Source organism: Streptomyces sp. NPDC059994 (assembly GCF_042737755.1).
In the GTDB taxonomy this organism is placed as follows: Bacteria; Actinomycetota; Actinomycetes; order Streptomycetales; family Streptomycetaceae; genus Streptomyces.
Genome location: NZ_JBHWUR010000056.1, coordinates 1 through 47,750, shown reverse-complemented (window position 1 = coordinate 47,750; position 47,750 = coordinate 1). Strand labels below are relative to the sequence as shown.

The following is a 47,750-nucleotide window of genomic DNA, read 5'->3' as shown; positions in this document are numbered from 1 at the left end:
GCTACCTCGCCGGTCTCCACCTCCGCGCCGCAATGATCTGGGTCGACGACCTACTGAAGACCGCCGAATGATCACGACATCACACAGGCCCTAGTGCCGCATCAGGCAACGTTCGCCCTGTCGTGACGCGCCGTCCGGGTGCTGTACCGGGCAGCGTGTGGCTGTCAGGGTGTGTCGGTGGCAGAACGAGTACGCGTGCGTGAAATCGATGACGACGAGGGTCGGCGGCTGTTGCGGATCATCCGCAGGGGCACCGGTTCGGTGGTGACCTGGCGGCGGGCCCAGATGGTGCTGCTGTCCGCGCAGGGCATGCCGGTGGCGAAGATCGCCGAGGTGTCGTTCACCAGTGACGACCGGGTCCGCGATGTCATCCACAACTTCGACACCGACGGCTTCGACTCGCTCTACCCGAAATACAAGGGCGGTCGGCCCAAGACGTTCACACTGCCCGAGCGCCGCGAGATCAAGAAGATCGCCAAGTCCAAACCCACCGAGCACGACCTGCCCTTTTCCACCTGGAGTCTGACCAAGCTGGCCGATTTCCTGGTCGCCGAGGGGGTGGTCGACGACATCAGCCACGAGGGCCTGCGCATCCTGCTCCGCGAGGAAGGCGTCTCCTTTCAACGCCTGAAGACCTGGAAGACCTCCCGCGACCCGGACTACGCCGCCAAGAAGGCCCGCGTCGAACGCCTCTACGCGATCGCCGACGGCGAGGTCATACCGGAGGAGAGCGAACCCGAAGTCATCTTCTGCATGGACGAGTTCGGGCCCCTCAACCTGATGCCCCACCCCGGACGCCAGTGGGCCGAACGCGGCGGCAAGCACAAGGACCCCGACCGCGAACCGCGCCGCAGGCGGCGGGCGACCTACAACCGCTACGGCGGAGTGCGGCACCTGTTCGCCGCCCTGGACCTGGCCAAGGACAAGCTCTACGGCCACATCAAGCCGGTCAAGAAGCGCACCCAGTTCCTGGAGTTCTGCCGCTACCTGCGCAGTCTCTATCCGTCCGAGGTCCGCATCGCGATCGTGTGCGACAACTTCTCCCCGCACCTGACCACGAAGAGATGCCAGCGGGTCGGCACCTGGGCGGCGGCGAACAACGTCGAGATCGCCTACACCCCGACCAACAGCTCCTGGCTCAACCGTATCGAGGCCCAGTTCACCGCCCTGCGCTACTTCACCCTCGACGGCACCGACCACGCCGACCACAAGCAACAGGGCAGCATGATCCGCCGCTACATCATCTGGCGAAACCGCCACGCCGACGACAAGCACCTACGCACCGTCGTCGACAGGGCGAAGGTTGCCTGATGCGGCACTAGGCTGGGGTCGGAAAACGGTGTTGAGGTCCGCGCACGCCGCCCGCTGACAGGACACGATCGTCGGAATGCCACCGCGTCCGAGCAAGCTCGATCCATACAAGACATACCTGCAACGCCGCTGGTCAGAAGGGTGCACGAACACCCTGGCCCTGCATCGCGAGATCACCGATAGGGGCTACCCCGACGGATACGCCTCCGGCCGCGACTACCTCGTGGCCTTTCGCCCCACGGCTGGCACCCCGGCGCCCGCGCCGCCAAGTGCCCGCCGGGTCACCGCCTGGCTCACCCGCCATCCCGGCACGCTCAGCGAAGAGGAGCATCAACACCTCAAGATGATCCTGGCCCGATGCCCCGAACTGGAAGCCGCCCACCAGCACATCCGCGACGTCGGAGAGATCCTTACCTGCCGCCTCGGCGCCCAACTCCCCAGCTGGATCGACGCCGTCGTCCGGGATGACCTGCCCGGATTGACCGGCTTCGCCCGCAGCATGAACAGCGACTTCGGTGCCGTCACCGCCGGCCTCAACCTGTCCTGGAGCTCCGGCGGCACCGAGGGTGCTGTGAACCGCATCAAAAAGATCAAGAGGCAGCGAGAGTCACCTGCCCGTCCGTCTGCTGACCCCACCACCCAAGGCCCAGAAGTCCCCAGGCACAGCCGAGGAGCAGCGTGATTCGACACAGGCCGAAGAATCGGTCAGCGCGCAGTGAGCTCGCGGGAGTGCCCGCCTTGTTCGTCCCCCACCAGCAAGGCGGCCAGCCCCAACCCCGCCAGACCAGCCAGAACGAAAGCCCGACGTCGCCCCGACCTCCCCATCCAGTCATGGTGACAGCCCGGCGCACCGCAGGGGGAGCCGATGACTGAAACTCGCGACGGCGGCGGTCAGCCACCGCTGCGCGGCCGGGGCCCTGGGCCCGGCAAGGGGGCCCCGGCCGAGGCCCTGGCGTACCCTCGGCCGCTGACCTTGACCACCCCGCGCAGTTGCCGCACAGCTGCGACGCCGACGGCAGTCCGGCGCCCCGGGCGGCGTTGCCGACGCCCCGGACGCGGTCGACGTGCACATCGGTGATGCCGAGCGTCGCGAGATCCGCGCGGACCTGCTCGACGCGCCACGGCCAACCGTGCAGAGGGCGTCAAACCGGCTTCGATGCCTCGACGAGGGCGCGGCAGGCGTCACGGTCTTCAGGGAGCCCGGCTCCCCGGAACCATGGCTCGGCGCTGACAGCACGCCAGAGTTCCTCCCGGTCGAGGACGGCCGACAGGTAGGTGCGTTGAGCGGGTGAGAGCGGGGTTCCAACAGGGTGGGGGCGTGGGAACGCCGCAGTGAGGAACACGCCCAGGTCCCTGTCGAGCGTGAAGTGGCCGGCGAGGGGAAGTACGGCGATGGCAGCGGGCAGCAGTGCTTCGAAGTCGTCGACGCGCGCGGCCGCGGCCTCGATCAGATCGAACCGCAACCACCCGTCCTGGCCGGGGAGATGTCCCTCGAACCAGCGGTCGGCCTCTCGCGGTGCGAGAAGTGCGTCGAGGATCGCTTCGGTCGCGCACGGCTCGTCGGCCAGCGCCGGTGCCAGGGCGGCGCAGGCCCGGACTCCAGGATGCGCATCGTGCAACAGCCTGCGGTCGGGTCCCGAGAATGCCCAGAAGCCGCGCCGCCACCGCCCGCGATCTGGGGTCCGAAGAATCGGCGGCCACTGCTTCGAGGCGGCGGGCAATCGCCGGCCGATACCCGGCGAGATCCCGGTGGCAAGTCCAGCGGACGGCCGCCTCCAAGGCTTTGACTCTGATGCGGCCGTCGGGGTCGTCGAAGACGGGAGTGAGCGCATCGAGTATCTCGGGTGCGACTGCTCGGCAGGCCAGCAGGTCCCGTGCGCTCTTGGCCTGCCGGAACTCACGGTCCCGGGCAGCAGCGGACGTCGCCCGCATCGGTGCCGTGTCATCTGTGTCATCGAGCATGCACGATTCGGCGACTCGAGCGAGGAAGTCGACCAGGTCCAGGCGCAGTGGTCGGGGTGTGGCGTTCCAGGGCAGTGCCTCTTCCACCGGCTCCATGGTCCAAGGGTCCTGGAGCATCGCAGCGACAACGCGGGCTACGGGGCCGGTGGCCGAGTAGACGCTGCCTTGGTGCAGAATCGCGCAGTCCAGGTAGGCGACCGCTGCGGAGCGGGCCTCGCCGTCGGCGCCGAGCAGAGCCAAGAGCTGACTTGAGGCGTCTGCGGCCGGTCCGTAGGCATGCTCCAGGTCCGCCCAGTCGGTCTGCGTCAGCAACCTGTTCACTGGTTCCATCAGGAGATCGTGGCAGTTGTTCCCGTTGGGGGCGGCGCCATGGGCCAGAACTGGCCGCAGGTCCGGAGGCAGACGGTTCACGATGAACAACCGTACGTCGGTGCTCAGATGCTCGGTCCGTCCACGATGAGCACGGCGTCCTTGGCAAACCGCTGGCGGGGCCGGATCGCGAGCATCGGCCCGAGGTGGTCGAAGAACCCCTCCGCTGCCGACTTCGAGACCCCGAACAGCGGCGCGAGCTGCCGCATGGCCACGTTCGTGCGCCAGTACGCCGCGACCAGCAGGGCCCGGTCCTGCGGGGGAAGGCTCCACGGCCGACCCTTGCGTACCGAATCCGCGCCCTGGCGCCGCAGAACCGTCACCAGCTTCCCGAAGGTGCGCAGGCTCAGCCCGGAGTACGGGTCTCTCCAGGACGGCTCCGACGCCGTGATCACACCAGTCACGACCGTCCCACACCTGTGGACCTCGGAAAACCGCGAATCAGCCGCAGCGGCTCTCCCGTGGCTCCACAGAACCCACCTGTTCCATGCGCCGGATCTCCCGCTCTGCCGCTTCCAGATGCCCGAGATCGAGGGCCATCGCGGCACGCCCGGCGACGTAGAAGACGTCCTGGCGAATCCGACAATCCAACCCTGGTTGGCGGCACAAGGCCAGGAACCGCACCTCGAGACTGAGCTCGATGCGGCCCATCTCGTCCCGGACGCGGACCGGGAGTGCGGCGTGCCGGAGATCCTTGGCGTAGTCACGCGTCTGCCGGTCGGCCTCGTCAGGCCGGGCTTCCACAGGACGATAGGGGTGATCGGCCCACTCCGTATCAGCCCACCGGACGAGTTCGTCCAGGTACTCCGAGGCGGTCACCAAATCTGGAGGCGACACGGAGAGGGCCGCGTCCGCGCCGGCAACCAGCTGGACGAGACGGCGTCGCGCGTCGTCGTCCCCCGCTGCGCACATCGCGATGAAGCCCGACAACACGTCGAGCCTGCGCGACACCTCCGCCCGCTGCCAGATCTCGTACAGTCCCGCCATCCACCGTTCCCTCTCCGCCGACCGCGTCTCCGCGCCCGAACCCTACGACGCGCCCCCGTCAGCGGGTCCAATGGTTTTCCCGGGCTCAGCAAACGAACCTCATGCCAGCTCGTGCGGTGCACGGTCTCCGCTCACAGCTCGTGTGTCCGCGAGTGAGAGCCTCTTGATCATTGCGTGACAGCTCCTACCCGCCGCCCTTGCGAGGTGGGGATCCGTACGAGCGGCTTCTTCACGGAACTGCTGCTCTTGACCCTGTCGACGGGCTCTCGGCGGGAACGACCCGGGCTTCTGAGAGGCGGGCGGCCGAGACACTGCCGCCGCGGGCGGTTCCCATTGCGGGGGACCACCAGTGCTCGGCGAGCTGGTCGCCGGTACGACTGGAAGTCCAAGCGGGCCGGTGACCATCGCCGGCATCGCCGCTGACGCGGGCGTGTCCACCGCCTTCATCTACAAACACCCGGCCCTCCGGCCCCAGGTCGAGAGCCTGCGCCGGTCACGAACGGGTAGGGTCCCGGCCCAGGACCGGCTTGCCGACGCCGACGCGGCCGAGAGCACCTTGATCAGGCGCCTCACCCAGCAACTGGCCCAGATCCGCAAGGAACACCGGGAACAGATCACTGAACTGCGGAGCGCGCTCGAAGCCGCCCATGGTGGCTTTATTCACGGGTTGTGGTTCTGGCTCAACTTCTGTGACGCGGCCACGCTGCGTAATGAGGTGGGGAGGACGGTTCCGGCTGGTTAGGCTCCGAGCTATGAGCGGACCGGTGTTGGTGATCGAGTTGGCGGAGGCCGTCCCCCACGCGGCGATTCAGCGGCTCCGCGACCTTCTGGTTCGCTCGTCGGCACGGTTTGAGGAGAAGCGGGTCGGCGAGTACGACCTGAACATTCACGTGGAGAGCCTCGGCATCTCGGAGACCGGGGGCGTCGACGGAAGCCGGCCTGTCCTGGTCTCCGTCATGGGGCCCGGCATCGGCGACGAGTCCGTATTCGAGGCCGAGCACGCCGATGAAGTCGATCAGGAGTCTCTTATCGGCTTCACGCCGACCCACGCCGTCAATGTCGTCGCCTTCTGCAACCGTCCAGTCGACCACGTCGTCACAGCCCTGGTGACCGCCGCCGTTATCGACGTGATCGGTGGAGTCGTCAACGCCGAACTAAGGGAGGACCAAGTGCCAATGGTGGTCGGCCTTCCCGGCGTCATCGCCACGACGACCGGTCCGCGGCCTGCCGCGTATGGTTCGGCGGAGTTCCTCAGAGCATGGGCTCAGCAGCCCAGCTTCCGGTTGCTGAAGTAGCCGGAACTCGGCCAGCCAGCTCAGGCGAGTAGTACCCGCTTGCGCAACAGACTGAAGCCCGCGCGGCCGAACATCTGGCGCTTGAGCATCTTGATCCGGTTGACGTGCCCTTCGACGACGCCAGAACTCCAGGGCAGAGTGAGGCCGGCGATGACGGCGTCGCGGTCGCGGTCGATGCCCGCGGCGAGGGTGTGGAGGCTGGGCAGGTCGTCCTGCCGGACGGCGTCGAGCCAGTCGGGCAGGCGCTCGCCCTGGCGCTCGGTGAGCATGGTCGCGAAGGAGCGGACGTGCCCGGTGAGGGCGTCGAGTTCGGAGCAGTGCGTCCGGACAGTCTTGAGCTGGAGTTGCTCGGTCTCGGTGAGGGTGTCCGGACGGCGGAGGATCCATCCGGCGACGGTCCGGGGCGAGGGCGGCCGGGCGGTCACCGGCTGTGGTGAGGTGCGCTTGTCGTGCAGGTAGGCGCGAACGCGCTGGTAGCTGCCCTTGTAGCCGAGTGGCACGATCTCCTCCCACAGCTTCCAGGCGTTGGTGCAGCCCTCGCTCCAGCGGTCGTCCAGGTGGGGCTTGTAGTCGTCGAGGACGGAGGGGCGGTTCTGCCACTGGCCGGTGAACAGCTCTTCCGGCGTCGCGGCGTCGGCGAACTGCTTGACGGTGCGGTAGGTCATGCTGAGCTGCCGCTGGACCGAGCGCCGGCTGTGTCCCGCCGTCAGCAGTGCGTGGACGGCGGCATGCCGGGCCCGGGTCCGGTCGGCGAATCGGTGCCCGCGCGGCCAGGGAGAACCGGACGAGTCCGCGGCCGGAACAGCCTTGGGTTCGGGTCTGGGTTCGGGGACCGTGGGGACCAGAGCGCGGAGGCAGCGACGGTGCTGGGCGACGCTCCGCTCGGTGGCCTCGCTGAGGTTGTGCCAGAGATGCCACCGGTCCGCGACCTGGACGGCTTGCGGTGCACCGGCGGTGGCACCCTCGGCGAAGAACGGCGGCCGGTCCCGGCACACGACCTCGACGCCGGGTCGATCGGCGAGCCAGGCCGCCAGGCTCGCTGCCTCCCGGTTGGGCAGCAGGTCGACAAGGCGGCGGGTTTCGACGTCGACGAGAACGGTGCCGTAGTGGCGGCCCTTGCGGGTGGCGTACTCGTCAACGCCGACCACACGCGGCGCGGGCACTTCCGGCTCGGGAAGGGCGTCGACCAGGCGCAGGACGGTGCTTCGGCTGACGCAGACCCCGAGCGCGGAGCTCAGGCGGGCGCCGGCACGGCCCGCCAGGGCGAGACCGACCGCGGCCAGCGTCGCGCGCAGCCGCTCGGTCCGCTGACCGTGCCGACGGGTCAGGCCGGGTATCTGCTCGACGAAGGTGCGGCGGGTGCACCCCGAGTTCCCGCAGGCGAACCGGCGGACCCTCAGCTGAAGAACAACGCTTCGTCCGGCGCTGGGCACATCAGCGGGAAACCGCAGGTAGGAACCATGAACCCGGTTCGACCAGACTCCGCACGCCGGGCAGGCGGCACCGTTCGCAGTGCATTCCGCGTCGACCCGCACTATCGCGATGCTCACGTCCACCGACAGCACCGCAACGTCCGCGATCGACGGGAACAACAGCTCCTTCAACCGGAGCACGATCTCTTTCACGGGCCCGAACTGTCATCCCAACCGCCTTGACCACGACTCATTTTCGGGCGACTTCACCTACTGCCCGGAGAAGCTCAGCCGTCACTCAGCGTGGCCGCGTCACAGAAGTCGAGCCAGAACCCGGGTTGTGAAGTCAGTTGTTCACGGGTTTGGGAAGCGCCCGAATCCACGGTCGGGTGATGTTCACGAGTTTTAGTCACCGGGGTGCTTGCCAGGGCAGCATCGGGATGCTCCTGGTGAAAGGGCCTGGTCATGCCGCAGATGTCGAAGGTCGAGCTGTACGCGGCGATCCGGCGCGACCACCGCGGCGGCATGAAGATCCGGGAGATCGAGCGCAAGTACAACGTGTCGTGGCGGACGGTCCGCAAGGCCGTCGACTCGGTCTGGCCGGAGCCGAGGAAGAAGCTGCCGCCCCGGCCGACCGGGCTGGATCCGTACAAGCCGGTGATCGACGGGATGCTCCAGGCGGATCTGGACGCGCCGCGCAAGCAGCGGCACACGATCACGCGGATCTTCCACCGCCTGGTCGAGGAACATGCTGGGGACGTCTCCTACCAGATGGTCCGGCGCTACGTCTCCGACCGGAAGCCCCAGATCCTCGTCGAGTCGGGCAAGGCACCGGTCGAAGCGTTCGTGCCGCAGACCCACCACCCAGGCATGGAGGCCGAGGTCGACTTCGGTGACGTGACCATCCGCCTCGCGGGCGAGCTCGTGACCTGCTATTTGTTCTCCTTCCGCCTGTCCTACTCGGGCAAAGCCGTCCACCGTGTCTTCGCGTCCTGCGGCCAGGAAGCCTTCTTCGAAGGGCACGTTCACGCCCTGCGGACGCTGGGCGGGGTCCCGCGGAGCAAGGTCCGCTACGACAACCTGAAGGCCGCCGTCGCCCAGGTGCTGGGGCTGAGCCGGGCCAGGGTGGAGGCCGACCGGTGGATCGCGTTCCGGTCGCACTTCGCGATCGAGAGCTTCTACTGCCGGCCTGGCATCGAGGGCGCCCACGAGAAGGGCGGAGTGGAGGGGCAGATCGGGTACTTCCGCCGCAACCACTTCACCCCGGTGCCAGAGGTCGACTCGCTGGCCGAGCTGAACGAACTCGTCGACCAGTGGGATGTTCATGACGGGCGGCGCCGGATCGGTTCGCGGCCGCGGACCATCGACGAATACTTTGAGACCGAGCGGCCGCTGCTGATGCCACTGCCGGAAGAGTCCTTCGAGACGGGCCGGCTCTTTACTCCGAGGGTCGACCGCTACAGCCAGATCGCGGTCCGCACGAACCGCTACTCGGTCCCGGTCCGGCTGATCGGCAAGCGGGTCCGGGTCGTACTCCACGCCTCCCACCTGGTGGTTTACGACCAGAACGTGGAAGTGGCCCGGCATGAGCGGCTGATCGCGAAGGGCGGCTGCCGCCTGGACCTGGACCACTACCTCGAGGCCCTGATCCGCAAACCGGGTGCTTTCCCCGGCGCCACCGCGCTCGAACAGGCCCGCTCCGCTGACAAGTTCACCCCGGTCCATGACGCTTGGTGGGCCGCGGCGGTCAAGGCTCACGGAGACACCGCCGGCACCAGGGCCCTGATCGAGGTGCTGTTGCTGGCCCGCCACGTCTCGCACGAGCATCTGGTCGCCGGTCTGGCGACTGCTCTGCGTGCTGGGGCTCTGACCGCGGACGCCATTGCGCTCGAGGCCCGCAAGGTCGCCCAGGCCGAGGACGAGCCGGCCGGACACTCTTCGCGGGCCGGCGCCGCGGGTGAGGCCACGGTGACGTTTCTGCACGAGTGGCAACTCGCGCATCCTCCCCCCGGACACCAGGCCGCTGCCCTCGGTGCCCCACTACGACCAACTGCTCCGACGCCGTCGCGCCAGCGGCGGTGAACACCGCGAGGGAGAAGCACAGTGACCCTGCCCCGCCAGCGAGGACTGACCGAGCAGGCCGCCACCACGGCCATCGACACCGCCTGCCGCCTGTTGCGGCTTCCGTCGATCAGGAACGAGTTCGCCGACATCGCCGACCGGGCGATGAAGGACCAGATGACCTACCGCGGCTTCCTCGCCGAGCTGCTGATGGCCGAGTGCGACGACCGGGCCCGGCGCCGTTCTGAGCGGCGGATCAAGGCGGCCGGCTTCCCCCGGGACAAGTCGTTGCGGACCTTCGACTTCGACGCGAACCCCAACATCGACGCGGCTGCCATCCACACCCTCGCCAGCTGCGAATGGATCAAGAAGAGCCAGCCGCTCTGCCTGATCGGCGACTCCGGAACCGGCAAGTCCCACATGCTGATCGCGCTTGGAACCGAGGCCGCGATGGCTGGCTACCGGGTCGAGTACGTGCTGGCGACGAAGCTGGTCAACGAGCTCGTCGAGGCCGCCGACGAGAAGCAGCTGACCAAGACGATCGCCCGCTACGGCCGCGTCGATCTTTTGTGCATCGATGAGCTCGGCTACATGGAACTCGACCGCCGCGGCGCCGAACTCCTCTTCCAGGTCCTGACCGAACGCGAGGAGAAGAACAGCGTGGCCATCGCCTCCAACGAGTCGTTCGGCGGCTGGACCAAGACGTTCACCGATCCCCGCCTCTGCGCGGCCATCGTCGACCGCCTCACCTTCAACGGCACCATCATCGAGACCGGCACCGATTCATACCGCCTCGCCAGCACACGAGCCCGCGCCGAAGCCGCGGCCAGTTGATCTTGTCCTGGCTGTCTGCTGGCACCGTCGCCGCCGAGGGAGGTCCCGGACGAGAATCGGAGCCCAGGACTGTTGACGAAGGGGAGATGGCCGTGAGGCACACACTGAACATGTGGCGTCAAGAGCTCGGAGAGGTGCCCGAGTCGGTCTGGCGACAGACCGAGCTCCAGGTGCTGATCCTCGCGGACAACGGACTCATAGCCCTCCCGCCGGACATCAGGCAGCTCCACCAGCTGAAGACCCTGGACCTGGGCCACAACGCGCTGGCCTCGGTGCCCGAAGAACTCGGCAAGCTGACCGAGCTCAGCGACTGCCTCTACCTGCACGACAACCAGCTGTCTCGGATCCCCGACTCCCTGGGAAACCTGACCCGGTTGCGATACCTCAACGTCGGTGAGAACTCCCTCACCACCCTGCCAGAGACCATCGGTCGGATGAGCAGCCTCATCGAGCTCAGGGCGCAGCACAACCGGCTCACCACCCTGCCCGATGCCATCGGCCAGCTCCGCTGCCTGCGTGAGCTGTGGCTCCGAGGGAACGCGATCGAGCACCTGCCGTCGTCGGCAGCCGAGCTGCACGAACTGCGCCACCTGGACCTACGCGAGAACTCCCTGACCGAGGTGCCGGAGTCACTGGCCGGCCTCCCACGACTGCGTCAGATCGACCTCCGGAGCAACCGCCTCGGCCAGCTGCCCGACTGGCTCGCCCTGATGCCATCGCTGGAGAAGCTGGATCTGCGATGGAACGAGGTCGATCCCTCCCTACCGCTCCTCAGCGAACTGGAGCGGCTGGGCTGCCTCGTCCTGACCTGACAGCGACGCCCCCTCGCACCACAGTGCCGCTATTTCTCGTGAACAAGCACGAGCGAGTTGATCACTAAACGCCGCTGGAACTCGTCAACAAACGCTGTCGCTGGAGATGAACGAAGCCACTGGGCCGGTATCACCCTGCAGGGCATGTCGGGCTCCATCCGGACACCTGACCTCTGCCAGCAGGACTCCGCCTATCAGCGCTTACGTCTGTGATCTTTCTAGGTCGAGATTCCGATGGTGCGGACGAGTGTTGCGCGTCTTGTATGCCTGTAGCCGCTGTGAGTTACTGGCCCTCTTCGCAACTCCGGACCGCTGAAGGAGCAAATGATGATCGCAGGGAAGTTAGGATCGGCTGCGACGATGGGCGTAAGCGTCATCGGGTTGATGACGTTCGCAGGTCTCACGCCTGCCTCCGCTGCGCCTGACGCCAAACCATGTGCGTATTCGGAGTCGGGCGGACGAGCCTGGTACAACCACTGCACGAGTGACGGCTCTCATGTTCAGATCATGGTGACCCTGACGGTCGGGGGCAATGTGGGACCGATCTGCGTGAAGCCAGGAGAGAACGATCTTGGTCCGTCCTGGAGGACCAAGGGGGCCTTCTACAACGGCAAGCTCTGCTCGCCCGCGGCCACAGGGCCAGCTGCGGTGCCTCCGCACCGCCAGAGCTAACTTCCAGCAGGTGTTTTTCAACCTCCAACGTGATGATCACGGGCCTCCTGCTCCATTGCAGAGACCCGGCCGCGGAACGGCTACCTGTGTCCCACGCGCACCACACAGGCCCTGAAACGCGGCGTTGAGGAAGAGAAACACCTACTCACGACGCAGCAGCCCTCCTGGCCGCCACCGCTCACCGCCGCCCCTTCCCCGGCAAGGCACCCGCGCAGATCCAGGACACACTGTTCTTCGAAGAAGTCCGCGAAGGCCTGGGCGTCAGTGAGGAGATACTCACCCCCGAAGAGACGGAGCCGGCGGCACCGCACAATCCCGCGCCTCAACTCGTGCTCGTGCCCCCGCCCACGCTCCCGTCCCCCGCCAGGCCCGACTCCCTCAGCCCTGCGGCTGCGGCTGAGAGGCGTCGACGGACACGTCTGAGTGAGGGTTTGATACGCATATCCGTCGTTGCGTGACGATTCCAAGTCGTCAACAACGGGCTCCACGGTGGCGATATGCCAGGAACACTACCTATGCGGCAATACAGAGACCCTCAGTACGCCGGTTTCTTTCCAAGAGCTCCCACCTCATATAGGAACCAACTGGTTCACGCACAACTCGGAACCTGCACCCCGGAGCCCCGGCCGCTCCCGCACACGCCCTGCCCAGTCCGACCAGCCCCCGATACCCAGGCACCATGCAGCCCCCACGGCCCTACCCCAGCGACCTGTCCGACGCCCGCTGGGAACTCATCCGCCCCACCCTGGAAGCATGGCGCCAGGCCCGCGAAGGGCGTGGTGGAGTCCATCTCGCAGTTGGTGATCATGCGGACGGCGTCGAGTTCCTCGTGGGCGAGCAGGTGCGATTCGTCGAGCACGATGATGGGGACGCGTCCGCGTTCGGCGACTTCGGCGGCCAGGGCGTCGTTGGCCTGGGCGACCAGGGCGGAGTTGTGGAAGCGGGGGGTTCCGCCGAGGGTGGTGACGATGGTCTCGTAGAGGCCGCGCATGCCGATGGCGGGGTTGGGGATGTAGATGGTCGTGTAGCGGGCGGCGTCCAGCCCGGCGACCGCGGCACGCAGGGCGACGGTCTTGCCGGCGCTGACCTCGCCGGTGACCACGCCCAGCGCGTGGTTGGTGATGCACCAGGTGATGCGGGCGACGGCCTCGTTGTGGGACGCGTGCTTGTGGAGCATGCCGGGAGCCAGGTCACGGCCGAAGGGCGGTCGTTGCAGACCGTAGAACGCCTGAACGCGGTCGATCATCAGCGGGGTTGCCTTTCCAGACGGGCGATCAGGTCCTGAAGGTCCCGGGCCGCCCGGGCTGCCCGCCGGTGGAAGACGAGCACGAGGCGCACGGCGTGCTCGGCCCGGTCGGGCAGCGGTCGGGCGGGGAGGGGGTTGGCGAGGCGGGCCGCCAGGCGAAGGGCGCGGTCGAGGAGGGCGAGGGCGTCGCGTTCGGCGTCCTCCAGTTCCCAGATCCGGTCCTGGACGAAGAATCCGCTGGTCACAGCTCCTCCTGGTCGAGCGGGACGGGCATCAGGGAGGCGTAGTTCAGTCCGGTGGCCAGGGCCTGGCCGTGCGCTTGGTCGAGGAGTTTGAGGTAGTCGATGCCGCTGTCGGAGCGAGGCTGGGCCAGCAGTTCGGGCTTCGCCTTGGGGTGGGAGTGGCGGTCGATGCGGAACGCGACGGCTTTGCCCATGGCGCGGCCGCGGTGGCGGACCTCGATGTCGGTCAGGTCGAAGGGGTCGAAGACCAGCTCGACCTTGACCTGCGCCAGAGCGGGGTCGACCTGGTAGGTGTTGCCGTGCAAAGAAACGGTGGCGGTCTTGGTCACGGTGCGAACCTCGGACCACAGAAACGCCTCGTGCAGCTGAGCCGCGGAGGGCAGCGGCAGCGGGCTGGGCAGACCGGCCAGCCAGCGTTCGATGGGGGCCTGCCCGGTCTCGGAGTGGACGCTGCGGTGGTAGACGGTCTCCACCCACGCGTTGAACAGGCGGTTCATCTCGCCCAGGCCCTCGATGCGCTCGCAGGTGGCCTCGTCGAACTCGACCAGGAACTGGTCGCGCACCGTTCGGAACAGGCGCTCGATCTTGCCTCTGCCCTCGGGGCGGTGCGGGGTGGAGTGGACCAGCTTGATGCCGAGCGTCGCGCAGGCCCGCAGCAGCCAGGTGTCCACGAACGCGGAGCCGTTGTCCACGTCCCGGCCGAAAGTTCGCGATTTCTGAAGGTGCTTCGTGGCGAACTTGCGGGTGCGGTTGCTCGATATTCGGGGGTGAGGGCGAGAGTTCGCGGGTTTGCGGGCAGGGGGATGCATGAGGGTGACCTGTCGATCGGCGTGAAGGGGGTGGGCGCGCACCGAGTGCTGGGGGTCGGCCGTGGCCCAGGGGTTACTGGTTCTGTTCGAGTACGGACTCGAGGAATGCCTTGGCGGCGTTGGCGTAGCGCATCGCGGCGCGCTCGCTGATACCGAAGACGGCGACCAGGTGGAGGGCGTCCGGTCCGCGGGTGAGGGCTTCTTCGAGCTGGCGGTCCATCCGGATCTGGTTGAGCGTCACGCCGGTCTCGCGGAACTGATCGCCGAGCCAATGCAGACCAGCGGGCTTGTCGCTTTGGGCGGTGTGCTCGTTGATGATCAGGTGGGGGTTGATGGTGTGCGGCCAGCGGCGCTGCCGGTGGAAGAGGTACTGCGTGATGACCTGGGCAGTCAGGTCATCGAGCCGCCGAGGGTGACCGCCGATGGTGATCCTGCGATCAGCCAACCCGGCGTCGTCGAGCAGGAGTTCACGAAGGGCCGTGGGGCGGGCGGCGTGAACGGCGGTGAGCGCGAGGATGACCCGACCCACGGGTGTGGTGGCGTGGTCGACCAGAGCCTCGAGCTGTTCCGGCCGGAGCGGCGCCGGCAGGCCGGGGTCGACTCGGCCAGTATTGATGCGGGTGGTGGGGTCCCGGAAGAGACATCCGGCGCGTTTGTGGAACTGGAAGATCGACCGAAGGGCGACGAGGGCCCGCTTGCGCTTGAGGCCGGTCAGACCGGCGGCGACATCCTTGATGTCCTGGTGGGTGACCTCGCGCAGGTGCTGGTAGCGGGTGGACCACCCGATCAGAGCGGGCAGGGCGGCGTCCAGATAGTTGCGGATGGTGTCGGTGGACCGCTGGTTGGTGCGCAGGCCGCCGTCGCGCAGGGTGGTGGCCCAGAGCTCGATCTCGCTGGCGAGGGTGGGGGTGAGGAGGGTGAGCTTGCGCTGGAGCCAGGCGTCGAAGGTGGGGACGCGGTCGTCGTGGAGGATGCCGAGGAGGCCGAGGACCTCGGCGGTGTGGGCGACGTTGTGATTGAGCTGGTCGATCGGGACGATCTCGGAGTAGGCGATGGTGTCGCCGGGTGCGTGCCCGGAGAGCAGGACCAGGAGTCCGTCGTTGATCTCGCGCAAGATCCACCATGCCCATCCGCGGGCCTCGGCAAGACGGCGGGCGGCATCTCTGGCCTCGACCAGTGTGGGGTTGTCCGGGTTGGCGTGCCGGTCCCGGCTGAAGCGGAGGTAGTCGGGACGGGCGGGGAAGAGGGCGAGTTGTCCCGGGATCTGCCAGGTCACCGGGGCGGGCCGGATGGTGGGCGGCTTGCGGGGCCGTCCGCGGGCGCGACGCGGGCCGGGCGGGAAGACGAGGAACAGCTGCCAGGCGACCAGGGCGACGTCGGGCATGGTCTCGCGGATCACCATGCGCCCGAGCTGTCGCAGGGCCTGCTGGTGACAGAGTCGGCAGTGGCCGTGCTTGAGCGGGACTTCGCGGTCGCATCCGGCGCACTCCCAGCGGTCCCAGACCCGCCAGCCGACGCACTCGGGACACATCCCGCTGAAGGCGATCACGCCCCAGGCCAGGCAATAGCGGCAACTGCCCACGGAGCCGGGCGGGGTGGTCATGTGGGTGGCAGGGACCGGCCCCGTGGCGCCCGCGGTGTGACGCGATGGCCCTGCCCTGCGGCCTGCTGGGGGGCTTCCTTCGGTGTCGGCGCCGTGACGGCTTCCGGTTCGGGGATCAGCAGTTCATCGATGCCGCAGCCGAGCACCGCGCAGATCACGTCCAGGTCCGCGAGTTTGACGCTGATCGGCTGGCCGGACCAGAGCCCGGACATCTTGCCGGCCGAGATCACTAGGCCCCGTTCGGCGAGCATCCGCTGCAGCTCGCTGGCCTTCCAGATGCTGCGGTTCGCGGCGGCCAGCCGGAGATTCCACCTCATCGTGCGAGTCCCTTCAGACGGGCTGCGGCTCGCTCCTGCCCAGCGGTCCATGCGTCCTCGACATGGGTGTGCAGGACGTGTAACGGTGGGCTCGGGAATTCGAACTCTTGGAATGCCTGCCTCACGCCCTGCGTCATTGAAGTTAAAGCGTTGCCACTGAAGGCTGACGATCAGTAGGTTTGCGCCATCATGAGGACGCGAAAACTGAGGCTCGGCTTGTATGCAGACGAGCAGGGGCTGGCATGGATCAGGGAACTCGTCGACCGGACTGCAGGCTCCCGTTGTGCCCGGATCGTCAAGTCGGACGTTGCACGCACCTATCCCGATAGCGACCTGACGACCGCTGAGATGTACGACCTTCTGGCAGAACAGTGGGCCCTCGAACATCCTGGTCAGAACAGCGGCGACCGGGAAGCGGTTGAGCTGCGGGTCCACCTGGCGTGTTCCCTGCGGACATGGCGAGCGATCCGCAAGGCAGTGATCAAGACTCTGTGCCCGGAAGGCATGGCACCCCACGCTTGCCGTGTTCCATGGTGTGCCTGAGTTGGTGCACGGTTCTCGGCGAAGCACCGCGATGCCGTCTCTCTGGCTTCGACGGCGCATCTCATGAGCTGTTCCTTCGGCTGATCTCGGCTGCGTAGGCGCCCCAGTCACCGGCGGCGGCTCGCTGCCATTTGACGGCGACGGTGATGTCGATGCCGAGGGTGCGGGCGAGGACAGCGGCGGGCAGTTCGGTGGCGAGCTGGAACAGCGCGGTCGAGCGGGCCTCGGCGAGCCGGATGCCGAGTTTGCGGAGTCGTTCGCCCCTGGCCCAGGCGCTGATCGGGCGGCCGGGCTGGCCTCCGGGGAAGAGCCAGGGTGAGTCCGTGCGGCCAAGGACGGCATGGCTGCGGCGAACCTCGATCTGTTGGAGCGCGAGTTCAGCGACGGGTGCGGGAAGCTCGACTGGGACGGCGCCGAGGCGGATGCGGACTGCTCCGTCCCTCTCCTCGATGTGGTCGACGGTGAGCCGGGAAATCGCAGCGGGCCACTGGGCATAAAGGAGCAACAACAGGCTGGCGAGGCTGTCTTCGTGCTTGAGATGTCGTCGTGCAGCAGACGTCGGGCGGTGGCCCAGCGAGCCTCGTCGTCCATCGGCTGGGAGGGGCCGTTCCATCGCTCGGCCGGGAAGGTGAGATCGCGGGCGATCTTCTGGGCCAGGGCCCAGCGCACGAAGTGGCCTGCCTCCTGGCGAAGACGGGCGTCCTCGCTGGTCATCCAACGTTCAAGGTCGGTCTGTCGACAGGTGGCAAGCGTCAGGTTCTGGCCCTCGAGCCAGTTCAGGAGACAAACGCCCGCTCGCAGATGTTGCCGTGCGACCCTGGAGCGACGAGCCGCTCCAGGGTCCGCCCCGGCGCATAGACGCCCTCGGACAGTACGTGTGTGACTTCCTCCTCACACAGCATGTCCAGCACCGCCGTGAGCTGCGGGGCGCACAGGCAGCTCTCCCGTTCGGTCTGCGCCTCGGTGTTGGCCAGGCGGTGGCCCTGCTGTCTGGCGTAGACGGCGTGATCTTCCACGTAGGCCTCCCGCGCACCGCTGACGGCCCGGCGCAGCGGAACGTCATGGTCTTGCCGACGGCCAGTACGACCGCTCTCCGTGTGGCTCCGGCACCTCCGCCCGCCTGGCCCTGCTGGCCGAGGAAGACCGCCTCGCGCCCGTCCTGTCCCTGCGTCACGAGCCGATCGTGGGCACGGTCTTCCTCGGCCGCCCAGTGTCCCGCACCCACCAGGGCACGGTCACGACATCACGGGGCACCGCCTCCCGCACCGGCGAACATCATTTCGTCCGCTGCCCGTACGACGACCTGCCGGAGGGCCTTCTCCATTGGTTCCTCCGGCCTGCAAACGGCCGACCAGAAGGGGCGAGTGGCTCAGCGCCGCTTGATTGCGGCGCTCCCGCCCCTCATGGCGGCTCCGGATCGGTGTGGGTGAGGTGCAGTCAGTTTCCGAGGTTGATCAGGCTGTCATTCCCCTTGGTGTTGGGGATGGAGACGTCGGGGAACAGCGGCTGCGTCGTTCCGTCCGCCCGTTGGACGGTGGCGCTCATCGTGACGCTCTCGGGGACCGTGCTGGTGGCGTCCCGGTAGTGGGGTGTCACCTCGTAGAAGATGGCGTCGTTCGCGCCGAAGCTGTCGTATTTCACTGTGTTTTGGGCCTCGGTCTCATAGGTGCGCATGCTGGGCGTTCCGGTGTTCATCCCCACTTGCCAGCAGGGAACGAGGTTGTCCTGCCCACCACGTATTTTGCCCTGGCCACCGAGGATTCTGGCGATCAGGTGGCACCGGGCGAGCCCGTACGGGGGCTTGGCACCCGCCGGGGCATGGGGGCGAGCCGTGTTCTGAGCGTCCTCCCAACCGGTGATGTCCCCATCGGCATCGCTCCCCTCGACGGGGTTCTTCCCCAGGCAGGCCTGTGCCTTGGTTGGCCGGGTACCGGCCGGGCCGGGCGGGGCGGTGGTCTTGTTGCGGTGGGCGACCGGTTCGTTGGTGTTCGAGATCCACCCGTCGCCGGATGGGGGCGAGCCAATGGGCGGGGTCAGCAGGCAGGCGCCCTGCGGTTCGGGGGCCGTGCTGACGATCTCCAGCTTGAACTGCTCGGCCTCCAGGACGCGCTGCTTCGCGAAGCCCTCGGACAGCTGGGTCTGGGCGGACTGGATGTCGGCGAGCGGGACATGGGCGCGCATGCACGGCATGCCGGTGTCCGTGGGGACCAGCTGGTAGACGTGCCATCCACTGCCGGTGTGCTTGGGAATGATCTCGGCGCACCGGGCGCCGTCGGTTCCTCCTTCATGGGTGACCCCGAAGGGGAACTCGCCGCAACTGTCTTCCGGAACGGAGTCCGTGGCCTCAAAGGGCTGCGAACCCCCGCAGGTGCGGCTGGTGCGGTCGGCCGCGCCGCTCTTCGCCCGGGTCAGCGGTCTGCTGCGCCCCCAGCCGTCGGCGAGGTTGTTCTGGGCCCACAGGTATCCGGCTGCCGCGGCTCCCGAGTCGGACTCGTTCGCGACGGTGCTCATTCTGACGACGGGCATGAAGCCGGGGATGGCGCAGCCCGGTCCGGGCTCGCTTGAGGTACTGCTCGTATCCCGGACGTCGTCGTCGCAGCGGATCACCTTGGGGTTGCTCCAGGAGGCGTCCGGGTCCGTGATCTCGGCGCCCGGAGAGGCCACGTAGAGCTTGTACGACGTGGTGAATTCGACCTTCGTGCCGACGGCGGGAGAGGAGGAGTAGGACGTACTGCCGCTGACGGACTGGCCCTTGACCAGTAGCCCTGTGTACCAGGGCGGAGCCTTGTTCGCCTTGCAGCCTGTCGAGCAGGCGAACCTGAACTTCGTGGAAAGGGATGTGACGGCCCGCTCCGCGCCGGTCATGGTAACCGTTACGTACTCCTTCCACTTCGTGGCGGTGGACTGGAGGACGGCGCTGGTCGCGACGCTCAGCGTGCCGGTGCCGAGCTCCTTGCCGTTGCTGTCCCTGAGCACGTACAGCACGGTCAGACCGCTCAGACAGTAGCCGAAGCGGCTGTGGGTCCACTGCCCGTGGTTCGCGACGGCGCAGGAGCCCTCGTCGGAGGCGGTGGTGGGCGACGCCGGTGGCAGGGCGGTGGCGCGGGACTGCCGACCGGCCGGCGGCACCGGCGTGGTGCTCGCGGTCCTCGTGGTGACACACGCTTCCACGGCTCCTGCTCTGCGTTCGGGGGAGCCGACGGATGTGGGCTTGCAGTGCTCGCCGGGAGTGGTCGTGGTGGGCTGGGTCTCGGTCTGGGGCTGGGCGGGGGTGGGGGCACCGGTCGGATCGCCGAGGTGGGCTCCGTCCGCCTGGCCGAGGGCCGTCCCGGACGCGTGGGCCGTCGGCGCCTTCTCGGTGGCGGCAGCGGTGCCGGTCGTGGTGAGGCTTACGACGAGGAGGAGGCCGACGAGTAGCCGTCTTGCGCGTGGCGACTTCATATCTGCTCGCGCAAGGACGTCGTTTCAGGCGCCACCCCATGGGGTGGGTGATCAGTCGCCGCGGAGCGTTTCTCGCTGTCCGGGGCCGGAGGCGCTGTCGATGCGTTCATCTGGGGAGTCCGTCCACTACTGACTGGCCGTCATGGATGCGATGGAGGTCGCGGCGATCGGGGCCGCGTGAAGGCGTGGTGGAGCCGGGCGGCGCGAGCCGTCCTGCGGCTCCACCACGCTGTCCTGCTGGTCACGCTCCGGGGATGTCGAGCAATCTGCCGGGGGAGCTGGCCCCAACGCGCTTTACACAGATGCGTGTTGGCAGGACCAGGTCCGCACGGGATCAGGTTTGCCTAGCCGACGCTGATGCCCTCGTTGGCCATTTCGCCGGGTTCGATGGCCGCACCCCACACGCGAACGTTGTCGATCGCGCCGGCGGCGTTCTCCGTCCACGTTCCCTTGTAGTGGAGCCGGCCGATCTGCAGCGCGCTGCTGGCCCGCCACGGTGTCGTGAAGATGGCCGCCTGCTGTGGCTTTCCGTCGACGAACAGCTGAATCGTCCGGTCGGCGGCGTTATAGACGCCGGTGAGTTTGGTCCACACGCCGAGCTGTGCGGGGTCAGCGCTGATGGATCGGACGATGTCGGTTTCGTCGGTGTCGCTGACGTGGCGGTTGAAGATGAACCTGTCGTAGTACGTGGAGTAGTAGATCTGGAACCCGCTTGCACGTTCCCCTGCCTGGGACAGGAACGTGTAGTTGCGGTCCTTGTTGTCCATTTTCACCCATGCCGAGACGGTGAATGACTTGGTCGTGTCGACCACGGGGCCCGCTGTCGCCGCGTAGCCCGATGTCCCGTTCAAGCGCAGGGCGCCGCCTACCTTGCCCGTGCTCCCCAACTCGGCCCCGCCGGCCACCGTGGCCGACAGTCCGGCGCCGTCGCCCCCGTCGGCCGTTGTTGCTCCCGATGCCTCGTCCAACGAGAAGTAAGCCAGTTCTTGCAGGTGGGGAGGGAGGGTGCCCGCTGCGAGCGATGCGGCGTCGGCCTGCGTCACCGTCGACTGCACCGCGCGCACCTCGTCGACCGCGCCCAGTAGGTTTTCCTGCCAGGTGCCCTCATAGCGCAGCCGGCCGATCTGCAGTCCGCCTGTGGCGCGCCAGGGAGTGGTGAAGGGCACGGAGCTCTGCAACTCGCCGTTGACGAACAGCGACAGCGTCCGGGCGACCATGTCGTACGCGCCCGTGAGGTGTGTCCACGTGCCCGGCACCACAGGCTGGTTGCTGATCGCTCGGACGATTTCCGTGCCGTCGGTGTCGCTGACGTGGCGGTTGAAGATGAACCTGTCGTAGTACGTGGAGTAGTAGATCTGGAACCCGCTGGCACGTTCCCCTGCCTGGGACAGGAACGTGTAGTTGCGGTCCTTGTTGTCCATTTTCACCCATGCCGAGACGGTGAATGACTTGGTCGTGTCGACCACGGGGCCCGCTGTCGCCGCGTAGCCCGATGTCCCGTTCAAGCGCAGGGCGCCGCCTACCTTGCCCGTGCTCCCCAACTCGGCCCCGTCGGCCACCGTGGCGACGAAGTTCTGCGTTGTGCCGCCGCGTGCTCTGCGGGATCCCGTGCTCTCGTCCAGCCGGTATTGGGCGGTGCCGTTGAACATGCTGCTGTCGAGCCACGGGATGATGTTGTCGGTGCGGGATGCGAGCGAGTGGGTGCCCTGGCCGAGTTGTCCCAGGCAGTCGGTGTGACTGGCTCGGCTCTGGACGGCCACGATAAGGCCGTTGCCGTCCAGGACCGGGCCTCCTGCGTCGCCCTTGCAGATATGTCCGTCCGTCAGGTTCACATCGGTAGCGGTGGTGCTCGCCTGGTTCACGCTGCTGAGGTGCGGGCTGTCGGGCACCCACTCGGTCTTGGTGCGGCCGAATCCCGCAACGAGCAGTGCGGAGCCGTCGGCGGCGGCGCCGCGCGCGAGAACGGCGGGCGTGACACCGTTGACCGGGGCGGCCAACCGGGCGAGCACGACGTCCCTGTCGGGGCGGGCAACGAGGTATTCGATCCGTGTCGGCTGCTGCCCCGGGAGCGTTGCTGTCGCATCGGGCGGCGGGTCCGCCGGCGTGCTCACCAGCGACGACGCCGCACTGCCACTGAAGCACTGCGCGGACGTCAGCAGCCAGGTCTTGTCGACGAGGCTGCCGCTGCAACTGCGGCTGCCCTCGTGGTCGGCTTCCTTGACGTTGACACGGGCGAGCCACGGGCGGGCCGGGTCGCCCGACAGCACGGGCGTGGCGCCGCTCTGCCCGATCCGGATCTCCACCAGCATGTGGTCGCGCTCCTGCGGGTCGTCGGCTTCACCGACTCCCTGCACGGTGTTCTTGGGTATTTTGATGTGCTGTGTCGTCTGGTCCGGTGCGGTGAGTGTGACGGAGGCGGCCGCATCTCTGCTGGCCTTGACCAGATAGACGGAGGGTATTTCCAGGGAGAGATAGCCTGTGGGGCCGTTGGTCCGGAAGCAGATCTTCTCTCGTTCGCGTGGCCACACTTCCATGAGCCCTGTGGATGTCCCGCACTCGGCGAGGACGATGTGGCCGTCGCCGCGCTTGAGGACGATCCCCTTCTCCTGCCTGATCTTCTCGGCATCCGGGTAGGCGAAGTCTTCTACCACCGAGCCGGGTTGGGTGTCCGTAGCGGTCGTTCTGCTTGTCCCGGGCGCGTGCGAACCGGCGGCAGCGGCGGTACCGGCCGTCGTCACGCACGCTGCCGCCGCGACCACGGCGACGACCTGTCGTGCGAGGTTCATCCGATCTCCTTCGACGAGGGGTGAGTGGATCCGCAGAGAGGATCCTCAAGACGCCAAGAGGTTTGCGGTACCTGCTCCTCGTCCCACCTCCGGCGGACCTGTGGCGAAGAGTCCTTGCTGCCCCTGTGGACAGCAGAATTCGACGCGTTCTCGTGTGGCGTGTGCGCGCAAGCGCGTTCAGAAGATCGACGAGAGTTTCCTGGTGACCGAGGAAGCGAGTTCCTCGCCGACGTGCGTGACTTCCTTGACTACGGGAGCGGCCACCTTCTGCCCCAGCGGTTTGAGCCACTTGGATTGCCCCGCCGAGAGGAGCCCCAGGGCGGCGTTGCTGGCCGACTTCAGGAAGGGGCCGCTGGTGAAGCCGTGCTCGATTCCCGTGAACAGGGCACTCAGTGCGCTGGTTCCCGCGGAGACGGCGCCGAAGAACGCGGCGCCCAGTGCCAGCGGGGGGAAGGCGAGGCTGGCGAGGCCGAGGGTGCCGGCGAGGAGCCCCGAGCCGATGCTAATGCAGTTGAAGGCGTCGGCGTACCAGCCGGCGTCCTCCCACCAGTTCTCCCTCTTGGGGCCGGTGCCGTTCTCATTGACCTGGTCGTGGGTCTGGCTGTCGGCCGGGTTCCTGCCGTCGGCGCGGTCCTTGCTGGACTGCTCGGCGGCCTGGCGGGCCTTTTCGGCGTCTTCGGCCTGACGCTTGAGGACAGCGGTGGCGCGTGCTTCGCTGGCGGCGTCCGCTGCGGCCCTGGCGTCCTGACCAGCCGTCAGGGATGCCTGACGGGCAGCGACGGCGGACGCCTGGGCACTGTAGGAGGAGTTCAGGGCGGAGCGGGCGGCGTCGATGGCCTTGTTCGCCGAGTAGTTCGCCGACCGAGCCGCGCCCCGGGCGGTCGCCGCCGCGGTCCTGGCCTGATCCGCCGATGCCTGGGCGGCGAGGGCGGACGCGTCCGCCTCGTCGGCGAGCCGCTTTGCGTCCACGGCGTACTGATCTGCTCTGTTCGCCGAGTCCAGGGCGTTGTTCGCCCACCGCTCGGCCTCCGCGGCGGCGTTGCGGGCCCGCGCCGCTGTCTGCGACGCGAGCGCGGCATCCGCTTGCGCCTCCTGGGCGATTTTCGCCGCGGCCGCGATCGCCGCGCGGATCGCCGCGACGTGGGTGGCGGCGTCGTGGTCGAGCTGGGCGGTGGTGTACTGCACGACACCGACGAAGTTCCGGCGCATCCAGGTGGGACCCTCCAGAGCCACCTCGGCGTACGCCCTGGTGTAAGCACCGGCAGCGTTCAGGAGCACGGCCGCTCGGACCGCGTCGTCCTCCCGTACAGCGGCCGGGTAGGTGCGGTCGAAGAAGGCCTGCAGGGCCTGCGGGGTGTCCGCGTTCAGCGCGTCGTCGGCCGCCTTCCTGACCGCCTTGCCGGGCTTGGCACTGAGGATGCGGGCGATCTGGAAGCGGTTGTCCTCCTGCGACGCGTTGATCACACCGCCGGTGACGAAGTCGCCCACCGCTGTGGTGCTGGAGCTTTCCAAGGCGGCCTGGGCGGCCCGCGCGATCGCCGGAGTGGATATCTGAGCGAGGTAGAGGACGGTCTCCCGGTCGTCCTGGTGCTGAGCAAGGGCGCGGTCGAGGTCGACCCAGGACAGGACGTCGACGTCGTCGCCCGCCAGGGCGAACTGGGCGGCCTGACGGGTCCACGCGCCGGTGGAGTCGAGCAGACCGAGAGCGGCCTGGCGGCCCAGCACGGCGGCCTGGGTCAGGTCGTTGGCCGTCAGCGCCTGCTCGGCTCGGGCGATGACGTCCTTGACGGCCTGGTTCGTGCGCTCGTCCTGCGCCCGCTTGTCCTCGTAGGCGGCTCGCTGCTCGGCTTCCAGCCGGGCCAGCAGCCGGGCCTCGTCCACGGCTTGAAGCTTCTCGTGCTCCAGCCGGGACAGTTCCGCTTCCCGCGCCGCCCGCTCCACCGCGACGGCGTCCTCCACCGCCTTGGTGGCGGTGTTGGCCGCCTCGACGGCCTGGGCCGCGTGAGCCGTGGATCTGTTCGCGAAATCGATGGCCTGCCCGGCGTACTTCACCGCCTCCTCGGCCGCGTCAGCCGCGCTCTCGGCATGGTCGGCGGCGGAGTTCGCCGCGTCGCGTGCGGTGCGCGCCGCCGCTGCCGCCGCCGTCGCCAGGGCCTGTGCCGTGGACGCGGCGTTGGTGGCGCGGTTGGCGGCAGCGGTCGCGACCTCCGCCTGGTGCTTCGCCTCGGCCGCCTCCGACTGGGCCGCCCCGGCCGCGGTGGCGGCGTGTGCGGCGGCGGAGGCGGCGGCAGCGGCGTTGCGCGCGGCGGACGCGGAAGCGGAGCCGGCGGCGGCGGCCTGCGCCGATGCGATCTGGGCTTCGTCCGCGGCGCCGGCCGCGGAGCGGGCCTGGGCGGCCGCGTTGCGGGCGGCGACCGCGGCCTCCTTGGCCGCTGCGGTCTGACCAGCGTTTGCGGAGGCCTCGATGGCGGCCTTGTAGGCGCGCGATGCGGCGTTTCCGGCGGTGGCGGCGGCGTGGGAGGCGGCCGTGGACGCCCAAGAGGCGCGGCGGGACGCGGCCACCGCGGCGTTGGAGGCGCTGATGGCGTTGCGGGCGGCGTTCGCCGCGTCCTTGGCGGCGCTGGAGGCCTGACGGGCGGCGGCCGCTGAGCGCTCCACGTCCTCCTTGGCGGCCTCGGCCTCGGACGCGGCTTTCTCCGCCGCCTCCTTGGCCACACGTGCGGAGTTCTGGGCGCGTACGGACGCCTCGACGGCCAGTCCGGTTTCGGCCTTGGCCCGCATGCCCTCCCGCTGGACCACGGCGACGAGTTCCTCGATCGTGGCGGACTCCTGGTCGCGGGCACGGGCGATGTGCTGGCCGGTGTCGAGGAAGAACTCGACGTCCGACGCGGTCCCGTCCAAGGCGCGCTCGGCGTACTTGGTGACTTCGGGTCCCCCCGTGGGCAGCATGCGGGCGATCTGCACCCGCATGTCCTCCAGGTGGGCAGTGAACCGGCCTTCGGTGAGGTAGTCCTCGAGCGCCTGCCGGGTTCCCGCGTTCAGGGCCGCGGCCGCTTCCCGCCGGATGGCTTTGCCGCCAGTAGTTGTCAGGGTGGCGGTCGCCACGCGCAGGTCTTCCAGGACGGCGGGGCCGAAGCCGTCCCGGAGGAAGTCGGCGATGGCGCCGTCACCGTTGGCGAGCGCGGCTCCGGCTTCGCGGCGCAGGCCCTTGCCGGAGCGGGCGAGGAAGGCGGTGATGGCGACGCGGTTGTCCTCGGTGGTCGCTCGCGGGAGTTTGTCGACGAGGAAGGTCCGCACGTCGGTGTCGGTACCGCAGAGGGCGCCGGCCGCCGCTGCCTTGACGGCCGCGCCTCCCGTCACCCACGCCTTGACCGCGGTGGCCCGGTCGGTGTCCGGAAGGACGAGCGGGTCGAGCGGCGCGCCTGCGGTGGCGGCGCGCGCCCGGGGTAACGGCACCAAGGGTGTGGCCGTGACGGCCGCGGTGGCGGCGAGTGTGCCCAGGACCCGTCTGCGGCTCCAGAACGTTGTCTGCATAGGAGTATTGCCCCCGTGGTCTCTGTAATGAGGCATGGTCCGGCCGGACTTCCCACACAAGCTGACTGCGCGTGCCGATATCGCATGCGCCTAAATACTCGACGCCGTGGTGCTCACGTGTGCGTACGTGCACGCCGAGAAACGCGCCGAGGTTTCCTGTCCTCGCCGCGACTCTCGATGGGTGGGGTGACGTCGCTGGCCGGTCGCCCACGGTTTCAGCGGAATGATTGTCCGTCAATAGAAAAGGGACCCACAATACGGGAGTGGACAATGCGCACTGTCCGCGGACAATTGAACGGTGCGGTCATGGGCCTGCTCAGTGGCGCGGTGTGGCGGCGGACATCGCAGGCAGAGCCTGGTCACCGCCAACAAGGCCGACGCCGGCCACACCGGGCGATGGCCGACCCTGCGTGATTTCGTCACCGAAAGCCGCTCACAGTGCGAGCGGCTCGACTACGCCAGTAAATTCCCCTCCACCGCCATGGCGGCGTCGGTGAGGAAGGCCTGTGGGGGGTGCAGTCCGGCGCCGAGGCGGCTGGCTCCCTGCGCCAGGGCGGTGGCGGCGGGGCTGGCGCGCTATATCGATCAGCAAGTGGTGCATGGCAGCTGCGATCTTTCGCCGACTGTGCGGCTGCCGAGGTAGTGCTGGGCTTCGTTCATCCAGATCACGGTGTGGGGCTCGACGCGGTGGAGGTCGTCGAGTGCTGCTTCGGCCTGGGTCGGGTCGAGGGATGCCACAACAGCCACCCCCGCTTTCCGAGCGGCTGCACGGCCTCCCAGCACGCGCGGGAATTGTCCGTCGAGGACGTCCCCCCACCAGCACCACGATCCTGCTGCGGTCGAACCTCGCATCCTCCACCGCCTGATCCAGTACCCGGTCGTGGTCATGCTGTACGTAGCCGGGCATGCCCGGTGTCCCGGACGTAACCGAGCCGCGGCCAGGTCGTGCCGCCTGGCAGGGTGGAATTCCAGCTCAAGCCGCTCCCGCGCCCCGAGCGGCTCGCCGGGCCTGGGCAGTTCACCGCCCCCGGCCGCTTCCTTCTGCAGGGTCGGGAATTCGTCGAAGGGGAGCTCGGTGCGGGCCAACTCCGTCACAGTCTGCTCCGACGGAAGGGCTGGCCGGAGGGTGCCCTCTTCGGCGTGAGAGCCGGCCGCTTGGATCTTGAGGGCGCTGCTCCACGGGGCTCGCTGCAGCTTGGTGCCCGCAGGGGCTAGCCGCGTGGCCAAGCCGCCCGGTCCACTGGTCCAAATGCCTCCACGCTGGCTCGGCCTGCTGTTCGTCGTTTTGCTCGTAGCCCTGATCGTTTCGGCCAGATGGGCCAGAGGGTCGATGCTCCGCCCGAGAGCCGCCCCCACCGCGATCGAACTGCTCGTAATCGCCACTGTGGTCACCCCGTTTGTCACCGCGTTCGCCACGACGCTCGGAGAGCAGCTGGGGCAAAGGGTGACGGTGGTCAGGCCGAGGTCCTGGTGGCGGCGCCGCAGGCAGGGCAGCGAGCTTGAGGTCACGGTGGCGCGCACAGGCCGGTCCGTCTGCAGAATCGAGGTGGGCCCGGATCTCACCGACGACGCCTGGCTCGCACTGATCGACCTCGACGTCACCCGGCCCGAGCTGCGCGGGCATCTTCTGCGCTGGAGCGAGGACGCCAAGGCATGGCTCCCAGTCCCCGACACCCGCGGAGACCGCTGAACCCAACCTCCCGTCCGCACGGGAGAGGTAACCAGCGCACGGAGGGGCCGACCTCGGCCCGCTGGCCCCTCCCCTGGCTTCGTTCATCTCCAGCGGTTCTGGCACGGCTTCCGTGAAGCGGGCACGACTAGTGATCAGTGGGCGTTTCGAGTGCTTGGAGGATCTGTCGCACTTCCTGGCGCCACTGGTCGGTCGGCCTCGGCGCTGTCCACCCAGCCGGTTGCCATTTCAGATCCGCCCTGGAGAACCCGGTGCAGTGCGAGTCTCGGCGACGTGCGAAGGGAGGCTGGCAGTGTGGGCAGCGGTTCCCTGGGGCCGTCGTCCGGGTCAATCACGATGGGGCTGTCCGGGAGGGTGCTGGCGACGAGGGCGCCAGCGGCAATGGCTTCGGCCCCGTCTCCGCCATCGACGCGTTCTCCCGAGTCGGTGACTCGCTGGAATGCCCGCCCCAGCACGTCAATGACCTGACGGTGGGTGAGCCCCTCAAGTCCATCGACGAAGTCTGCGGCGAGGTCGCTGTCGAACGGGCCGGTTCCCCACGTTCCCATGCATGGCTCCTGATATTGCTGTCTCGGACGAAGACATGGTTCCAGGAGCCACTGACATCGGTCACGGGGCGAGGAGGACCCGCTTGTGGAGCAGTGCGAAGCCGGCGCGACCGAACATCTGACGCTTGATCATCTTAAAAGTTACGTGGAATCTGCCGGGGTGATCACGTCTCTCCGGTGCAACCACGGACTTGGGAGGTGGCTTGAGCGGCACGACGGTGCTCACGGAGAAGCTCCGGGCCTGCTCGATGAGCTGCTCGATGAGCTTCCGCTCGACCGCCGCACTCTCCAGCGACGGTTCCGCCTGGTCATCGGCGGTCGCGGACTCGGTCACGGTGTCAGTCACTTGATGTCTCTTCCATGATCATCAATTACACCGGTGAGCGTACAGACCCAACTCTTGCGCTCACTCGCCAACTGCGGCGCTCAGTCACAACCGGGCACACGCAGGAAGAGTGTCGAGATGACGAGATATTCGAACAGATGGTCTACTTCTATGTCCGCCGTACGGTCGCTCCGGTCGCTGCACCCGGGGAACCCCGCCGGTCAGCGGCACGTCGGGCAGCAGAGTCCGGACAGGCTCCGGGCCCTTGGCCTGCAAGGTCAAGGGCCCGGAGCCAATCATTTTGCGGACGGGGCTAGTTGTTCTTGAAGATGCCGATGCCCCACCAGTCGTCCGGCCTGGAGGACGGCACCCACTGGTCCTGCGAGCCGAGACAGGCCCCGCCGTTGCCGCCGCAGGTGCTGTCGGTTCACTTGTTGAAGTGCATGTAGTCGCGCCACCACCAGCCGCCCATGCGGGTGTCGTACCCCGGCGTAGCCAGGCACGTCGTGGTGGGCTCACCCTTGTGGGGCGGCTCCCAGGCAGTGCTCGGCTGGCTCGCCCAATGCACCCATCGCGACGTGCTGCTGGTCAGTTCCGCCGCGGCGGTACTGACCACACGACGGCGACCGCACTGCGCCGCCGACAAGACGGTCTGGGAAGCAGTGCGGCAGGGAGTACACGAACTCGCCCGAAGGCGGGCGGGATCCATGGCCGTCGACACGGACGGCCACACCGTCCTCCTCTACCCCCTGGACCTCTTCGAACCGGCCGCGCCCGTTCTCGTGGCGGTGGCGCCGCGCGGCACCCCGGGCTGACCTGCCTGCTCGCGGACGCCGCGTCAACCCTGCGTCTGTGCTGGAAGACAGAGATCCTTCCGTGACAGGTGTTCGATGAGGAAGGTGGCCAGGTCCCGCCGTGCGGCAGTGTCGGCTTCGACCTGGGCCAAGAACGCGCGGATCCCCTGGTCCGCCGGGCCTGCCTCCAGCGTGCAGACCCTCCGCCGTCACAGTTCTACAAGGTTCCGGCCCCCTCTGCGGAGCGGCAGGTCACCGAAGGCGGCGTCGTTGAGGGTGAGCTCCGTTGTCCGGGCGCTCTTGTACTCGTTGATCAGGATGGAGCGGTGGCGCGTCGTGAGGTTGGTGCTGGCGCGGTGCACGGTGAGGCAGTGCAGGAAGAGGACGGAGCCTTGCCGGGCTGACACCGGGACGGCCTCATGGTCGGCGGGTGTCCGCTCGTCGTGCCGGTGGCTGCCCGGCCAGACCAAGGTGGCACCGGATTCGGCGTCCATGTCGTCGAGGTAGATGAGCGCGGTGACCAGTTCCGGCAGGGTGTGCTGGTCGGTGTCGAGGTCGCGGTGCCAGCCCTCCTCGGCCCGCAGCCCGGAGGGGCGCAGGCGGGCGAATCCCATGTGAAGGTTGATGTCCGGCCCCAGGAGCTCGCCGATGATGTCGAGGACGCGCCGGTTGTGGATGAGGGCGTACCAGTCGTCCCCGGCGAGCGGAGTGTTGACAATCTTCCAGACGGCGTACGGGTTGTACGGGTCGAGTCGCGGCAGGGGGACCTGCGACGCGGCGTGGACATGCAGGCGGGGGTGCCGTTCGGAGGCTGGCGGATTGATGAGGGCGGAGAGCATCTGCTTCATCCGCGCCACCTCGTCCTCGGAGAAGATGTCCAGGACGAGGTATCCGTCGCGCTCGAATGCCGCGAGATGGTTCACTGCGTGGCTCCTCAGGTGCCGGTGCTGCTGTAACGGGTGAGACCGCGTCGCCACAGCACGACTGCGGGGATCATGAGCAGGGGGCCTGCCAGGGGGAACGCCCACACGAGGGGCGAGCTCGTCTTGCCGAGGATGTAGAGGCACGGGTAGTAGCCGACGAAGGCGAACGGGACGACGGTCGAGAACGCGGCGAGGACCCACTTCGGGTAGAAGCTCATCGGTAGTTGCGCGAAGCTGTCGAGCCGCCAGATCAACATGGACAGCATGGCGTCGTGCCGCAGCCAGAACGACAGCGAGGTGACGGCGAGATGCATGGCGGCGAAGACGAGTGCCGCGCCGAGGAGGGCGACTGGGATGAACAGCAGTACGTGTGCGGTAAGTTCGGTGCCGCTTACCTGGAGTGCCACCCCCATTGTGGCGAGGCCGATCACGATCTCGATCCAGACGTCCGTGTCGACCTTGGAGAAGAGGATGAGCATCAGTGGGTTGGCGGGGCGGACGAGGTAGTGGTCGAGTTCGCCGGAGCGAACCATGTCGGGGATGTCCAGGGTGCCGAAGAAGACGGTGTTCCACAGAGCACGGGCCACAGCCGTGAAACCGGTGAGTACGGCCCATTGCGCGAGGGTCCAGCCGTGGATCACGCCGGTGGTCGACAGCGCCAGCATGAACACGGCGGCACCGGACACCGCTTGGACGAGGGCCCCCAGATTGGCGAGCGCCACCTCACCGGGGTGCACCAGATGGCTGCGGAAGTTCATCCGGGTCGCGAAGAACGCGACATCCAGCGACTTCTTCCAGTCTGTGAGGCGCTCAGCCACCGGCGATCACCAGCTTGCGCAGGCTGCTCCAGGTGCACAGGGCGCTGGCCGCGGTCAGTAGCGCAGACCAGGCCAGCCCGATGATGATGACGTGTGCGTCGACGAAGGGGTCCTTCACCAGGGAGCCGAGGGGGGTGTAGAAGCCGTGTGCGAACGGGGTCCACACCACCGCGTCGCGCAGGGGTACCGGATAGAGGGAGATCGGCATCATTGACCCTCCCAGCAGGAGCAGCAGTGCTTCACGTACCTCGTTGAGGCCCTCGACGCGGCGGATGAAGAACGCCGAAAGTCCGATCATGTAGCTGAGGTTGAAGAGGATGACGAAAGCGATGGCGCTGGTCAGGGCGAGCTGGAGGGCGTAGTCGGCATCGAGGTCGAAGGGCAGCAGGAGTGCACCGCCGGCGAGCGCCGAGGGCAGGCCCACCAATGCGGTGATGCCCACGGTGCGGCCGACCGCGGCGGAGAACCACTGACTGAAGAAGCCCAGCGGGATGAGTAGTTCGGTGGTGATCCGGCCGTCCCTGATCTTGGCTTCGAGCTGGCGTGCGAGGCCAAGGTTGGGCAGGCACAGTACCCAGATGGTGCCCGCCGCGGCGTAGACCATGGTCTGGCGAAGGCTCAGCCAACCGGCAGGAGTGTCGTCCCCGGTGCCCGAATACACAGCCGTCCACAGCGCGGCCTGGAGGCCGATGAGCAGTAGGGCACCGATCCCTTGCGAGAAGGCTCTGGTTCTGTAGTGGAAGGAGAGCCTGATCTGCATGTGGGCCACGGCCAGATGCGGGCGCAGGGAATAGCGCGTCCGCCCCATCAGCCAGCCTTCCCGTAGAGGGTCTTGATGAGCTGTTCCAGGCTCGGCGCCTCCAGCTGGACGTCGTCGACCAGTGGATCGGAGAAGAGGGCGGAGAGTATCTCCGGGGGGAGGTCGCCTTGGGCGTACTCGAAGGTGGTGACGGTCCTGGCGGCCGTCCTGACCGGGACGAGACCGGGCGCGGAGGGCAGCGTATGGCCCTCGGCGTGGTGGACGACCAAGCGGCGGGTGCCGCTGCCGAGCCCGCGCAGTTCGGCGATCTTGCCGTCGTGGACGAGCCGGCCCGCGTCGATCATGACGATGCGGTCGCAGACGGCTTCCACGTCCCGCAGGTCGTGGCTGGCCATCACGATGGTGGGCGCGCTGGTCTCGCGGATGTCCTTGAGGAGGCCGCAGATGGCCTCGCGCGCGAAGATATCGAGCCCGATCGTCGGCTCGTCCAGGAGCAGCAGCCTCGGCGCGTGGAGCAGGGTCCCGACGAGCTCGGCGCGGGTCCTGTTGCCGAGGGACAGCTCGCGTACAGGGGTGTTGAGGTGCTTACCGATGTCGAGACGGGCCACCAGCTCCTCGCGGCGGCGGCGGAACAGGGCAGGTTCAATCCCGTAGACGCGCCGGATTAGTTCGTAGGAGTCCTTGACGGGCAGGTCCCACCAGAGACTGGCGCGCTGGGCTGCCAGATATCCGAGGTCGGCAGAGAGGGTGCGGCGCTCGCGGTGCGGGTCCCGGCCGTCCACGGTGACCCGGCCGGCCGTCGGGGCCAGGATGCCGGAGACCAGTTTCATCGTCGTGGACTTGCCCGCGCCGTTGAGCCCGATGTAGCCGACGGACTCGCCCGGTTCGATGCGCAGGTCAATGCCGCGCAGGGCCTCGACCTCACTGCGTTCACGGCGGACGAGCCGGGTCAGCCTCGAACCCGTCTCCGGGCGGCGCCGTACTTGATAGGAGCGCTGTACGGCGTCCAGGTGAACTCTCATGCTCGCTGTCCCGGGGTGGGGTTGATGCCCAGACGGTCGAGGGCCGCCACCTCCGCGGGGTCGAGCGGGTGGCTGGCGGCGTCCAGGTTCTCGGTCAGGTGGGTGCGGGAGACGGATTTGACGACTGCCGAAATGCCATGCGCCCGGTGCCAGCGCAGCAGGACCTGGCGCACGTTGCACCCGTGCCTGTCGGCGATCGCCCGGAGCACTGGGTGGGCCAGGTTGTTCTCGCTGAAGGGGCTGTGGGCCTGGAGCGCGATGCCGTGCGCCGCGTGGTAGGGGGCGACGTCCGCGTCGTAGTAGTGGGGGCCGAAGGCGATCTGGTTCACCGCGGGGACCACTCCAGACGCCTTGACCAGGTCGTCCACCTGCTCTGGAAGGAAGTTACTCACGCCGATGGCGCGGACCAGCCCTTCCTCCCGCGCTTCGAGGAACCGCTCCCAGATCCGCAGTGATCCCGCTGCGTCCAGCGGGGCGTGGACGAGCCACAGGTCAATGTGCTCGACGCCGAGGAGGTCGAGGCTGGTGCGCAGGACTTCTCGTTCGCGGCCCGCGTCCTCCTCGGGGAACTTGGTGACGACCAGGAGCTCGCCGGGGTCGATTCCGCTGCTGCGGATGCCTGCGCCGACCGCCTCCTCGTTGTGGTAGGCGGCGGCCGTGTCGATCAGCCGGTAGCCGAGCTCGATCGCGTCGCGGACACCTCGCTCGGCGGCCTGGCCCCACATCTGCCAGGTGCCGAGGCCCACAGCGGGCAGCTCGAACGGCAGGTCGTGCCCGCTCAACGGCCACCACCGTCCCCATGCTGGGTGAAGGCCTCGCTGACGGCGACGAGCACGTCGCGCGCGTCGGTGTCGCCGATCAGGCTGAAGTACCGCAGGGCGAAGTCCAGGTTGGAACGATTGATGAAGTTGCTGGTGACGGCGATCGAGCCGGTGAGGTTGTGCACCTCGTGTGCCCAGCCGCTGGGTGTGACGACGATGTCACCGGGCTCCTGGATGAACTCGCGGAGCGGGGAGTCATGGGTGCCCCTCGCGCACCCGGGCGGAAGCAGCCGCCACTCCTCGGCCCGCTTCGGCGGGTGGAAGGTCCACCGCTTGGTGCCGGCGCAGAGCAGGTTCCAGGCGGCGCTCGCCATCACGTCGACATGCACGGGCGAGCTCGTGCCTGCGGCGCCGATCATCAGCCAGCTCCAATCCGGGCGCGCGTCGGGTTCCAGGGCCAGCAGCCAGTTGAGGCGTCGTACCTCCTTCGGTACGAGCGCCGGCAGCGCGGGGTCGAACCGTGACACCGACTGGTGGCGCAGGTACAGCCCCCGCGGGCGGGTGGCCCGCATGTCGTCGAGGACCTCGGTGAGGGACACCGTCACTGGGCGGCGGTCCCGGTCCTCGGCCTCGACCAGGGGGTCTGCGCGGGCCCGCAGGTTCTCCTCACTCAGCGCAGCGAAGATCGGCCAGTGGCGGCCGGCTCCCCGCAGCAGGGCCGGTTCGGCGCCGCACAGAAGGACCGGGAGGTCGGCGCCGGCCGCCTCGGCGGATGCTTCAGGCGTAGAAGGGATCGACACGGGCCACCTCCATCCGCTGACGGCTCCAGTCGTCGCGGTGCCCGTCCAGGGCCTCGTCCCCGTACTCCTGCTCAATGTCGACGCGGGCGCGCAGCGCCTGCTGGAGGTTCTCCCGTTCCGACATGCACCGTGCCCGCTTGGCCGTCACCTTCTCGCGCGCCGCTTCCACGGAGTCCGATCGCCGGAAGGGGGTCTCGGGCACCGCGACGGTGCACAGGGGGGCCGCCCAGCACGTGGTGCAGGAACCGGCCTCGACGGAGTCGCGGAACATGGCGAGCTGCTCGGCTCCGGCCATCGGGTCAACTCCCCGGTCGGTGTGGCCGACAGCGAAATCCGGGGACTGGTACTCGTAGGAGGAGTAGAGCGTACCGTCGGATCCGAGGACCAAGTATTCATTCCCGGGTATCAGCTGCATGCCGAGCAGATGCCTGAGGCGCGCCCCGCCGTCGCGTTCCGGCTGGTTCAGCACCCGGTGGAACGAGCGGTGCAGGAAGCCGTGGCTGAAGGCGAAGTGGTAGCGACCCGACTGCTCGCGTTCCTCGTACGTCTGGTGGTGGGAGCGTACGAAGAGGTCCCACACCCGGCGCTGCTCGCCGAATATTTGCTCGAAGTCCGCGTAGGACTGCTCACCGCCCGGCAGCAGCAGGTCGAAGTCCCACGCCAGGGCGCGGTGAGCGGTGGGCCATTCGGAGAAATACCGGTAGAGAGCAGCCGCGTTGAGTGGCGCCGACAGGACGCAGATGAGAGCGACCCGTGTGGAGAAGTACTCGGGCCAGTTCTCGGCGAGCCAGTCGGTGCGCTTGCGCACCCGGTCGTGCGTGCCCTTGCCCCGCCGGTCGACGCGGTAGCGGTCGTGGTTGGGGCCGTCGATCGAGATGTTGAGATAGATGTCGTGCTCGACGAGGAAGTCGACGATCTTCGGGGTCAGCAGCATGCCGTTGGAATTCACCTGGAGGACGAGGTTCTCCAGGCGGGCTCCCACCTCGCGCTTGCGTTCCTCCAAAGCCAGCACGGCCTTCTTCAGTTCCTCAAACGCGAGGAGTGGTTCCCCGCCGAAGAAGTACACGGCCCGAGGGGCGGAGTCCAGTTTTTCCTCGCCTGTCACGAACAGGTCGATGGCGGCCTTCACCATGTCCGCCTGCGGCGATGCGGTCTGGTGGGGGCGGGTGTGGGCGTAGGCGCCGCCGTAGTAGCAGTATGTGCAGCGGATGTTGCATTGCTCGGTGGGGTTGAGCATCAGGACACGGACGCGCGGCGTGTCCACCCGCGCGTCGGCGGGGAGTTCCGGGAACTGCCAGCCGGACTCCTCGAACGGCATGACCAGGGACGTCAGACGCCTGATCACCGCGGTCGGTACCGCTGACCAGTCCTCCGCCTGGAGGAACTCTGCCTCGTCTCGGCCGATGGCATGGATGCGGCCGGTGACGGGGGTGTAGAGGTGGTGGGTGTCCCGGCCGCGGTCTCCCTGCCACGCCTTGTAGATCCAGGTGCGGCCTTGGTGGACGCGGATCGTGACATCATGCTCCCCGGCGTTGACGCCGGTGACGGTCGCTCCGTGCGTGCGCAGTGCGGGCCGGTCGTGCTCCGCGATCAGCTGCCGCTGCCAGCCGTGCAGGGAGCGGATGCCCGTGCCGTCGGACCCCTCGTCGCCTGGGGTGGCCGTCTCCGGGGCCGTGTCCGCCGTCGTGCCCGTGCTCATCCGGTTGTCTCCCGTTCCCGAGGGTGTTCGAGCAGTGCCCGTAGGCATGTCATGACCAGGGCCGAGACCGTTGCGCTGGTGGCCCGGTTCTCCCGGTCGTCCTGGAGCGCCTCCACGATGTCCACCGCCACCACCCGCCGCGTGCGGCAGACGTGCTCGACCGCGGCGAGCAGTTCCCGCAGCCGGTAGCCGCCAGCCTCCGGATGTCCGGTGGCCGGGAAGTCTGCCGGCTCGATAACGTCCAGGTCGATCGACAGGTACGTCGGCCGGTCGTCCCGGTCCGGTGCCTGCTCCGTCGGGCCATACGGGTAGGCGTAGGCGCAGCCCAGGGCGTCTGGCAGCGGACCGCAGTCGGCGGGCAGGTACGTCCGTACGCCGTACAGATCCGCGTCCGAGATCGTGCCGACCTGGAGCAGGTGGCCGAGAAAGTCCGCGTGCGTGATGTCGGTGGCGTCCGGCATGGGCCGGGCGCTGAAGTCGCAGTGCGCGTCGAAGCAGATGAATCGCAGGGGGCCGTGCACGAGCCCGGCTCCGGTAGCCGCCGGTGCCGAGAGGCTGTGGTCGCCGCCGATGAAGATGGGGAGGGCGCCCGTTTCGGCGAGCTGTTCCGAAAGGCGGGTGAGGGTCTTGTAGTAGGTGCCGCGGCCGACCCGTGGATCGATCGGCACCGAGCCCAGGTCCCCTATGTCGAATACCCTGCGGCCGGACAGCACCGTGCCGCGGGTCACCGGGTCGATCATTCCGCCCAGCGCGCCGTTCTCGTCAACCGTCCAGCCGTGGGCGGGGCTGAGCTTGCGGAAGATCTCCGGGCCATGTCGCTGGCCGGGAACGCCTGGCACTCCGGCATCGAAGGGCAGTCCCAGGATAACGGCGTCGGCGGTCAGTTCCCCGGTGAGCACGGCGTCCAGGTCAGCAGAGGGAAACCCGAGTGCGCCCAGGCCTGGACGGATGGGGGCCGTCACCGGTCGCGCTCGCTGTCCCGGCGGGCGGTGTCCGCACCGGAGACGGTGACCAGCCCGCAGCGCAGAAGAGCCGCCATGAGTGCGGACACGGATGTCACGGGTGCCCCGGCCTGCGCGGCCAGTTGGGCGACGGTGAGTCGGCGGGCCCGGACGAGTGCCTCGATCGTCGGGTGGTGTCCGGCGGGCAGCGCGAAGTCCTGGTCGGCGGCCGTGACGATGACATGGTCCCCTTCTACGCGGACCGGCGGAGGCAGGACGGGTACCAGCTCCACCACGTCCTCGCCGCAGGGGCGGGTCTTGCTCACGTCCCAGGGCAGGCTCGCCAGGTTGCGCCCACCGGAGGCATGGCGTTCTGCGGCGAAGAAGTCGTTCAGGCGCAGGTTCTTCGCCTCGGCCAGGAACGCCTCGATGATTCGTTCCAGCTGGGCCTGGTGTGTTTCGGGCGAGGCGGTGCGGTCGAGGCTCTCGCGGATCTCGACCCGGCCCAGGGCCTGACGGGCGGCCCAGCGCAGCCAGTCGTACCCGGTGCGGCGGGTGAACGTGAAGGTGAGGTGCAAGCTGGTCTCCCCGCCCCCGCGGACGGTGTGCCACCAGCCCCGGGGCACGTGGATCACGTCCCCCGGCACCAGGGTCTTCTCGAACAGCACAGTGTCGGGGCAGTTCACCGGATCGCTGTTGCCGTATTCGGGCAGGGGGAACTCTTCGGAAGGCCCGTGGACCTTCCAGTGCTTGGTGCCGAGGAGCTGGACGACGAAGGTGTCGACCTCGTCGAAATGGCTGTCGAAGGCCTGCGCGTCGTCGAAGGTGACGAACAGGTTGCAGGCCGCTGTCTCGCCGGTGATCCGCATGACGTCGTCGGTCGCGGCCCGGACACCTGGATGGATGCGGTCCAGGGAATCGATGATCAATGTGGCGCCAGCCCGCATGAGCCCGAACACCTGCGGCAGATCAAAGACCCGGTGTCCGTCCAGGGATGTCGTGTACTGGTGCTCGGGCAGTCGCTTTCCCTGTGCGCACAGAAAGAAGTCTGCCGGTACGGCGGAGCCCCGCGAAAGAATCTCGTTCAGTCCGGCCCATGAGAAGCAGTCGTCCAGGAGCGAGGGGTCCAGGTGCCGGAATACGACATCATTACTGACCTGATGGGTGGAGAAATCCGGTCCGAGTTCCCCCGACAGGGCGCGGCCGAACCGCGAGGCAAGTTTCGTCATATTCCCTGAATCACTCTCGTACGGCTATGGAATGCCTGCAGAGCAGATTCCGTGCGCATCGAACTTCGCAGCTCGATGCACACGGAATCCCATAACTCGGTGCTAACTTACTTGGTCGCCCTGGCTACTTCGCCGAGTCGGCGAACAGCTTTGCGAAGTCCGGGACGCTCGGACGAGCATGGGTCTTGGCGAAGGTCGCGCGAGCCCGGTCGGCTACCGGGGAAACACGGACCTCGACCTCGGGGAATTCGAGGTCGGCGGCGGCGCGGTCATTGGAAGAGCTTGCCATGGTTTACCTCCGTAGGCAGATGCCGTTGGCACTTCCCTTTGAGGCTATGACACGGAAACTACCGTGATCAAGAGACTGGAATCCGATGGATGGAATATGGACGTCCATTTATCGACCTCGGCGAGAAGATGCAGCGATATTTCGCCAACTCTGGCTTGCTATGCATCAAGTTTGGCTGGTTAGTGGATTGCGATGTGGGGTCTTTTAGCCCGCGTAAGGTTGCGGGCGGCCATTTTCTTCACAACTGAGAGACCGCTCACCGGGATGGTGGATGAATCAGATTGCTTCGGGCTGTGACGGGATGCGGGTTCTGTGATCGTTGCGTTGTTGCGTCCTGATAGTTCGCATTTCCGGGGGAATCGAGGATGCGATGGCGTGAGTGTTGACGCCCGCACCAACGTGCTCACCTGCGGCGGATGTCCGGCGCAGGCGCACGACGTGACGAGGCACAGCCCCCGGCACTCCATCGGTGCTGGGCGTCAAGGACCAGCCATACCCATGCCCGGTATAGGTAAGGAAAGGTGCGGACGGATACGGGCGCCCGGTCTTGTCGAGGGGCATCGCTGTCGTCCGCACAGTCCCCGGTCACCCACCGGGCGATGCGCGTCACCCCGGGCGCGACGGCGGCAAAACATCTCCGTCCTGCCTTGGCGTCGGGACAGCGCGACGCAAGTGAAGGGGGTCGGCCCACGTGCTCGGGTTGCCTTTCCAGCGAGGAGCACCGAATGGTGCATGACGCAGGGCGGTGTAGGCGGCAGTCGCGGCGGGGATCTTGAATGGCATCGCCATGGCACGGCGCCCGCATATGCCGACAGTCCCGGCCCGATTCCACCCTTCGCCCCGATGCGACTCACGACGCTCCTGGCCCGTTCCGGCCGTTGGTGCTGCAGGGCCTCGGCGGTCCCAGCCACCCGGTCGCCGCCCGGTGCGAGGGTGCGCTGGTGGCCGCCGCAGCAACAGCCACCCGCACCTGGGTGCTGTAGATCTTGGGACGTCCCGAGAGCGGGCGTCCTTGAGCCCGTCCGGCCCCTGGAGGACGAACCGGCCACGCCACTTGCGGACCGTTTGCACGGCGACCGCCGGCTCCCGCGCGATGGCGCCATTGCTCAAGCCCTCAGCGGCGGCGAGTATGATCCGCGCCCGGAGAACTTCTCTCACCTGCGCTTTTGTCGTACCGGCCACCCTTGTCAGGTGCTCGCGCGTCGCCTCGGCCAGTTCCACCGCCACGGCATTCACGCCTGGCGCCCCGCCGGTCCGCCGCAGCCGAAGACGCCTTCATGAACCGGTGATCCACTGTGCTGCCCGGTGGAACGCGGCGGCGTGGCTCATCGGTCGCAGGCGAGGGTGTGCCAGCCGCTTTCGAGGAGGTCGAAGGCGCGGGTGACGGCCTGACGGGGATCGTCGTGGCTGCGGGCGGCGCGGGGGGCTTCAAGGGCGAAGTGGGCCAGGGCGGCGCAGGCGGGATCGGCTTCGGGCAGGCCGCTCTCCTCCGCGATGACCTGGGCGAGAGCGGCGGTGTGGCGCAGCCACATGCCCTGGAGGTAGTCCCGCAGTGCCGGAGTGTTGTTCACCAGGTCGACGAAGGCCGTGAAGCGGGCGTCGCCGCCCGCGGGGGCCAGGCGGTAGCGCAGCGCGTGCTCGCGCAGAGCCGCGGGGATCGACTGGTCCTTGACTCGTTCGCGTACGGCGGCGAGGAGGCGGGCCTCCTGGTCGGCGTCCTCGTCGAAGACCAGGGCCTCCTTGGCCGGGAAGTGCTTGAACAACGTGGTGGTGGACACGTCAGCGGCATCCGCGATCTCGCGGATGCCCACGTCGTCGTATCCGCGCTCCAGGAACAGGAGCAGGGCGGCATCGGCGATGGCCTGGCGGGTGGCCGCCTTCTTGCGCTCACGGCGCCCCATCGGCGCGGTCGCGGGGCCGGTATCGGTATCGGTCATACCCAAGAGCTTACCCCCATGGGTTATACAACTCCAAAAGTTGAGCTGTTGCACTTAGTGGGTTGGTGTGCTCTTCTGAAGCAACGGCCGCGGGGCACTGCCCGGCCCCCTTCTTCGCTTCCCATGACCGAAAGGAGTGATCAGCCATGTCCGCGTCTGCGTCCCTCATGCCGGGGCCAAGCTCCACGCCCGGCGCCAAGGACGCCGACCTGCATACCGCCACCGACAGCACCCACCAGACCTCCCTCACCGCAGGGATCGCCTGCGCCCTGGCACTCATCGCCGCCCTCTTCGTCAGCGAAGTCCCGCTGAAGTAGGCCGGCCCGCCGCCCACCACCGACGACGGCAAGAACACCCCCGCGCACGGCAGCACAGTGCTGTGAGAAACGAACGGAGCCCCACCATGAACACCACTCCCACCCCCCGCATCGCCATCATCGGCGCCGGTCCCGGCGGTCTGACCTGCGCCCGCATCCTCCAGCAGCGCGGCATCACCGCCACCGTCTACGACCACGAAACCGGCCCCGACGCCCGCGACCAGGGCGGCACCCTCGACCTGCACGAGGACAACGGCCAGATCGCCCTGCGCGAAGCCGGACTGCTGGAGGAGTTCTTCCAACTGTCCCGCCCCGAAGGACAGGAGATGCGCCAGCTGGACCCGGCCGGCACGATCCTCTTCCACCACACCCCTGAAGAGGGCGAACGCTTCAAGCCGGAGATTGACCGCGGCCAGCTGCGCGACCTCCTCCTGCGCTCGCTCCAGCCGGGCACCGTGCGCTGGGGCCACACCCTCAAGTCCGTGGACGGCCCCGCGAACGGGCCCCGGCACCTGCACTTCACCGACGGCACCACCATCGAAGCCGATCTCGTCATCGGCGCCGACGGCGCCTGGTCCAAGGTCCGCCGCGCCGTCTCACCGGCCACCCCCCAGTACAGCGGCGTCAGCTTCCTCGAAGCCTGGTTCCACGACGTCGAAACCCAGCACCCCGACATCGCCGAACTCGTCGGCCGGGGCGGCGCCGCCGCAGCCGACGGCGACCGCGGCCTGTTCGCCCAGCGCAACAGCGGCGACCACATCCGCGTCTACCTCATCCAGCGCGTCCCCGCCGACTGGATCACCACCCACGGTCTGACCATCCAGGACACCGACGGCATCCGCGCATTCCTCCTCGCGCAGTACCGCCACTGGTCACCCCGTCTGCGCCGGCTGATCACCGACAACGACGGCCTCTACGTCGACCGCCCCATCCACGCCCTGCCCGTCCCCCACACCTGGCAGCACAACCCCACCGTCACCCTGCTCGGCGACGCCGCCCACCTCATGCCCCCGCTCGGCGCCGGCGTCAACCTCGCCATGCTCGACGCCTGCGAACTTGCCCTCGCCATAGCGAACAACAACACCTTCGACGACGCCATCCACACCTACGAGCAAACCATGCTGCCCCGTTCCCACCACATGCAGCAGCTCCTCGACAATGGCGCCGAGGAGCTGCTGTCCACCGAACTGCCCGACTTCACCACCGACGACACCCACTGACCACCGCAGCGCCACTCGGCGCCGGGGCGCCCTTGATGTCCACCGTTTCGGTGACGGGGTAGACATACCGGTAGTTCGTTAAATCCGGTGGTGGCGTGGGTTGACGGCAGGTCGGGTTGGTCGTAGGCCGGTGGTAGAAGCCAACTGGCCTGCTGGGGGCTGAAGATGACTGCTCGCCGTCCGTGTCCGCCTGCGCCGGGACCGTTGGAGGATTACGCGGCCCGGTTCGACGACCTCTTCTTCAGCCTGGCCCAGCGGCGAGGGTTTCGCGAGTACCTGACCGGGCTGCTGGCGCCGCGGGACCGGAACAAGACGATCACCTGCCTGGCAGGCGCGGAGCCGGTGGCCGGTGCGGGGATGCCGGGGGTGCAGCGGCTGCAGTTCTTCCTGTCCGAGTCGCCCTGGGAGGCCGAGCAGATCAACGACCGGCGGCTTGAGCTGCTGCGCGAGCAGCCGGCGACGGCTCCGCACGACGGCGGGGTCATCGTGATCGACGACTCCGGGGACCGCAAGGACGGCACGGCAACCGCACACGTGGGCCGGCAATGGCTGGGCCGGTTGGGCAAGACGGACAACGGCATCGTCACGGTGACCACGGTGTGGACCGACGGCCGTGTGTACTACCCGCTGCACGCGACTCCCTACACCCCCGCCCACCACTTCGCCCGCGGCCGCTCCGATCCGGCCTTCCGCACGAAACCGCAGCTGGCCGCTGCCCTCGCGGCCCGCGGCAAGGAGGCGGGCTTCGGCTGCCGGGCGGTGATCGCCGACTGCGCGTATTCCGTCGGCGACACCTGGTACCTCGCACTGCGCGAGGCCGGGTTGGCCTACGTGGTGGCGCTCAAACCGCACCGCGGCACCTGGGCCCGGGCCGACCAACCACACACCCCCATCGAAGCGGCCCACGCCCTGGCCTGGAAGGATGCCAAGCGTCCCGGCGACTGGACACCTGTGGAGCGTCACTTCCGCGACGGGCACACCGAGACCTGGTGGGCCGCCGACGCCCGCCTGGGCGGCTACGGCCCAGACTCACCCTGCCGACTGGTCGTGGCCACCACCGACCCGGCCCGGCTGCCGGAGAAGGCCACCTGGTACCTGGCCACCAACCTGCCACACCCCGACGCACCCCACGCCGACACCTGCCCGCACCCGCCGGCCGACCTCGCCGAGATCGTCCGCCTCTACGGACTGCGGCCCTGGATCGAGCAGAGCTACAAACAGATCAAGGACGAACTCGGCCGGGCCGACTTCCAGGTCCGCTCCGACCGCGCCATCCGCCCCCACCAGACCCTGGTCAACTGCGCCTTCTCCTTCTGCTGGGACCAATGGTTCGCCCCACCCGGCCCCCTGGATGCCACCGCGCCGGACCCCTGCCCCGACGAAGGGCCAGAGAGGGGGACCGGCCCCGTCCCACCAGCCCCAACAGCCTTGCTGGCCCAGGGCCTTACGCGCCATCCGCTCCTGGCTCACCCCCGCCGTCACCCTCCACCGGTGGTGGCATGCCTGGACAGACAAGGACCCACCCCCCGACCTCCAGGCCCTGATCGACGCGGTCACCACCGGACACGGCATTGACCTCTACCGCCGGATTTAACGAACTACCGTTACTGAGGTTGAACTCGTGGAGTCGTAGGGGCTGACGGCTCGTCGCTCGTGCGCTATCACCGAAGGCATGCGGTATCCCATAAGGAGGCGGGCTGACCGCCGAACGGCAGCAGTTCCGCGAGGAGTTACGGCTCAGGGCGGCCGAGAGGTTCGCCCAGGGTGAGGCGAGCCCGGCGATCGCGAAGGACCTGCGGGTCAACGTCCGGTCGGTGCAGCGGTGGCGGCAGATGTGGGACGTGGGCGGTCCATTGGGCTCTGCAGTCGCAGGGGCCGGCGTCGCTGCCGAGGCTGAGCCAGAAGCAGTTCACGCAGCTGGAGGCGGAGCTGGCCAAGGGGCCGGCCGCGCATGGCTGGGAAGACCAGCGTTGGACGCTGGCGCGGGTCAAGACGGTGATCGGCCGACGCTTCCACCTGGCCTACACGGTCCAGGGCGTGCGCAAGCTCCCGGCGCGTAACGGCTGGTCCTGCCAGGTGCCGGCCCGACGGGCCATGGAACGGGACGACGACGCGGTCGCGGGGTGGGTCAAGGAGGTGTGGCCGTGCGCGGAAGACCCGCGGCGGCCCGTGGAGCCTGGCTCGTCTTCGAGGACGAAGCCGGTTTCTCCATGACGCCGCCGCAGGCGAAGCTGGTCGCAGCCCGGCCGGACCCCGGTGGTGCGGGTCCGGGGCCGTTCCCGCAGGCGGATATCGATCGCCGCGCTGACCTGCTACAGGCCCGGCCACCGGTCGGCTGATCTACCGGCCGCGCCGGGACGACGGCGGCCGGCGCGACGGACGCAGGAGTTTCTCCTGGCGCGACTACCGCGACCTGCTGATCGGCGCACATCAGCAGCTCGGCGGCCCCATCGTGCCCGTCTGCCCACTCCCCAAGACCCTGACATCCCACTTCTTGCGTCTCCGCCCCGCATAGCGGCCGCCGAATTCGCCAACGGTGTCCTCGAAGTGGTATAGCCAGACGGGTTTGTTTGGTTCCGCTGGTCCGGGCTCGTCGGAGGCTGTCCGGCCTCGTTCGGGGCGGGGCAGGAGGCAGGTTTCGGCAGGGCAGTCGGGCGCAGCAGCCTCTTCCCGGTGGAGCCCGGCAGTAAGTCACGCGATCTCCTCACAGCGGCTGTGGTCGCCGTGAGGGTCAGACCAGTCCTTGCAATGGGGGGTTTTCCCCATCGTGGGCGGGACTGTGGCTGCGTAAAGTCGCAATGACTGATCACCGATCCAACTCGCTCCATACGGGGGAACTTCATGCGACGCCTACAGACGCGCGTCCTTGCACCAGTGGCTTTGGCCGCTCTCACCGTCGGCGGGCTCTCCGCGTGCTCGGCCCTCGACCAGAAGACCTTCGAGGACGACGCCAAGGTGCCCCAGAAAATCACCTCGCTCCGTCTCGACAGCGGGAACGGCGGGGTGAAGGTGGACGCCTCGGCGGACATCTCAACGGCCTCCGTGCACCGAAAGGTCAACTACCGTGGTGACAAGCCCAGTGGCACGTCCTTCAGCGTCGAGAACGGCGTCCTGACGCTCTCCGGCTGCGGCAAGAACTGCGGCGTCGACTACGTCGTCAAGGTGCCCGCCGGTCTTCCGGTCACGGGAGGCACGTCCAACGGCAGCCTCACACTGACCGATGTCGGCACGGTCGACGTGCACACCAGCAACGGCGAGATCGCAGTGAACAGCGCGAGGGGCCCTGTGAAGCTGAGCACATCCAACGGTGACGTCAACGTCAAGGACGCCGAGGGCGGCGACATCGACACGCAGACGTCGAACGCCGAGGTGGCGATCCAGACGGCCACCCCACAGAACATCAAGGCCCGCACTACCAGCGGCAGCCTCACGATCACGGCCCCGCCCGCCAAGTACCAGATCTCAGCGAACAACTCCCACGGCGACAAGAAGGTGGCGTTCAAGAACGACCCGTCGGGCAAGTACCGCTTGGATCTGTCGACAACGAACGGTGACTTGACTGTGGAGTCGGCAGGCTAAGTAGGGTCGGGGACTGGCGCGGTGGCTGACGCTCCGTTTCCAGTCCCCGCCGCTCCAAATCGTGCATGCAGTTCTCCCGCACACGGCTTTCCGACATCGTTCACCGGCTGGCATGCGCCTCGCCCTGTGCACATTTCGGGTAAGACGGTAGACCCCGAGCCGAGTGATCCACCCGTATGTAAACCGGGTGGTCCAGTTCCTGCCCGCGAGTCTGTGTTTCGTGCTGGCGAAAATGGCCAGACGCTCGTGGACGTAGCCATCGACCACGTTGAGCTTCCTCCCGGAGTTCCCGTTGCGGAAGTACGCTGCCCAGCCCCGCAGTACGGGGTTGAGGTCGGCCACCACGGCGGATACTGGCCGCGCAGTCTTCGAGCGAGCGGTCGCCACGCGGACTTTGTCCCGCAGCACCCGCATCGCCCTGGATGAAGGCCAGCGTTGCAAGTAGTACTTGCCCCGCCATTTCCACGATTCCATCTTCCGGTGGTGGAAGCCGAGGAAATCGAATCCCTGCCTGCCTCGGGTGAGGCAGACGATGCTGGTCTTCTCAGGATGCAATCGCATCCCGAGCCGTTCCAACACCTGCGCTGCCAGCTCGCGGGCCTGTTCGGCCCGCTGTTCGGTCGGCGACAGGACCACGAAATCATCGCACTACCTCACCAATGTCCCCAGCCGGCGCCCTTCGCTCTGCCACGCCTCATCGAGAACGTCCAGCGCGATATTCGCCAACTTCCGCCCGACCAGGGCGATGACGGCTTGTCGATTCTGTCCGGCCACGCCGTACTCCCCCGAAGCTGAGTCCGTCACCGCTCGCCGTCTCCCCCGCCCTGCCTATGCCCACGTACAAGCGCCTTCGCCCCAACGACCAGGCCCACCACGCTCACGATTACCGCAACCCCCACAACGGCCACGACACCGCCGACGACGAGGAAAGCCACCAGCACCGCCCACAGGGGTGGATCACCGTCCATCGGCCGCCCTCGTTTTTGTTCGCCACGTACGTGTCACGACGTGCTGTCACGCATGCACGGTTCCCGCCACTCCCCCGCAGCCATCCCGGCGACGTAGACGGCCCACATGCCCGCCATCAATCGGGCAGAGCCGTTCCCCGACCGTGATCATGGCGGGGTCCATCGGGATGGACCGGGGCATGACGGCCTCCCCGCGCGGCGGGTCAAAGGGCCCGGCAGCCGGCAGATGCTCAGTCCTCACCGACTTGCAGGAGCGCGACCACGAAGTCGCCTCCCCGGCCGGCGACTACCCCGTCGAAGGAGTGCCGGGTGACCGAATTCCACCCCCGTCCGTTCTCCCAGGAACCATCGGTGTTGGAGAACCACTCCGACCCCGGCCCCAGAACCGACACCGCCTTCACCACGGCCCGCTTCACATGGGCGCGGTCGCGACGCGCATGCCCGGGAAAGACCAGGCTGTCGGCCGAGAGGTTGACCATCAACTCAATCGCCGACTCCCGCGTGATGGGGCGCAGAGCCGCCTCTATCTCCCCGGCCGTGGTGGGTCCCGTGGCGCCCTCTACCGCCTCATGAGCCCAGTCGGCCTCAGCAGCCTTCGCAAGGTCGTGGACATGGTGCGCAAGGTCGGCTCCGGAACTCCAGCACCAACGTGCGTACACACTCGCTTCGCTGGCCAAAGAGTTCAGAAGCACTTCAAGAAGATCCGCGTCGTTCATGACGGCATCCTCGCAGGGGCCCGGTCTTCAGATCCCCTCCCTGCCGCTGTCTGACCGCCTCGTAGAGGTGGGCTGGGTGGCGGACTAGGGCCTGTGTGATGTCGTGATCATTCGGCGGTCTTCAGTAGGTCGTCGACCCAGATCATTGCGGCGCGGAGGTGGAGACCGGCGAGGTAGC

General features: G+C 68.0%; 41 protein-coding genes and 8 pseudogenes. 19 read left to right on the top strand and 30 right to left on the bottom strand.

The window, feature by feature from the left end; genetic code table 11:
• Nucleotides 1–177 precede the first annotated feature (177 nt).
• Nucleotides 178–1,311, top strand: a complete 1,134-nt coding sequence (locus ACFWA7_RS25040; protein ID WP_385825290.1) for an IS630 family transposase — start codon at nt 178–180, stop codon at nt 1,309–1,311.
• Nucleotides 1,312–1,387: 76 nt separating this feature from the next.
• Nucleotides 1,388–1,993 (top strand): transposase, encoded by a 606-nt coding sequence (locus ACFWA7_RS25035; RefSeq protein WP_385825288.1) that lies wholly within the window; start codon nt 1,388–1,390, stop codon nt 1,991–1,993.
• 460 nt (nt 1,994–2,453) lie between these two features.
• Here the strand turns inward: ACFWA7_RS25035 and ACFWA7_RS25030 are convergent, their stop codons facing one another.
• The 3 genes and pseudogenes from ACFWA7_RS25030 to ACFWA7_RS25020 all read right to left on the bottom strand — a co-directional run bounded on the left by ACFWA7_RS25030 (nt 2,454) and on the right by ACFWA7_RS25020 (nt 4,629).
• Nucleotides 2,454–3,032, bottom strand: coding sequence for a hypothetical protein (locus tag ACFWA7_RS25030; RefSeq protein WP_385825285.1), 579 nt, complete (start codon nt 3,030–3,032; stop codon nt 2,454–2,456).
• Nucleotides 3,033–3,719: 687 nt separating this feature from the next.
• Nucleotides 3,720–4,046, bottom strand: a pseudogene (locus ACFWA7_RS25025) (transposase family protein); the annotation flags it as partial.
• Between the two features lie 37 nt (nt 4,047–4,083).
• Nucleotides 4,084–4,629, bottom strand: coding sequence for a hypothetical protein (locus ACFWA7_RS25020; protein WP_385825283.1), 546 nt, complete (start codon nt 4,627–4,629; stop codon nt 4,084–4,086).
• A gap of 397 nt (nt 4,630–5,026) precedes the next feature.
• On the opposite strand from ACFWA7_RS25020, the gene ACFWA7_RS25015 reads away from it, so the two are divergent.
• Nucleotides 5,027–5,371, top strand: coding sequence for a hypothetical protein (locus ACFWA7_RS25015; RefSeq protein WP_385541924.1), 345 nt, complete (start codon nt 5,027–5,029; stop codon nt 5,369–5,371).
• Nucleotides 5,372–5,381: 10 nt separating this feature from the next.
• Nucleotides 5,382–5,924 carry a DUF6368 family protein gene (locus tag ACFWA7_RS25010; RefSeq protein ID WP_385825281.1) on the top strand — a complete coding sequence of 181 codons (543 nt, stop codon included), beginning with the start codon at nt 5,382–5,384 and terminating at the stop codon, nt 5,922–5,924.
• 20 nt (nt 5,925–5,944) lie between these two features.
• On the opposite strand, the gene ACFWA7_RS25005 is transcribed toward ACFWA7_RS25010, so the two are convergent.
• Nucleotides 5,945–7,549, bottom strand: a complete 1,605-nt coding sequence (locus ACFWA7_RS25005) for an ISL3 family transposase (RefSeq protein ID WP_385825279.1) — start codon at nt 7,547–7,549, stop codon at nt 5,945–5,947.
• Between the two features lie 261 nt (nt 7,550–7,810).
• Here ACFWA7_RS25005 and istA point away from each other — a divergent pair.
• The 5 genes and pseudogenes from istA to ACFWA7_RS24980 all read left to right on the top strand — a co-directional run.
• Nucleotides 7,811–9,443: pseudogene (gene istA / locus ACFWA7_RS25000) on the top strand (IS21 family transposase).
• Nucleotides 9,440–10,231 carry an IS21-like element helper ATPase IstB gene (istB, locus tag ACFWA7_RS24995; RefSeq protein WP_385825277.1) on the top strand — a complete coding sequence of 264 codons (792 nt, stop codon included), beginning with the start codon at nt 9,440–9,442 and terminating at the stop codon, nt 10,229–10,231. Before istA ends, istB begins: the two are co-directional and overlap by 4 nt.
• Before the next feature lie 86 nt (nt 10,232–10,317).
• Nucleotides 10,318–11,043 carry a leucine-rich repeat domain-containing protein gene (locus ACFWA7_RS24990; RefSeq protein WP_385825275.1) on the top strand — a complete coding sequence of 242 codons (726 nt, stop codon included), beginning with the start codon at nt 10,318–10,320 and terminating at the stop codon, nt 11,041–11,043.
• A gap of 324 nt (nt 11,044–11,367) precedes the next feature.
• Nucleotides 11,368–11,715, top strand: coding sequence for a DUF6355 family natural product biosynthesis protein (locus tag ACFWA7_RS24985; RefSeq protein WP_385825273.1), 348 nt, complete (start codon nt 11,368–11,370; stop codon nt 11,713–11,715).
• A 679-nt stretch (nt 11,716–12,394) separates the two neighbouring features.
• Nucleotides 12,395–12,484, top strand: a pseudogene (locus tag ACFWA7_RS24980) (IS5/IS1182 family transposase); the annotation flags it as partial.
• Between the two features lie 66 nt (nt 12,485–12,550).
• On the opposite strand, the pseudogene ACFWA7_RS24975 reads toward ACFWA7_RS24980, so the two are convergent.
• From ACFWA7_RS24975 to ACFWA7_RS24945, 7 genes and pseudogenes are all read right to left on the bottom strand, one after another.
• Nucleotides 12,551–12,892, bottom strand: a pseudogene (locus tag ACFWA7_RS24975) (AAA family ATPase); the annotation flags it as partial.
• Between the two features lie 68 nt (nt 12,893–12,960).
• A complete protein-coding gene (locus tag ACFWA7_RS24970; protein WP_385825271.1) occupies nt 12,961–13,206 on the bottom strand; it encodes a hypothetical protein in 246 nt (81 codons plus the stop codon).
• Entirely contained in the window at nt 13,203–13,895 is a 693-nt protein-coding gene (locus ACFWA7_RS24965; protein WP_385825269.1) for a Mu transposase C-terminal domain-containing protein, read from the bottom strand. Before ACFWA7_RS24965 ends, ACFWA7_RS24970 begins: the two co-directional genes overlap by 4 nt.
• A 190-nt stretch (nt 13,896–14,085) precedes the next feature.
• Nucleotides 14,086–15,615 carry a hypothetical protein gene (locus tag ACFWA7_RS24960; RefSeq protein ID WP_385825267.1) on the bottom strand — a complete coding sequence of 510 codons (1,530 nt, stop codon included), beginning with the start codon at nt 15,613–15,615 and terminating at the stop codon, nt 14,086–14,088.
• Entirely contained in the window at nt 15,612–15,932 is a 321-nt protein-coding gene (locus ACFWA7_RS24955) for a helix-turn-helix domain-containing protein (RefSeq protein WP_385541911.1), read from the bottom strand. Before ACFWA7_RS24955 ends, ACFWA7_RS24960 begins: the two co-directional genes overlap by 4 nt.
• Nucleotides 15,933–16,536: 604 nt before the next feature.
• Complete coding sequence (locus tag ACFWA7_RS24950) at nt 16,537–16,983, bottom strand: hypothetical protein (RefSeq protein ID WP_385825265.1); 447 nt, start codon at nt 16,981–16,983, stop codon at nt 16,537–16,539.
• 268 nt (nt 16,984–17,251) lie between these two features.
• The gene (locus ACFWA7_RS24945) at nt 17,252–17,491 is read right to left on the bottom strand and encodes a hypothetical protein (protein WP_385825264.1); all 240 of its coding nucleotides are present in this window, start codon (nt 17,489–17,491) and stop codon (nt 17,252–17,254) included.
• Nucleotides 17,492–17,556: 65 nt separating this feature from the next.
• On the opposite strand from ACFWA7_RS24945, the pseudogene ACFWA7_RS24940 reads away from it, so the two are divergent.
• A pseudogene (locus ACFWA7_RS24940) lies at nt 17,557–17,781 on the top strand (proline racemase family protein); the annotation flags it as partial.
• 131 nt (nt 17,782–17,912) lie between these two features.
• Here ACFWA7_RS24940 and ACFWA7_RS24935 read toward each other — a convergent pair.
• From ACFWA7_RS24935 to ACFWA7_RS24925, 3 genes are all read right to left on the bottom strand, one after another.
• On the bottom strand, nt 17,913–19,916 hold the full coding sequence (locus ACFWA7_RS24935; protein ID WP_385825262.1) for a DNA/RNA non-specific endonuclease: 2,004 nt from the start codon (nt 19,914–19,916) through the stop codon (nt 17,913–17,915).
• A 344-nt stretch (nt 19,917–20,260) separates the two neighbouring features.
• Nucleotides 20,261–22,702, bottom strand: a complete 2,442-nt coding sequence (locus tag ACFWA7_RS24930) for a LamG-like jellyroll fold domain-containing protein (RefSeq protein WP_385541903.1) — start codon at nt 22,700–22,702, stop codon at nt 20,261–20,263.
• Nucleotides 22,703–22,879: 177 nt separating this feature from the next.
• Nucleotides 22,880–26,236, bottom strand: a complete 3,357-nt coding sequence (locus ACFWA7_RS24925; RefSeq protein ID WP_385825260.1) for a hypothetical protein — start codon at nt 26,234–26,236, stop codon at nt 22,880–22,882.
• Between the two features lie 1,330 nt (nt 26,237–27,566).
• On the opposite strand from ACFWA7_RS24925, the gene ACFWA7_RS24920 reads away from it, so the two are divergent.
• The gene (locus ACFWA7_RS24920; RefSeq protein WP_385825258.1) at nt 27,567–27,926 is read left to right on the top strand and encodes a hypothetical protein; all 360 of its coding nucleotides are present in this window, start codon (nt 27,567–27,569) and stop codon (nt 27,924–27,926) included.
• 134 nt (nt 27,927–28,060) lie between these two features.
• Here the strand turns inward: ACFWA7_RS24920 and ACFWA7_RS24915 are convergent, their stop codons facing one another.
• Both ACFWA7_RS24915 and ACFWA7_RS24910 read right to left on the bottom strand, forming a co-directional pair.
• On the bottom strand, nt 28,061–28,474 hold the full coding sequence (locus ACFWA7_RS24915; protein WP_385825256.1) for a DUF4259 domain-containing protein: 414 nt from the start codon (nt 28,472–28,474) through the stop codon (nt 28,061–28,063).
• Nucleotides 28,475–28,535: 61 nt separating this feature from the next.
• Nucleotides 28,536–28,820 carry a hypothetical protein gene (locus ACFWA7_RS24910; RefSeq protein ID WP_385825254.1) on the bottom strand — a complete coding sequence of 95 codons (285 nt, stop codon included), beginning with the start codon at nt 28,818–28,820 and terminating at the stop codon, nt 28,536–28,538.
• Between the two features lie 449 nt (nt 28,821–29,269).
• On the opposite strand from ACFWA7_RS24910, the gene ACFWA7_RS24905 reads away from it, so the two are divergent.
• Nucleotides 29,270–29,614 carry a hypothetical protein gene (locus ACFWA7_RS24905; RefSeq protein ID WP_385546097.1) on the top strand — a complete coding sequence of 115 codons (345 nt, stop codon included), beginning with the start codon at nt 29,270–29,272 and terminating at the stop codon, nt 29,612–29,614.
• A gap of 188 nt (nt 29,615–29,802) precedes the next feature.
• On the opposite strand, the gene ACFWA7_RS24900 is transcribed toward ACFWA7_RS24905, so the two are convergent.
• The 12 genes and pseudogenes from ACFWA7_RS24900 to ACFWA7_RS24845 form a co-directional block, all read right to left on the bottom strand.
• Nucleotides 29,803–30,516: a phytanoyl-CoA dioxygenase family protein gene (locus tag ACFWA7_RS24900; RefSeq protein WP_385546100.1), complete on the bottom strand. Its 714-nt coding sequence runs from the start codon at nt 30,514–30,516 to the stop codon at nt 29,803–29,805.
• Between the two features lie 11 nt (nt 30,517–30,527).
• Entirely contained in the window at nt 30,528–31,334 is an 807-nt protein-coding gene (locus ACFWA7_RS24895) for an ABC transporter permease (protein ID WP_385546103.1), read from the bottom strand.
• Nucleotides 31,327–32,094: an ABC-2 family transporter protein gene (locus tag ACFWA7_RS24890; RefSeq protein ID WP_385825294.1), complete on the bottom strand. Its 768-nt coding sequence runs from the start codon at nt 32,092–32,094 to the stop codon at nt 31,327–31,329. The genes ACFWA7_RS24895 and ACFWA7_RS24890 overlap by 8 nt, the downstream gene beginning before the upstream one ends.
• A 47-nt stretch (nt 32,095–32,141) precedes the next feature.
• Nucleotides 32,142–33,116 carry an ATP-binding cassette domain-containing protein gene (locus ACFWA7_RS24885; protein WP_385825252.1) on the bottom strand — a complete coding sequence of 325 codons (975 nt, stop codon included), beginning with the start codon at nt 33,114–33,116 and terminating at the stop codon, nt 32,142–32,144.
• Nucleotides 33,113–33,898 carry an aldo/keto reductase gene (locus ACFWA7_RS24880; RefSeq protein ID WP_385546109.1) on the bottom strand — a complete coding sequence of 262 codons (786 nt, stop codon included), beginning with the start codon at nt 33,896–33,898 and terminating at the stop codon, nt 33,113–33,115. The genes ACFWA7_RS24885 and ACFWA7_RS24880 overlap by 4 nt, the downstream gene beginning before the upstream one ends.
• Nucleotides 33,895–34,677, bottom strand: a complete 783-nt coding sequence (locus tag ACFWA7_RS24875) for a transcription factor jumonji (protein WP_385546112.1) — start codon at nt 34,675–34,677, stop codon at nt 33,895–33,897. The genes ACFWA7_RS24880 and ACFWA7_RS24875 overlap by 4 nt, the downstream gene beginning before the upstream one ends.
• The gene (locus ACFWA7_RS24870; protein WP_385825250.1) at nt 34,655–36,376 is read right to left on the bottom strand and encodes a radical SAM protein; all 1,722 of its coding nucleotides are present in this window, start codon (nt 36,374–36,376) and stop codon (nt 34,655–34,657) included. The genes ACFWA7_RS24875 and ACFWA7_RS24870 overlap by 23 nt, the downstream gene beginning before the upstream one ends.
• Nucleotides 36,373–37,338 carry an arginase family protein gene (locus ACFWA7_RS24865; RefSeq protein WP_385546118.1) on the bottom strand — a complete coding sequence of 322 codons (966 nt, stop codon included), beginning with the start codon at nt 37,336–37,338 and terminating at the stop codon, nt 36,373–36,375. The genes ACFWA7_RS24870 and ACFWA7_RS24865 overlap by 4 nt, the downstream gene beginning before the upstream one ends.
• Nucleotides 37,335–38,546 (bottom strand): JmjC domain-containing protein, encoded by a 1,212-nt coding sequence (locus ACFWA7_RS24860; protein ID WP_385825248.1) that lies wholly within the window; start codon nt 38,544–38,546, stop codon nt 37,335–37,337. The genes ACFWA7_RS24865 and ACFWA7_RS24860 overlap by 4 nt, the downstream gene beginning before the upstream one ends.
• Before the next feature lie 124 nt (nt 38,547–38,670).
• Nucleotides 38,671–38,835, bottom strand: a complete 165-nt coding sequence (locus ACFWA7_RS24855) for a hypothetical protein (RefSeq protein WP_385546123.1) — start codon at nt 38,833–38,835, stop codon at nt 38,671–38,673.
• A gap of 996 nt (nt 38,836–39,831) precedes the next feature.
• A pseudogene (locus ACFWA7_RS24850) lies at nt 39,832–39,993 on the bottom strand (helix-turn-helix domain-containing protein); the annotation flags it as partial.
• A 167-nt stretch (nt 39,994–40,160) separates the two neighbouring features.
• Nucleotides 40,161–40,772, bottom strand: coding sequence for a TetR/AcrR family transcriptional regulator (locus ACFWA7_RS24845; protein WP_385825246.1), 612 nt, complete (start codon nt 40,770–40,772; stop codon nt 40,161–40,163).
• Nucleotides 40,773–40,918: 146 nt separating this feature from the next.
• On the opposite strand from ACFWA7_RS24845, the gene ACFWA7_RS24840 reads away from it, so the two are divergent.
• From ACFWA7_RS24840 to ACFWA7_RS24815, 6 genes and pseudogenes are all read left to right on the top strand, one after another.
• Nucleotides 40,919–41,089 carry a hypothetical protein gene (locus tag ACFWA7_RS24840; RefSeq protein ID WP_385546132.1) on the top strand — a complete coding sequence of 57 codons (171 nt, stop codon included), beginning with the start codon at nt 40,919–40,921 and terminating at the stop codon, nt 41,087–41,089.
• A gap of 86 nt (nt 41,090–41,175) precedes the next feature.
• Nucleotides 41,176–42,309, top strand: a complete 1,134-nt coding sequence (locus ACFWA7_RS24835; RefSeq protein WP_385825244.1) for an FAD-dependent oxidoreductase — start codon at nt 41,176–41,178, stop codon at nt 42,307–42,309.
• A 204-nt stretch (nt 42,310–42,513) separates the two neighbouring features.
• Nucleotides 42,514–43,884: an IS701 family transposase gene (locus tag ACFWA7_RS24830; protein ID WP_385825242.1), complete on the top strand. Its 1,371-nt coding sequence runs from the start codon at nt 42,514–42,516 to the stop codon at nt 43,882–43,884.
• 122 nt (nt 43,885–44,006) lie between these two features.
• Nucleotides 44,007–44,523, top strand: a pseudogene (locus tag ACFWA7_RS24825) (winged helix-turn-helix domain-containing protein).
• A pseudogene (locus tag ACFWA7_RS24820) lies at nt 44,520–44,770 on the top strand (IS630 family transposase); the annotation flags it as partial. The pseudogenes ACFWA7_RS24825 and ACFWA7_RS24820, both read left to right, overlap by 4 nt.
• A 413-nt stretch (nt 44,771–45,183) precedes the next feature.
• A complete protein-coding gene (locus tag ACFWA7_RS24815; protein ID WP_385546141.1) occupies nt 45,184–45,888 on the top strand; it encodes a DUF4097 domain-containing protein in 705 nt (234 codons plus the stop codon).
• Here the strand turns inward: ACFWA7_RS24815 and ACFWA7_RS24810 are convergent.
• The gene (locus ACFWA7_RS24810) at nt 45,772–46,302 is read right to left on the bottom strand and encodes a group II intron maturase-specific domain-containing protein (RefSeq protein WP_385825292.1); all 531 of its coding nucleotides are present in this window, start codon (nt 46,300–46,302) and stop codon (nt 45,772–45,774) included. The two genes, ACFWA7_RS24815 and ACFWA7_RS24810, sit on opposite strands and share 117 nt — an antisense overlap.
• Nucleotides 46,303–46,368: 66 nt before the next feature.
• Between ACFWA7_RS24810 and ACFWA7_RS24805 the strand changes: the two genes are divergently transcribed.
• The gene (locus tag ACFWA7_RS24805; protein WP_385825296.1) at nt 46,369–46,683 is read left to right on the top strand and encodes a hypothetical protein; all 315 of its coding nucleotides are present in this window, start codon (nt 46,369–46,371) and stop codon (nt 46,681–46,683) included.
• 403 nt (nt 46,684–47,086) lie between these two features.
• Here the strand turns inward: ACFWA7_RS24805 and ACFWA7_RS24800 are convergent, their stop codons facing one another.
• The gene (locus tag ACFWA7_RS24800; protein WP_385825240.1) at nt 47,087–47,572 is read right to left on the bottom strand and encodes a hypothetical protein; all 486 of its coding nucleotides are present in this window, start codon (nt 47,570–47,572) and stop codon (nt 47,087–47,089) included.
• Nucleotides 47,573–47,750 lie beyond the last annotated feature (178 nt).

What these genes read in the sequence shown, in the direction of transcription:
- ACFWA7_RS25035 (WP_385825288.1), top strand. Translation starts at nt 1,388, where the DNA reads ATGCCACCGCGTCCGAGCAAGCTCGATCCATACAAGACATACCTGCAA.
- ACFWA7_RS25020 (WP_385825283.1), bottom strand. Translation starts at nt 4,629, where the DNA reads ATGGCGGGACTGTACGAGATCTGGCAGCGGGCGGAGGTGTCGCGCAGG.
- ACFWA7_RS25010 (WP_385825281.1), top strand. Translation starts at nt 5,382, where the DNA reads ATGAGCGGACCGGTGTTGGTGATCGAGTTGGCGGAGGCCGTCCCCCAC.
- ACFWA7_RS24990 (WP_385825275.1), top strand. Translation starts at nt 10,318, where the DNA reads ATGGCCGTGAGGCACACACTGAACATGTGGCGTCAAGAGCTCGGAGAG.
- ACFWA7_RS24985 (WP_385825273.1), top strand. Translation starts at nt 11,368, where the DNA reads ATGATGATCGCAGGGAAGTTAGGATCGGCTGCGACGATGGGCGTAAGC.
- ACFWA7_RS24960 (WP_385825267.1), bottom strand. Translation starts at nt 15,615, where the DNA reads ATGACCACCCCGCCCGGCTCCGTGGGCAGTTGCCGCTATTGCCTGGCC.
- ACFWA7_RS24955 (WP_385541911.1), bottom strand. Translation starts at nt 15,932, where the DNA reads ATGAGGTGGAATCTCCGGCTGGCCGCCGCGAACCGCAGCATCTGGAAG.
- ACFWA7_RS24935 (WP_385825262.1), bottom strand. Translation starts at nt 19,916, where the DNA reads ATGAAGTCGCCACGCGCAAGACGGCTACTCGTCGGCCTCCTCCTCGTC.
- ACFWA7_RS24930 (WP_385541903.1), bottom strand. Translation starts at nt 22,702, where the DNA reads ATGAACCTCGCACGACAGGTCGTCGCCGTGGTCGCGGCGGCAGCGTGC.
- ACFWA7_RS24925 (WP_385825260.1), bottom strand. Translation starts at nt 26,236, where the DNA reads ATGCAGACAACGTTCTGGAGCCGCAGACGGGTCCTGGGCACACTCGCC.
- ACFWA7_RS24920 (WP_385825258.1), top strand. Translation starts at nt 27,567, where the DNA reads ATGCTCCGCCCGAGAGCCGCCCCCACCGCGATCGAACTGCTCGTAATC.
- ACFWA7_RS24915 (WP_385825256.1), bottom strand. Translation starts at nt 28,474, where the DNA reads ATGGGAACGTGGGGAACCGGCCCGTTCGACAGCGACCTCGCCGCAGAC.
- ACFWA7_RS24905 (WP_385546097.1), top strand. Translation starts at nt 29,270, where the DNA reads ATGCGGGTGTCGTACCCCGGCGTAGCCAGGCACGTCGTGGTGGGCTCA.
- ACFWA7_RS24890 (WP_385825294.1), bottom strand. Translation starts at nt 32,094, where the DNA reads ATGCAGATCAGGCTCTCCTTCCACTACAGAACCAGAGCCTTCTCGCAA.
- ACFWA7_RS24885 (WP_385825252.1), bottom strand. Translation starts at nt 33,116, where the DNA reads ATGAGAGTTCACCTGGACGCCGTACAGCGCTCCTATCAAGTACGGCGC.
- ACFWA7_RS24870 (WP_385825250.1), bottom strand. Translation starts at nt 36,376, where the DNA reads ATGAGCACGGGCACGACGGCGGACACGGCCCCGGAGACGGCCACCCCA.
- ACFWA7_RS24860 (WP_385825248.1), bottom strand. Translation starts at nt 38,546, where the DNA reads ATGACGAAACTTGCCTCGCGGTTCGGCCGCGCCCTGTCGGGGGAACTC.
- ACFWA7_RS24855 (WP_385546123.1), bottom strand. Translation starts at nt 38,835, where the DNA reads ATGGCAAGCTCTTCCAATGACCGCGCCGCCGCCGACCTCGAATTCCCC.
- ACFWA7_RS24845 (WP_385825246.1), bottom strand. Translation starts at nt 40,772, where the DNA reads ATGACCGATACCGATACCGGCCCCGCGACCGCGCCGATGGGGCGCCGT.
- ACFWA7_RS24840 (WP_385546132.1), top strand. Translation starts at nt 40,919, where the DNA reads ATGTCCGCGTCTGCGTCCCTCATGCCGGGGCCAAGCTCCACGCCCGGC.
- ACFWA7_RS24835 (WP_385825244.1), top strand. Translation starts at nt 41,176, where the DNA reads ATGAACACCACTCCCACCCCCCGCATCGCCATCATCGGCGCCGGTCCC.
- ACFWA7_RS24810 (WP_385825292.1), bottom strand. Translation starts at nt 46,302, where the DNA reads ATGCGGGTGCTGCGGGACAAAGTCCGCGTGGCGACCGCTCGCTCGAAG.
- ACFWA7_RS24800 (WP_385825240.1), bottom strand. Translation starts at nt 47,572, where the DNA reads ATGAACGACGCGGATCTTCTTGAAGTGCTTCTGAACTCTTTGGCCAGC.